Origin of the sequence: Iningainema tapete BLCC-T55 (assembly GCF_014698965.1) — a bacterium.
GTDB lineage: Bacteria > Cyanobacteriota > Cyanobacteriia > Cyanobacteriales > Nostocaceae > Iningainema > Iningainema tapete.
The window spans coordinates 57,672-115,342 of sequence record NZ_JACXAE010000029.1; the positions used below are offsets into that span (position 1 = coordinate 57,672).

At 42.3% G+C, this 57,671-nt stretch carries 54 protein-coding genes and 1 other RNA gene (1 of these 55 only partly in view); 23 read left to right on the plus strand and 32 right to left on the minus strand.

What is annotated here, in order from left to right; genetic code table 11:
• From thiO to ICL16_RS06930, 3 genes are all read left to right on the plus strand, one after another.
• Positions 1-1,931 carry the 3' portion of a glycine oxidase ThiO gene (gene thiO / locus ICL16_RS46660; protein ID WP_190826123.1) on the plus strand. It extends 28 nt beyond the left edge of the window, so only the last 1,931 of its 1,959 coding nucleotides appear in the window; the start codon falls outside the window, past its left edge; its stop codon occupies positions 1,929-1,931.
• A gap of 97 nt (positions 1,932-2,028) precedes the next feature.
• On the plus strand, positions 2,029-2,208 hold the full coding sequence (psb34, locus tag ICL16_RS06925; protein WP_190826124.1) for a photosystem II assembly protein Psb34: 180 nt from the start codon (positions 2,029-2,031) through the stop codon (positions 2,206-2,208).
• 254 nt (positions 2,209-2,462) lie between these two features.
• A complete protein-coding gene (locus ICL16_RS06930) occupies positions 2,463-4,616 on the plus strand; it encodes a tetratricopeptide repeat protein (protein ID WP_190826125.1) in 2,154 nt (717 codons plus the stop codon).
• 124 nt (positions 4,617-4,740) lie between these two features.
• On the opposite strand, the gene ICL16_RS06935 is transcribed toward ICL16_RS06930, so the two are convergent.
• The 3 genes from ICL16_RS06935 to ICL16_RS06945 form a co-directional block, all read right to left on the minus strand.
• A complete protein-coding gene (locus ICL16_RS06935; RefSeq protein ID WP_190826126.1) occupies positions 4,741-5,604 on the minus strand; it encodes an NAD(P)-dependent oxidoreductase in 864 nt (287 codons plus the stop codon).
• A gap of 276 nt (positions 5,605-5,880) precedes the next feature.
• A complete protein-coding gene (locus ICL16_RS06940) occupies positions 5,881-7,065 on the minus strand; it encodes a class I SAM-dependent methyltransferase (protein ID WP_190826127.1) in 1,185 nt (394 codons plus the stop codon).
• A gap of 133 nt (positions 7,066-7,198) precedes the next feature.
• The gene (locus tag ICL16_RS06945; RefSeq protein WP_190826128.1) at positions 7,199-8,383 is read right to left on the minus strand and encodes an NAD(P)H-quinone oxidoreductase subunit H; all 1,185 of its coding nucleotides are present in this window, start codon (positions 8,381-8,383) and stop codon (positions 7,199-7,201) included.
• A gap of 141 nt (positions 8,384-8,524) precedes the next feature.
• On the opposite strand from ICL16_RS06945, the gene rsmH reads away from it, so the two are divergent.
• Positions 8,525-9,394, plus strand: a complete 870-nt coding sequence (gene rsmH / locus ICL16_RS06950) for a 16S rRNA (cytosine(1402)-N(4))-methyltransferase RsmH (protein WP_190826129.1) — start codon at positions 8,525-8,527, stop codon at positions 9,392-9,394.
• Here the strand turns inward: rsmH and ICL16_RS06955 are convergent.
• The 15 genes from ICL16_RS06955 to ICL16_RS07025 all read right to left on the minus strand — a co-directional run bounded on the left by ICL16_RS06955 (position 9,384) and on the right by ICL16_RS07025 (position 23,346).
• Positions 9,384-10,706, minus strand: a complete 1,323-nt coding sequence (locus ICL16_RS06955) for an ATP-binding protein (RefSeq protein ID WP_190826130.1) — start codon at positions 10,704-10,706, stop codon at positions 9,384-9,386. The two genes, rsmH and ICL16_RS06955, sit on opposite strands and share 11 nt — an antisense overlap.
• 142 nt (positions 10,707-10,848) lie before the next feature.
• A complete protein-coding gene (locus ICL16_RS06960; protein WP_190826131.1) occupies positions 10,849-12,705 on the minus strand; it encodes a CheR family methyltransferase in 1,857 nt (618 codons plus the stop codon).
• A 34-nt stretch (positions 12,706-12,739) separates the two neighbouring features.
• Positions 12,740-13,030 (minus strand): chemotaxis protein CheB, encoded by a 291-nt coding sequence (locus tag ICL16_RS06965; RefSeq protein ID WP_337906929.1) that lies wholly within the window; start codon positions 13,028-13,030, stop codon positions 12,740-12,742.
• Positions 13,031-13,062: 32 nt separating this feature from the next.
• Positions 13,063-14,115 (minus strand): chemotaxis protein CheB, encoded by a 1,053-nt coding sequence (locus ICL16_RS06970; RefSeq protein WP_190826133.1) that lies wholly within the window; start codon positions 14,113-14,115, stop codon positions 13,063-13,065.
• Positions 14,116-14,211: 96 nt separating this feature from the next.
• A complete protein-coding gene (locus tag ICL16_RS06975; protein ID WP_190826134.1) occupies positions 14,212-15,237 on the minus strand; it encodes a hypothetical protein in 1,026 nt (341 codons plus the stop codon).
• 53 nt (positions 15,238-15,290) lie between these two features.
• Positions 15,291-15,670, minus strand: a transfer-messenger RNA (tmRNA) gene (gene ssrA / locus ICL16_RS06980).
• A 189-nt stretch (positions 15,671-15,859) separates the two neighbouring features.
• Positions 15,860-16,807: a F0F1 ATP synthase subunit gamma gene (locus tag ICL16_RS06985; RefSeq protein ID WP_190826135.1), complete on the minus strand. Its 948-nt coding sequence runs from the start codon at positions 16,805-16,807 to the stop codon at positions 15,860-15,862.
• 102 nt (positions 16,808-16,909) lie between these two features.
• Complete coding sequence (atpA, locus tag ICL16_RS06990) at positions 16,910-18,430, minus strand: F0F1 ATP synthase subunit alpha (protein ID WP_190826136.1); 1,521 nt, start codon at positions 18,428-18,430, stop codon at positions 16,910-16,912.
• 34 nt (positions 18,431-18,464) lie between these two features.
• Positions 18,465-19,016 (minus strand): ATP synthase F1 subunit delta, encoded by a 552-nt coding sequence (atpH, locus tag ICL16_RS06995; RefSeq protein ID WP_190826137.1) that lies wholly within the window; start codon positions 19,014-19,016, stop codon positions 18,465-18,467.
• Positions 19,013-19,576: a F0F1 ATP synthase subunit B gene (locus tag ICL16_RS07000; RefSeq protein ID WP_190826138.1), complete on the minus strand. Its 564-nt coding sequence runs from the start codon at positions 19,574-19,576 to the stop codon at positions 19,013-19,015. Before ICL16_RS07000 ends, atpH begins: the two co-directional genes overlap by 4 nt.
• Positions 19,577-19,675: 99 nt before the next feature.
• Positions 19,676-20,164, minus strand: a complete 489-nt coding sequence (locus ICL16_RS07005) for a F0F1 ATP synthase subunit B' (protein ID WP_190826139.1) — start codon at positions 20,162-20,164, stop codon at positions 19,676-19,678.
• A gap of 161 nt (positions 20,165-20,325) precedes the next feature.
• Complete coding sequence (atpE, locus tag ICL16_RS07010) at positions 20,326-20,571, minus strand: ATP synthase F0 subunit C (RefSeq protein WP_006278178.1); 246 nt, start codon at positions 20,569-20,571, stop codon at positions 20,326-20,328.
• A gap of 93 nt (positions 20,572-20,664) precedes the next feature.
• A complete protein-coding gene (gene atpB / locus ICL16_RS07015; RefSeq protein ID WP_190826140.1) occupies positions 20,665-21,414 on the minus strand; it encodes a F0F1 ATP synthase subunit A in 750 nt (249 codons plus the stop codon).
• Between the two features lie 194 nt (positions 21,415-21,608).
• Positions 21,609-22,067, minus strand: a complete 459-nt coding sequence (locus ICL16_RS07020; RefSeq protein ID WP_190826141.1) for an ATP synthase subunit I — start codon at positions 22,065-22,067, stop codon at positions 21,609-21,611.
• Positions 22,068-22,161: 94 nt separating this feature from the next.
• Complete coding sequence (locus ICL16_RS07025) at positions 22,162-23,346, minus strand: class I SAM-dependent methyltransferase (protein ID WP_190826234.1); 1,185 nt, start codon at positions 23,344-23,346, stop codon at positions 22,162-22,164.
• Positions 23,347-23,899: 553 nt separating this feature from the next.
• Here ICL16_RS07025 and ICL16_RS07030 point away from each other — a divergent pair.
• The 5 genes from ICL16_RS07030 to ICL16_RS07050 all read left to right on the plus strand — a co-directional run bounded on the left by ICL16_RS07030 (position 23,900) and on the right by ICL16_RS07050 (position 30,539).
• Complete coding sequence (locus ICL16_RS07030; protein WP_190826142.1) at positions 23,900-27,301, plus strand: phycobilisome rod-core linker polypeptide; 3,402 nt, start codon at positions 23,900-23,902, stop codon at positions 27,299-27,301.
• A gap of 299 nt (positions 27,302-27,600) precedes the next feature.
• Positions 27,601-28,086: an allophycocyanin subunit alpha gene (gene apcA / locus ICL16_RS07035; RefSeq protein WP_190826143.1), complete on the plus strand. Its 486-nt coding sequence runs from the start codon at positions 27,601-27,603 to the stop codon at positions 28,084-28,086.
• Positions 28,087-28,146: 60 nt separating this feature from the next.
• Entirely contained in the window at positions 28,147-28,632 is a 486-nt protein-coding gene (gene apcB, locus ICL16_RS07040; protein ID WP_190826144.1) for an allophycocyanin subunit beta, read from the plus strand.
• Positions 28,633-28,853: 221 nt separating this feature from the next.
• Entirely contained in the window at positions 28,854-29,060 is a 207-nt protein-coding gene (locus ICL16_RS07045) for a phycobilisome linker polypeptide (RefSeq protein ID WP_190826145.1), read from the plus strand.
• A gap of 270 nt (positions 29,061-29,330) precedes the next feature.
• The gene (locus ICL16_RS07050) at positions 29,331-30,539 is read left to right on the plus strand and encodes an FtsW/RodA/SpoVE family cell cycle protein (protein WP_190826146.1); all 1,209 of its coding nucleotides are present in this window, start codon (positions 29,331-29,333) and stop codon (positions 30,537-30,539) included.
• A 35-nt stretch (positions 30,540-30,574) separates the two neighbouring features.
• Here ICL16_RS07050 and ICL16_RS07055 read toward each other — a convergent pair whose 3' ends face one another.
• Both ICL16_RS07055 and ICL16_RS07060 read right to left on the minus strand, forming a co-directional pair.
• The gene (locus tag ICL16_RS07055) at positions 30,575-30,931 is read right to left on the minus strand and encodes a type II toxin-antitoxin system PemK/MazF family toxin (protein WP_190826147.1); all 357 of its coding nucleotides are present in this window, start codon (positions 30,929-30,931) and stop codon (positions 30,575-30,577) included.
• Positions 30,925-31,176: a hypothetical protein gene (locus ICL16_RS07060; RefSeq protein WP_190826148.1), complete on the minus strand. Its 252-nt coding sequence runs from the start codon at positions 31,174-31,176 to the stop codon at positions 30,925-30,927. Before ICL16_RS07060 ends, ICL16_RS07055 begins: the two co-directional genes overlap by 7 nt.
• A 146-nt stretch (positions 31,177-31,322) precedes the next feature.
• On the opposite strand from ICL16_RS07060, the gene ICL16_RS07065 reads away from it, so the two are divergent.
• Positions 31,323-32,063 (plus strand): cytochrome c biogenesis protein CcdA, encoded by a 741-nt coding sequence (locus ICL16_RS07065; protein WP_190826149.1) that lies wholly within the window; start codon positions 31,323-31,325, stop codon positions 32,061-32,063.
• A gap of 92 nt (positions 32,064-32,155) precedes the next feature.
• Positions 32,156-33,535, plus strand: a complete 1,380-nt coding sequence (locus ICL16_RS07070) for a cytochrome c biogenesis protein (protein ID WP_190826150.1) — start codon at positions 32,156-32,158, stop codon at positions 33,533-33,535.
• 54 nt (positions 33,536-33,589) lie between these two features.
• On the opposite strand, the gene ICL16_RS07075 is transcribed toward ICL16_RS07070, so the two are convergent.
• Positions 33,590-34,429 carry a prephenate/arogenate dehydrogenase gene (locus ICL16_RS07075; RefSeq protein ID WP_190826151.1) on the minus strand — a complete coding sequence of 280 codons (840 nt, stop codon included), beginning with the start codon at positions 34,427-34,429 and terminating at the stop codon, positions 33,590-33,592.
• An 80-nt stretch (positions 34,430-34,509) separates the two neighbouring features.
• On the opposite strand from ICL16_RS07075, the gene ICL16_RS07080 reads away from it, so the two are divergent.
• Together ICL16_RS07080 and ICL16_RS07085 are read left to right on the plus strand one after the other, a co-directional pair.
• Positions 34,510-36,075: a pentapeptide repeat-containing protein gene (locus ICL16_RS07080; RefSeq protein WP_190826152.1), complete on the plus strand. Its 1,566-nt coding sequence runs from the start codon at positions 34,510-34,512 to the stop codon at positions 36,073-36,075.
• An 84-nt stretch (positions 36,076-36,159) separates the two neighbouring features.
• On the plus strand, positions 36,160-36,753 hold the full coding sequence (locus ICL16_RS07085; RefSeq protein ID WP_190826153.1) for a DUF1517 domain-containing protein: 594 nt from the start codon (positions 36,160-36,162) through the stop codon (positions 36,751-36,753).
• Between the two features lie 98 nt (positions 36,754-36,851).
• Here ICL16_RS07085 and ICL16_RS07090 read toward each other — a convergent pair whose 3' ends face one another.
• From ICL16_RS07090 to ICL16_RS07100, 3 genes are all read right to left on the minus strand, one after another.
• Positions 36,852-37,013, minus strand: a complete 162-nt coding sequence (locus tag ICL16_RS07090; RefSeq protein WP_190826154.1) for a YqaE/Pmp3 family membrane protein — start codon at positions 37,011-37,013, stop codon at positions 36,852-36,854.
• A 104-nt stretch (positions 37,014-37,117) separates the two neighbouring features.
• The gene (locus tag ICL16_RS07095) at positions 37,118-37,462 is read right to left on the minus strand and encodes a translation initiation factor (protein ID WP_190826155.1); all 345 of its coding nucleotides are present in this window, start codon (positions 37,460-37,462) and stop codon (positions 37,118-37,120) included.
• 240 nt (positions 37,463-37,702) lie between these two features.
• The gene (locus tag ICL16_RS07100; protein WP_190826156.1) at positions 37,703-39,856 is read right to left on the minus strand and encodes a cytochrome-c peroxidase; all 2,154 of its coding nucleotides are present in this window, start codon (positions 39,854-39,856) and stop codon (positions 37,703-37,705) included.
• A 343-nt stretch (positions 39,857-40,199) separates the two neighbouring features.
• On the opposite strand from ICL16_RS07100, the gene ICL16_RS07105 reads away from it, so the two are divergent.
• Positions 40,200-40,742, plus strand: coding sequence for a CAP domain-containing protein (locus ICL16_RS07105; protein WP_190826157.1), 543 nt, complete (start codon positions 40,200-40,202; stop codon positions 40,740-40,742).
• A 42-nt stretch (positions 40,743-40,784) separates the two neighbouring features.
• Complete coding sequence (locus tag ICL16_RS07110; protein WP_190826158.1) at positions 40,785-41,408, plus strand: ribonuclease H-like domain-containing protein; 624 nt, start codon at positions 40,785-40,787, stop codon at positions 41,406-41,408.
• A 38-nt stretch (positions 41,409-41,446) separates the two neighbouring features.
• Here the strand turns inward: ICL16_RS07110 and ICL16_RS07115 are convergent, their stop codons facing one another.
• On the minus strand, positions 41,447-41,875 hold the full coding sequence (locus ICL16_RS07115) for a rhodanese-like domain-containing protein (protein ID WP_420485259.1): 429 nt from the start codon (positions 41,873-41,875) through the stop codon (positions 41,447-41,449).
• Positions 41,876-42,300: 425 nt separating this feature from the next.
• Here ICL16_RS07115 and ICL16_RS07120 point away from each other — a divergent pair, with 425 nt between their 5' ends.
• Entirely contained in the window at positions 42,301-42,561 is a 261-nt protein-coding gene (locus ICL16_RS07120) for a hypothetical protein (RefSeq protein WP_190826160.1), read from the plus strand.
• Positions 42,562-42,674: 113 nt separating this feature from the next.
• Here ICL16_RS07120 and hpnK read toward each other — a convergent pair whose 3' ends face one another.
• Positions 42,675-43,571, minus strand: a complete 897-nt coding sequence (hpnK, locus tag ICL16_RS07125) for a hopanoid biosynthesis-associated protein HpnK (protein ID WP_190826161.1) — start codon at positions 43,569-43,571, stop codon at positions 42,675-42,677.
• A gap of 396 nt (positions 43,572-43,967) precedes the next feature.
• On the opposite strand from hpnK, the gene ICL16_RS07130 reads away from it, so the two are divergent.
• From ICL16_RS07130 to ICL16_RS07140, 3 genes are all read left to right on the plus strand, one after another.
• Positions 43,968-45,245 carry a hypothetical protein gene (locus ICL16_RS07130; RefSeq protein WP_238360634.1) on the plus strand — a complete coding sequence of 426 codons (1,278 nt, stop codon included), beginning with the start codon at positions 43,968-43,970 and terminating at the stop codon, positions 45,243-45,245.
• 125 nt (positions 45,246-45,370) lie between these two features.
• Positions 45,371-46,438 (plus strand): glycosyltransferase, encoded by a 1,068-nt coding sequence (locus ICL16_RS07135; RefSeq protein ID WP_238360635.1) that lies wholly within the window; start codon positions 45,371-45,373, stop codon positions 46,436-46,438.
• A gap of 25 nt (positions 46,439-46,463) precedes the next feature.
• Positions 46,464-47,561, plus strand: a complete 1,098-nt coding sequence (locus ICL16_RS07140; RefSeq protein WP_190826162.1) for an amidinotransferase — start codon at positions 46,464-46,466, stop codon at positions 47,559-47,561.
• Between the two features lie 170 nt (positions 47,562-47,731).
• Here ICL16_RS07140 and ICL16_RS07145 read toward each other — a convergent pair whose 3' ends face one another.
• The 5 genes from ICL16_RS07145 to ICL16_RS07165 all read right to left on the minus strand — a co-directional run bounded on the left by ICL16_RS07145 (position 47,732) and on the right by ICL16_RS07165 (position 52,446).
• Positions 47,732-48,436: a choice-of-anchor E domain-containing protein gene (locus tag ICL16_RS07145; RefSeq protein ID WP_190826163.1), complete on the minus strand. Its 705-nt coding sequence runs from the start codon at positions 48,434-48,436 to the stop codon at positions 47,732-47,734.
• Positions 48,437-48,724: 288 nt separating this feature from the next.
• Positions 48,725-49,840 (minus strand): radical SAM protein, encoded by a 1,116-nt coding sequence (locus ICL16_RS07150; protein WP_190826164.1) that lies wholly within the window; start codon positions 49,838-49,840, stop codon positions 48,725-48,727.
• A 109-nt stretch (positions 49,841-49,949) separates the two neighbouring features.
• The gene (locus ICL16_RS07155) at positions 49,950-50,960 is read right to left on the minus strand and encodes an NAD-dependent epimerase (RefSeq protein ID WP_190826165.1); all 1,011 of its coding nucleotides are present in this window, start codon (positions 50,958-50,960) and stop codon (positions 49,950-49,952) included.
• Entirely contained in the window at positions 50,960-51,898 is a 939-nt protein-coding gene (locus tag ICL16_RS07160; protein WP_190826166.1) for an alpha/beta fold hydrolase, read from the minus strand. The genes ICL16_RS07155 and ICL16_RS07160 overlap by 1 nt, the downstream gene beginning before the upstream one ends.
• Before the next feature lie 20 nt (positions 51,899-51,918).
• Positions 51,919-52,446, minus strand: coding sequence for a DUF4112 domain-containing protein (locus tag ICL16_RS07165; RefSeq protein WP_190826167.1), 528 nt, complete (start codon positions 52,444-52,446; stop codon positions 51,919-51,921).
• Between the two features lie 154 nt (positions 52,447-52,600).
• On the opposite strand from ICL16_RS07165, the gene ICL16_RS07170 reads away from it, so the two are divergent.
• Positions 52,601-53,050, plus strand: a complete 450-nt coding sequence (locus ICL16_RS07170) for a hypothetical protein (RefSeq protein WP_190826168.1) — start codon at positions 52,601-52,603, stop codon at positions 53,048-53,050.
• Positions 53,051-53,107: 57 nt separating this feature from the next.
• Here ICL16_RS07170 and thrC read toward each other — a convergent pair whose 3' ends face one another.
• Positions 53,108-54,199 carry a threonine synthase gene (gene thrC, locus ICL16_RS07175; RefSeq protein WP_190826169.1) on the minus strand — a complete coding sequence of 364 codons (1,092 nt, stop codon included), beginning with the start codon at positions 54,197-54,199 and terminating at the stop codon, positions 53,108-53,110.
• Between the two features lie 305 nt (positions 54,200-54,504).
• Here thrC and ICL16_RS07180 point away from each other — a divergent pair, with 305 nt between their 5' ends.
• The 3 genes from ICL16_RS07180 (at position 54,505) to ICL16_RS07190 (ending at position 57,230) form a co-directional block, all read left to right on the plus strand.
• On the plus strand, positions 54,505-54,687 hold the full coding sequence (locus ICL16_RS07180; RefSeq protein WP_190826170.1) for a hypothetical protein: 183 nt from the start codon (positions 54,505-54,507) through the stop codon (positions 54,685-54,687).
• Between the two features lie 119 nt (positions 54,688-54,806).
• Positions 54,807-56,507: an iron uptake porin gene (locus ICL16_RS07185; RefSeq protein WP_238360636.1), complete on the plus strand. Its 1,701-nt coding sequence runs from the start codon at positions 54,807-54,809 to the stop codon at positions 56,505-56,507.
• A 408-nt stretch (positions 56,508-56,915) separates the two neighbouring features.
• Positions 56,916-57,230, plus strand: coding sequence for a hypothetical protein (locus tag ICL16_RS07190; protein ID WP_190826171.1), 315 nt, complete (start codon positions 56,916-56,918; stop codon positions 57,228-57,230).
• The last annotated feature ends 441 nt before the right edge of the window (positions 57,231-57,671 follow it).

A 57,671-nucleotide genomic window follows, 5' to 3' on the forward strand; every position in this document is an offset into this window, starting at 1 on the left:
GCGGTATCATTGGGTTGGCGATCGCCATTGAACTCAAAAAACGCGGCGCAAATGTCACCGCGATTAGCCACGATTTTCATGCAGCATCTGCCCATAAAGCCGCAGGAATGTTAGCACCGAGTGCCGAAAAAATTGCTAACCAGGCGATGAATGAACTGTGTAGGCGCTCTTTACATTTATATCCTGACTGGACACACAAATTAGAAGAATTAAGTGGCTTAGACACAAATTATTGGGGTTGTGGCATTTTAGCACCAGTGTATGAAGTGGGGGACACTACTCCCCCAGCTTACTGGTTAGATCGACAAACGATAGATTATTACCAACAGGGATTAGGGGAAGAAGTAATTGGCGGGTGGTGGTATCCAGAAGACGCTCAAGTAGATAATCGTGCTTTAGCACAAGCATTGTTGACAGCAGCGCAAAATCTTGGTGTTGAACTCAAAGAAGGCATTAAAGTACAAAGCATTGGGCAAAAACAGCAGCAAGTTTTTGGCGTGCAAACTAATGCTGGCACAATTAGCGCCGATCACTATATCTTAGCAGCAGGTGCTTGGACGAACGAATTGTTTCCCCTCCCAGTACGTCCTAGAAAAGGACAAATGCTGAGTGTGCGAGTACCAGAGTTTGTGCCAGAAATACCATTGGCACGGATTTTGTATGGGGAGGAAATTTATATAGTACCCAGGCGAGATAGGCGAATTATCATTGGCGCAACTAATGAAGATGTTGGCTTTACTCCTCATAACACTCCTGCTGGGATTCAAACTTTACTTCAACAAGCAATTAGGCTATATCCCCCCATTCAAAATTATCCTATCGAAGAATTGTGGTGGGGATTTCGTCCGGCGACACCAGATGAGTTACCCATCCTTGGTACAAGCCCTTGTCAGAATCTAACCTTTGCCACTGGTCATTATCGCAATGGTATTCTTTTAGCACCCCTTACAGCGGCATTAATTGCCGATTTAATTTGGGAGCAAAAATCTGACTATCTATTAACTAATTTCCATTATTCGCGCTTTCATCATCAGTCATCTACCTCAATGCTTACTCACCCTACAATCAAAACAACCATAGACGTTGCGACAACAAATCACAATGGTAGAGACGTTCCGGCGGAACGTCTCTACGAAGATAAACCACTGATTATTGGTGGTAAAACTTTTCAATCTCGCTTGATGACGGGTACTGGCAAATACCGCAATGTTGAAGAAATGCTCAGTAGTGTTACTGCCAGTGGTTGTCAAATTGTTACTGTCGCAGTACGGCGGGTACAAACTAATGCTCCTGGGCATGAAGGTTTAGCCGAAGCACTAGATTGGACAAAAATTTGGATGTTACCCAATACTGCTGGATGTCAAACAGCAGAAGATGCTGTAAGGGTAGCACGTTTGGGGCGAGAAATGGCAAAACTTTTGGGACAAGAAGATAACAACTTTGTCAAGTTAGAAGTAATTCCCGATCTTAAATATTTATTACCAGACCCAATTGGCACTTTACAAGCAGCAGAACAACTGGTAAAGGAAGGTTTTGCAGTATTGCCATACATTAATGCCGATCCAATGTTAGCTCTTCGTTTAGAAGAAGTAGGCTGTGCGACTGTGATGCCTTTGGCTTCTCCTATCGGTTCTGGACAAGGGTTAAAAACCACAGCTAACATCCAGATTATTATTGAAAATGCCAAAGTACCAGTGGTAGTGGATGCTGGAATCGGTTCTCCATCGGAGGCGGCACAAGCGATGGAGCTGGGCGCAGATGCTTTATTGATTAATAGTGCGATCGCTTTATCAAAAAACCCTCCAGCGATGGCTCAGGCGATGAAACTCGCCACAGTCGCTGGTCGTTTAGCATATCTTGCTGGGAGGATGCCTGTCAAAGACTACGCCAGCGCCAGCTCACCCTTAACTGGAACCATTACTAACAATTAGCAATTAGCTAGTGTAACGAAATATCTATTCTCAGAGAGAGCGAAGGCACAACTTTTGTAACATAAAATTAATAAAACAATCATAGGAACTCAGTTCAATGCCTTATACAACTGAAGATGGCGGACGTCTGAATAATTTTGCCCGTGAACCAAAGGTTTATACAGCAGAACCTCCCAATGCAGGACAAAAGCGTAATTACATCATCATGGGAGTTGCTGCCACAATTTTAGTTGGTGGCTTGATTTTCGTCGCCTTCTCTGTTTCTGCTGTAAGTTAAAAGTAATTTTTTTAACAAAAAAATTTTCATTTTCGTTCAGGCTCCCAATTATATGGGAGCCTTGTTTTTTATCTGTTAGAATAGCATCAATTAACCAGTATAAATGTATACTTTTGTCTCTTTCATCTGGAAAAGCTCAAATTATCCTGAGCAAAGCAATAACTACTTGAAAAACGTAGTCATAATCCGGATTATAGGCTGCTTGGTTGCGCCCGGTCAGGGTTTGTACAATGCGTTTTGGCTTCCTTGCCACCATGAGCATTAATGATACTGCACACTCAGAAAACTCAACATGGAATCGGCAAGTGTATCAGCGCCTGAAACTTGCCCTAAGTCTTGGTTTACGGCGACAAATCTTTGTAGCCGTATGTGATGATTTAAACCTGAGAAATCAGGTAGCCGCTCGTTTGCATTCCACATTAGCTTATCCAGTTGGACAAGTACTATATCAGCCCTCTGATACGCAAGAAAACAGCACCCCAGCCTATCCGCGATTAGTAACGTTACGACTGAACTTAAGCGATCCCAATCCCATTGCCCAGATTAACCAATGGTTGACTAATTATCCACCACCTATAGTTGGAGCCACCCAAGACAACCCAGGACGTCCTTTACCAATACCATCATTTCAGATTGTAGGTGTTGAGCAACTCACCAAAAATCCAGTAGCAATACAGCGTTTATTTTTGCACTATTTACGCTTAACAGAGCAGCATCTGTCAAGTTTAGAATCTAGTCTACTATTGTGGTTACCTCGTCCTTGGTTATATGCTGTCAAGCAGTCAGCACCACAGTTTTGGCGTAGCCGTACTGGTGTGTTTGTCTTTGCCGGAGAGCCAACACCAACTACCAATAGTAAAACTTCGCCAGAACGTTTTTCTGGTTCTAAAAGTTTGGATTTAGAACATCTTGAACAATCGATTTTGGAAGAATCACATCCCACAGAAGATTTTGATTTCCAAAACTCAACATCAGTGAGTCGCCTCAATCAAGGGCAAGAACCGAGAGAATCAAAATCTGAATCATTCACTAAAACTCCCATAAATGAGGAAACAACGGAACAACCCACAGACAGCAATATTCCATTAACTGAACGTTTGCCTCATGTTAACAAAGAATTAACAGAGCTTGTATTAGCAACAGTAAATACCACAATTTCTGAAGAGGGAGATCAAAACGCCCAAGTACGGCTACTTTTAGAAGATCTCGAAGAATTACATGCCCAAAAAGCATCTGGAACAACACTAGCAGTAGCTTACCAACGTTTGGGCAATTTATATCGTTTCCGTATTGAGCAAGGACAATCAACCCTAGAAAATTTAATGGTCGCCATTCTTGCCTATCAGGAAGCCATTACCTACGATGATACCTCACCTCAAGTACCAGATACATTGAACGACTTGGGAACATTATACTGGATGCTGTACCGCACGCCACCCAATTCAGAAGAGGGCAAATCTTACATAGAACAAGGTATTGAATTTTATCAATTAGCGTTAAAACTAATTTCGCCACAAACACATCCAGACACTTACACAAGAGTACAAAATAATCTGGGGACAGCTTACGGTGATTTAGCTCGTTTTTCTAACGCAGCAGAAAACTGGCAGCAAGCTGTTTTAGCTTATAGCGAAGCACTCCGCTTTCGTACAGATGAAATGGAACCATCAAAGTATGCAGCTTGCCAAAACAATTTAGGCACTGCTTACTGGCATCTAGCACAGTACAACCAACCTGTCGAGTATCTTAAGAAAGGAATTACAGCCTACAACTTAGCATTAGCTTACTACAGACCAGAAGAAGAACCCCTCAAATATGGCATGATTCAAAATAACATCGGCACGGCACACTGGAACATAGCCCAATATGAACAGCCAGAGGAAAATCTGCGGCTAGCTATTAATGCTTATCGTGAAGCTTTGAAATATCGTACTCCCACAACTGTTCCCCCTGCTTGTGCCGCTACGCAAAATAATCTTGGTACTGCTTACTGGCATCTAGCAAATCTACCTCAAACAACTAAGGAAGAACGTTTAGAATTTTTGAAATTATCGATCATCGCTTACGAAGAAGCACTTAACCTTGCTCACTCACTTAGTGGTGTATCTTTGAGTTTTGATGTGTTCGCAACAAGTAATAACCTGGGACTTGCTCATTTCCAATTAGTAACAGATGCTTATTTTGAGGGTGATAAAACAACTCGTTCTCAACACTTAGAAGCAGCATTAGACAATCATTTACAAGCTTTAAATGGGTTAAGCAAACAACCTGAAGCTTACCAAACAACGCTGTCTTATATTGTGAAAACAATTCGTGCTTTCCACAATGAATTAGGCATACAAGGGCAAAATCTCGCTTTATCCAAAATACCCGGTCATTTGTTACCAGAAATTCTGCCAAAATTGTAAAACCAATTTGAAAAAAGAATGTAACACATGGATGAAACCCCTCCCCAACCCTCCCCTTAGTAAGGGGAGGGTGCCCGATAGGGCGGGTGGGGTTATCTGTGTGCATCTGTGGTTAAATATCTATTTAATGTTCTAAATTAATAGCCGAAAATAGAGATGAGTAATCATCGTCAGCAAAGGACATCTTCATTGCCATTTCCAATATTTCCCGTACACCTTCAATACTGCTGACATTTAAACCTACTGATTTGGCTTCATCGATGAACAAATCAGTGTCTTTCATTAAGTGTTTTGTAGGAAAGTTGGGATTAGCGTAATTGCCATCTAACATCCGTTGCAGCTTTTTGTCAAATGTTGGTGCGTAAAGGGCGCTTTGCCGTAAAATTTGCATAAAAGTATCTACATTCACACCCTCACGTTGGGCAAAACCAAGACTGAGAGCAAAGGCGGTAGTAAGAGAGGCAATTAGTTGATTTAGCGCCAGTTTCAGTGCTGCGGCTGTACCTACTGAACCAACTAGTACAGGATTTGACCCAAAATGTTTCAATAATTCTAAGTGGCGTTGATACTGTTGTTGTTGTGCGCCCACCATGACAATCAGTTTGCCTGTTTTGGCTTCTGGTATACTACCTAACACTGGTGCTTCTATATACTCTCCTCCCACAGCAGCTACTGCATCTCGAATTTCTTTACTTTCTCTAGGAGTAATTGTCCCCATCTGGATGACAGTACGCCCTGCCAATGTATGCCAGGATCGATCTGAAAGCAACACGCTATATATGGCTGCACTATTAGTAAGCATGAGAATTACATACTCAGCTTCACTTATTGCTTGGTAAGGTTTCGCTGCTATTTCCGCACCTGCTGCTTGTAATGGGGCTAGTTTTTCTGGGGTACGATTGTATGCTATTAGCTGTACGTTTGCCTCAAGCAATCTTTGCGCCATCGGTAAGCCCATTAATCCAGTCCCCAGAAATGCCACCTTCATTTTTCACCTTCCTCATTAGAGCGTTTGTTGTTCAAATTTTTGATTTTTGTGGAGACGCCCCGGCGGGGCGTCTCTACAGATTAACCACCTGCTGCAAACGAAGCCATAATCAATACTGACAGTAAAATACCAGGTGTAAGTAGCGTAACTAACATGATAAAGTCATGAGTGGACATAATTATTACCTTCTCTAATCACTGTAATCACTGCTATGGTAGACTATATACATAATGTGCAGGATTAACACATTTTTAAGTTTTTATTCTTGATTAATGTTTAGATTTGTTCTGCTAGAGTAAACCCTTTTAAAGAGCGCATTTGTACCAGAGTCAACCCTTTACTTTGCATCAACACACCAAAGCCACCCAATCCCAAAGGATTGATAAGTTGACGTAGTGCATCCCTACGACTCAACAGCTGCGATATGGGTTGTTGCTCCACAAGGGAAGTCATCCGCTCACTCCATCCCAACCCCACCAAAAACAATTCTTGTTGCGTAAAACCAACTTTATCTAATCCGCACCGCTCACCCCATCTTTCTAAAGCAGTAAAGTTAACGTGCGCAGTTATGTCTTGTTCCCCAATATTTATGTAGGGATTGTTGTGGTGCTGATGTTGATAATAACACTGTAAAGTACCTTGCGATCGCCCCCGATTGTAGTAACGATTTGCTGTATAACCATAATCTATTGTTAACACATACCCTTGTTGCAATCTGTCTGCCACAATACTAAGAAACTCAAAAGCCGCTAAATTAACCTCGCTCCGATAATTATCTGCTAAACCTTTAACATCTACTCCTACCAAATCAAAATATTCCGCCAATTGTGGTGTAGAAGCTTCATCAACAATTTCTACAAACAATGGATTACCCGTAGAGACGTTCCGCCGGGGCGTCTCTACAGATGTTGTTACATAAATTTCCCGCAATTGCCCCTGTTGCCAAATAAATTGATGTACTGGCATAGCATCTACTAACTCATTAGAAAAAAAGCAGCCAGTAATAGAGTTACAAGGTATTTCTTCTAAATTAAACCAACGTACAGAAAATTCTCCCAAACGTTGCTGTTGTTCTTGTTTTAAAATTGAAGACTTCTCTATAATAATGTAATCCAGTACAGCAAAAAACTCCGCATATTTCTGTTGGATGTACTTCAAAATGTCCAATGCCAAAATACCTTGTCCCGCACCCATTTCTACTAAAGAAAAAGGTTGAGGTTTCCCAATCATCTCCCACATTTGCACAAATTGCTCAGCTAGTAACTCACCAAAATCTGAGCCAAGATGGACAGATGTGAAGAAATCACCGTGCTTTCCCAGGGTTACTGCCTTAGTAGAATAGTAACCGTGTTCGGGGTGATATAGCACCATATCCATATATTCTGCAAAAGTTATGCGCTGCCCCTTACTTGTGGCTATGCGGTGTGCTATCGCTTCACACAATGCTAAATTATCACCCATAAAATTGTTAATGGTTAATGGCTAATGGCTAATGGTAACAATTAACTCTTCGGGTTCGCCAGTCGCCTACGGCGGGAAACCCGCCTGCAGCGCTGGCTCACAATTAACAATTAACAATTAACAATCCAAAATTTTAACGGTCTACAGATCCCATGATGATATCAATACTACCCAGAATTACCACAACGTCGGCAACTTTCACGCCGCGCAGTAAATGAGGGATAATTTGGACGTTGTTGAAATCAGCAGCCCGAATCTTCCAGCGCCAAGGGAAGACGTTATCATCACCAACTAGATAAATTCCCAGTTCGCCTTTACCGCTTTCTACACGAGAGTAAATTTCACCTTTGGGAATTTTAAAGGTGGGGGCTATTTTCTTACTAACGTACTGGTAATCTGGACCATCCCACTCGGATTTTTTTCCAGCAGCCATGCGCTTAGCTTCTAGATTTTCAAACGGTCCACCGGGAAGTCCCTTGATTGCTTGTCGAATGATTTTAACAGATTCGCGCATTTCCCGCATCCGTACAAGGTAACGGGCTAAGGAATCACCGCCAGTTTCCCAGTGTACATCCCAATCTAGTTCGTCGTAACATTCATAGTGATCTACTTTGCGCAAGTCCCACTTGACTCCAGAAGCGCGTAACATTGGGCCAGATAGTCCCCAGTTAATAGCTTCGTCACGAGAGATGGTGCCTACACCTTCAATTCGACGTCGGAAGATGGGGTTGTTGGTGACTAAGCGCTCGTACTCGTCAACTTTGGGTATGAAGTAGTCGCAGAAGTCTAGGCATTTGTCAACCCAGCCGTAGGGTAAGTCTACTGCTACGCCGCCAATCCGGAAGTAGTTGTGGTTTACCATCCGGTATCCTGTGGCGGCTTCCCACAAGTCATAAATCATCTCCCGTTCCCGGAATTGGTAGAAGAAGGGAGTTTGTGCGCCTACGTCTGCCAGGAATGGTCCGAACCACAGTAGGTGGTTGGCGATGCGGTTTAATTCTAGCATGATCACCCGGATGTAGCTGGCGCGTTTGGGTACGGGTATGTTTGCTAGTTTTTCTGGGGCGTTGACGGTAACTGCTTCGTTGAACATTCCGGCTGCGTAGTCCCACCGACTTACGTAGGGAACGTACATGATGTTGGTGCGGTTCTCCGCTATTTTTTCCATTCCCCGATGTAGGTAGCCGATGACTGGTTCGCAGTCAACTACGTCTTCGCCGTCTAGGGTGACTATTAGTCTCATTACCCCGTGCATTGAGGGATGGTGGGGTCCCATGTTGAGCACCATTGGTTCGGTGCGTGTTTCTAATCTTGCCATAGGTTTTTAGTGTTGTCTGTTTTGTTTGAACCGCAAAGACGCCAAGAACGCCAAGAGAAGATGTTTTTTACGGGGTTTTTGTTGTTGTTTCGATTTGTTGCTCTACTTTATTAATTATATGGATTTGGGGGTAAGGGGAAGATGGTGGAGGAATTTTTTCATTTGCCTGTTTTGAGTCGGGAGGTTTTGGCGGGGTTGGCTGTGCGTCCTGGTGGGTTTTATTTGGATGCTACTGTTGGGGGTGGCGGTCATAGTAGGATGATTTTGGCGGCTGCTCCGGATGTGCGAGTGACGGCGATCGATCAAGATGAGGAGGCAATGAGTGCGGCGCGGAGCAATTTGGTTGAGTATGAGGGGCAGGTGGATTTTATACACACCAATTTTGCTAATTATCAGTTTCCAAAAGATAAGTTTGATGGTATAATTGCTGACTTGGGTGTTAGTTCTCATCATTTGGATTCGCCGGAACGGGGTTTTAGTTTTCGTCACGATGCTGGTTTGGATATGCGGATGGATCGGCGTCAGTCTTTGACTGCGGCTGATGTGGTGAATGAGTGGGATGAGGCTGAGTTGGCTGATGTTTTTTTTAAGTACGGTGAGGAAAGACTTTCTCGGCGGATTGCTCGGCGGATTTTGGAAAGGCGTCCTTTTTCTACGACTGGGGAGTTGGCTTTTGCGATCGCATCTTCTGTTCCTGCTAAGTATCGTCACGGGCGGATTCACCCGGCTACTCGTGTTTTTCAGGCTTTGCGTATTGTGGTTAATGATGAGTTACAGTCTCTGGAAACTTTTATTGCTCAAGCACCACAGGCTCTTGTTCCTGGTGGTAGAATTGCGATTATTAGTTTTCACAGTCTTGAAGATCGACTGGTGAAGCATGGTTTGAGGAATTCGCCTTTATTACGAGTATTGACGAAAAAGCCCATAGAAGCACAAGAAGATGAAATTGTCAATAATCCTCGTTCTCGTTCTGCTAAATTGCGCATAGCCGAGAGGACAATTAACCATTAACATTTCTTGGTAATTCGACGCGAAAGGTTGTACCTTCTCCTAATAAGGTTTCAACAGTTATGGTTCCGTTCATCAGGCGTACTAACTTGTCTACGATCGCTAGTCCTAAACCTGTGCCACCGTAGGGGCGTGTGGTAGTCTGATTTAGTTGCCAGAATTCTTGAAAGATGTTTTTCAATTGCTCTTGAGGAATACCAATACCTGTATCTTTAATCATGATGGCGATGCGGTTTTGGTTAATTTGCTGCACTTCTACAATTACACCGCCAGTTTCTGTAAATTTGATGGCGTTGTCCAGCAGGTTTACTAACACTTGATGAACGCGAGTGCGATCGTTTACTACTTTGGGGTTTTCAATCTCAGCGTGCATCACCAAGGTCAAATTTTTCTGCCGAGCCAGAAATCGTAGTTCTTCTGTAGTTTTTGTTACTAGTTCTACCAAGTTAAATTCTTCAGGTTTTAGCTCCAACTTACCTGCTTCTAAGTGTGAGAATTCCAATATATTCTCAATTACAGCAAGTAATTGTCTGCCACTGTGAATAATCCGTTCTACCATACTTCTCATCTCTGGAGGAAACAGATTGTAGTAGCGACGTAATAGTATTTGGGAAAATCCCAAAATCGTATTCATGGGGGTACGTAATTCGTGAGATACAACCCCCATAAATTGGGTTTTGATCCTTGCTGCTTCTTGTAATTGCAAATTTTCCAACTGAATTAAGCGCAGTTGTTCTTCTGCTTGTTTTCTAGCCGTAATATCCCGCACTAGCCAACGCCAACCGAGAGGGTTGCCTTGGTTATCTCGTATAGTAGTTACACTGATAGAAGAGTTAATATTATTACCTTTTCGCGGTTTCAGGGTAATTTCCCGCTCCAGCATTTCCTCTATTTCGCATAGCTGAAGAAGTAGGAAACGAAAGGCGTGACGCTCTTCTAAAGGAATAAAGTTAATTAGCAGTTTGCCTTGGAGGAGATTTTGCGGAACTTTGAGTAGGTTAGCAGCGGCACAGTTAGCTTCGACAATTTTACTGTTGTTATCAGTTACTAAATAGGCATCAGGCGCGAAATCAAATAATTCTTGGTAGCGTCGGCGTTCTTGTTCCACTAAACCATGAGCAAGTACTAACTGCTCGTTTTGCAAACGCAGTTCTTCCTCAGCCACATGCAATTCTTCCAAAGCGTTGCCCAGTTCTTCAATAGTTTGTGCCAGTAAATTTTGTTCGAGCAAAGGTGATTGCCCAAAGCTTTGTTTTAAAGTTTCTGAACGCTGGCGCACTTTTTCTACCTGCTGAGTAAACTTGTCCACATTCACACAGTCACCCCCAATCACCTGTCCTACTAAGGCTATCTAAAGTGTAAGTAGACAAACTTTATTCATAATCTACCCATAGTTATTAGTCTTTGGTGAAAAGTAAGTTATCCATAACAGATAACTTAACTAAATGGTTAATAACTTATGACTCATCCACTTGCTCTTTCTCCTCCATCAATAGTATTACTCCTTGGAGTTCGGCTGCGGTACGAATCAGCGGTGTGCAAATCACTTCGCATTGAATTGCCTTACCTCGACGGTTTCTGGCAAAAAGCACCACTTCGTAAGAATCCAACTCTTCGGAAATAATTGAGCGCAACGGCTGTAATAGAGGCTGCACGGGTAAACCAATATCCAAGCTCATAAAGTGCTGCATTAAAACTTCATCCGAGCGCAAACCCCACAAGTCCTCAGCTTTGCGGTTCCAAATTAAAATGTGCAATTCAGGGCTGACAACTACCACCCCGGCGCGAAGACTGGTGAGAATTGATTCTAAAAAACTGTTGACTCGATTGAGTTCCTCGCTGCGCTGGCGCATTTCATCATTCATCGTCTGCAATTCCTCGTTAGTGGATTGCAGTTCTTCGTTCATCGTCTCTAGTTCTTCGTTAGTAGATTGGAGTTCTTCGTTAGTGGTTTCGAGTTCCTCGACTGTAGATTGGAGTTCTTCGTTAGTAGTTTCTAACTCTTCGTTAGTAGATTGGAGTTCTTCATAAGCCGTTTCCAATTCCTGGTTAGCGTGTAACAGCTCGTTTTGTAGTTGTTTAAACTGGGTAACGTCGCTAAAAATAATTTTTACAGCTAAGAGTTCGTCGGTGCTTTCCTCTAAGAGTGGTATAATCTGCACGTCCAGATATTTCAGATCTTGATTAGAGATAGACCACTCAATATCTTTTAATGTAATCGTACGTCGGTTTGTACGCACTTGGTCGATGCGCGATCGCAACTCTACTGGACGGTAAGAAAGTTCTAAATCTTGTAAAGGGCTACCCAAATCTCTGAGACTGAGATTAAACAAAGTCCGAGCTTGAGCGTTAGCTAATAATACTGAATTGTTAAGATCTACTATAATTTGGGCTACCGGTTCAATTTCAAAAGCCGCCTGATGAATGCGGATTTTGTCAACCATTTCTGGAATTGTTTGTTGGCTACGGGGGTGAGCCATATTCAAAAGCATTTCTCGCAGATTGCCATTAGAAGCTTTAGTAAATATTCTGCGCCGTAAATCGAGCGGTGTAAAGGAGTGGTTACGAGTAAACAACATTTCTGCTTTGCCCAAAAACAGAAACCCACTTTCATTTAAAGCAAAGTAAAACTTGTCTAATATTTTAGCTTGAGTTTCTGTATTGAAATACATTAAAGTGTTACGGCATACTAGCAAGTCTATCTTGGATATAGGTGCATCTTGAACTAAATCGTGACGACCAAATATCACGCAACGACGTAGTTCTTTTTGCACAGAGTAGCGCCCATTAACGCGCTCAAAGTATTTATCTAGTAAATTTTGCGGAATCCCCTGAACTTCTTTAGGGCTATAACCTGCTAGACGAGAGTAGTTAAGCGCCTCCACATCTACATCTGTCGCGAAAACTTTTACCCGTGCTGAGTACTGTTTCATGCCTAGAGCCTCAGCTAGCAACATAGCTATGGTATAGGTTTCCGCGCCAGAAGCACAACCTGCCGTCCAGACGCGGATCGATTTGCTAATTTGCCTGCTGGCAATAATCTGAGGAATAATCTCATTAGCTATGTATTCCCAAGCTTGGGGTTCTCGAAAGAATGCAGTAACATTAATTAAAATAGTATTAAATAGCTCTACAAATTCGTCTGGGTGAACCTCCAAGTAGTCAAGATAATCATTGTAGTTTTCTCTACCAACACTTTGCATTCTTTTGCAAATGCGACGAGTTAAGCTTGTACGTTTATAGCCGCTGAAATCAAAACCTCGCCTCTGTTTAATGTATTCTAAAAGATTTTCTAATTCTGGGTTTTGCTCCATAGAAGTGTTAATTATTACTGAAGCTCATTAAAGATTAATTTTGGACTAATTTTAATAAAGTTGGGGCATTGGCATTTAAAGGCAGGATAAAATCGACCACGCCAGTGTCAATTGCAGCTTTTGGCATTGCAGGAAATTTGCTAGTTTCCTCATTTTGAGCTATTACCGTACCGCCCATTTGTTTGATGATTTTTACTCCATTTGAACCATCCATATCCATACCAGTAAGAACGACAGCGATCGCCCGTTGCTGATAACTAGCTGCTGCTGATTGAAATAGTACATCACCTGCAGGGCGAACATGTCGGACTAGCTTCCAGACCACCGGCAGATGCGGCAAACACCACTATGTAGTGGTTATTTTTCATCACTTGGTTCTAAATTGTTTGGATCAGAAAATATGTCTGAATCGAAGGTAGCATCTCCCTTGCCATTGAGTAAGACATTGCGGATGATGGTAGCACGATGATCGGTATTTTGTGCTTCCTCCTCCAATCTGTTTGCTGACAAGACGTGATTGCGATCGCGCATTCGTTGAGCCATCCGCCGCGATAAAGATGATTTTTCTTTCAAAGCTCTCAGAGCAATCCACAGTGCATCCTCTAAAGCATCAGACTGCTCTGCTAACAGAGTTTCAGCTGAGTAAGCATGACCCGTGCGACACCGGAACCGTAATAAATCTCCTTCATGCAGTTCCCACAAACTCCCACCGCAATCTGGACAGACAAAGCCTGAAGGTTGACCAGGTCTGTCATCTTTGTTTAGCGCTGTCATTTTCAGTTCTGCAATATCAGATTCTATTTCCATTTCTTCAGAAACTGGTTTTTCTGCTCCTTCCACAGCCTTGTTCGCTAATTCCACCAGCACAGCTGGTATCTCAGACAGTGGCAGGATGTAATCAACGTCTTTAACATTCTCAATTGCACTACGTGGCATCCCAGAATACATAGCGTCCTCTGGTGATTGGACAACCGCCACCCCGAACTGATTTTTCAGCGCCATTAATCCCGCCGTGCCATCATCAAGAACACCTGTTAACACTACACCAACCACTCGCCGTCCGTACACTCGCGCTGCTGTACGAAAAAGTGGATCAATAGCTGGACGATGACTATTTTCACTAGGTCCCCTCGCTAGATGAATATGTCCGGGTTTGATCAGTAGATGGTAGCCTGGTGGAGCAACGTAGATTTGCCCTGCCACAATTGCTTCACCATCCTGAGCGTGATGAGCATTCAAGCCTTTAGCTCGATTCAAAATTTGTGGCAAAACACTTTTGCCGTGTGATGGAACATGAAGAACTATAAACACACTAGCATTCAGATCTGACGGCAAATACTGAACTAAATAGGTTAGTGCTTCTACTCCCCCTGCTGACGCTCCGATAACGATAATGTCGTGTTTAGGCATTAACTTTTCTCAATAGCAGCGCCGCAAAACACGTCACACTGCTATTTCAGTTTAGCAAAAGTAATTAACTTGAGCGTCGTATACAACACTTTGCATCTACCCCACCCTAGCCCTCCCCTTGGTAAGGGGAGGGTTGGGAGGGGTATTTTTTACTCGATAATTAACAACTGCTTGAAAAAATTTTAGCAGTTCTTCTTCTTGAAAATCTCTCTTGGCAAAGTTAGCCATGACGCTCACAAACTGAACATTTCCCAGCACGTACCCAAGAGAAGAATCTATCCGATCTAAACTGGCTCTTTTCGGATGTAATTGATTATTTTCCCAGTGAGCTGTTGTTTCGGGATTATCTAATTTCCAACCAGTATATGAGCATATTCCATTTTGCTGTTCCCACAATGCCTTTAAATATTCTAGAGTGATTGTGCATTCTCTTCCATGACTTTTCACTCGTCTTCTTGCTAGTTTAAGATGTTGGCGAAAAGGTGAATATTCATCTCGACGATTTCCTAAAACTAACTGTTGATAATTACTCTTTATCTCTATCAAATCTTTACGGTTATATACATCCAGATTCCTGTATTTACAAACATCATGACAAAAGTTAATTAAATCTTCTTCTGTAAAAGCCATTTTCGCATAATTAGCAATTACGGCAACAAAATGTATATTGTCTAGTGTATAACCTTGAGATGAATCCTTACGATCTACACTTGCTCTATTAATTGTTAAAGATGTAGTTTCATAACTAGTAGTGCAAGGTAAAAGAACTAAACTCCAGCCAGTGTAAGGGCAAATACCTTTTTGTTTTTCCCACAATAGCTTCAAGTCTACTAACGTGACATAGCATTCTTGATTTCTGCGCTTTGCCGACTTTTTCATCACTCTTAAATGATATCGAAAAGGTGAAAAAGCATCTCTTCTAACTATGTCTCTTAAGTGGGAAGTGTCTCTATTTACCTTTCCTTTAAAATTACTAAGTCCTCTGTATTGTGCATGGCACTTCAAAGAACAAAAATGTGGTCTTTCTAGTTTTTTACTTCTATTAAACTCAGCTAAAAACTTGCCAAATTCCTTACCACAAGCAGGATTTTGACAAATAACAAATACTTGCGAATTTCCCATAAAACAAAATCCACCTACATATAAAAGTGTAAGGTGGTTTCCTTAAATATTATTAGTGGATCCGAGCAGAGTCGAACTGCTGTCCAGACTGGGTATTGACCCCCCGCTCGTTCACAGGTATAGCCTTTCTTACCCTCAAGGCGGGGAACGTTCTTTATCCCGAACGGTAGGATGCTCTGATTAAATCTTAGCTAGCAGTCAACCAGAGAAATCCTGCTAGAGCATCCGTTGGGGTTGGTCTGTAGCCTTTAACGGAGTCGGACTACAGACAAGCGTACCTGTAAGAGGTTTTTACGCAGCTACTGCTACACGCTTAAAAGATACAATGTTGTTTGCATTTATCTTTTTGAGCCTTTGATTTTCGAGAGACGACTCACTCTCGACCTGAATCACAGAGTAGCTTTCGCCAACCTGTCGAAACCGTTACGGACCCATGTAGTTCATATACTCATTATAGTGCGCAATTTTAAAATATGCCACTTTAGAGTAAAAAGTTAAAAGGGTAAAAGGGACTGGGGATTGGGGATTGGGTAATAAAGCGCGAAAAATTATGGTGTTCGGTATTACCCTGACAAATTTTGCAGCATTTCCCCAGTACCCAGTACCCAGTACCCAATCCCTTTTACGTCAGTGCTTCAGCACCACCTACCACCTCAAGAATTTCCTGGGTGATGGCAGCTTGGCGTGCTTTGTTGTAAGTCAGGGTGAGGTTGCTAATTAAATCAGCAGCGTTGTCGCTGGCATTGCTCATTGCTGTCATTCTGGCTGCGAGTTCACTTGCAGCAGATTCTTGTAGCGCCCGCAATAATTGGTTACTTAAATACAGCGGTAATAGAGAATCGAGGATCTGCACTGGATCTTGCTCGAAAATCATGTCGCGAGGTAAAGCACGGACTGGAGTTGTAATTTTCTCCCGTTCGACACTGAATTCACCACCACGAGTTGTGAGGCGGAAGATTTCATCATCCGGTGTTTCTAATCCTTGGGTGTCGAGGGGTAGTAGTGTTTGGACTACTGGACGAGAACTAACCAAGGAAACGAATCTGGTGTAGATTAATTCAATGCGATCTACAGTATCGGAGAGGAACAAAGAAAGCAGTTGATCGGCAATATTGGTGGCTTCTGCGGCGGTGGGAATTTGCTCTAAGCCAGTGTAGGTAGCATCAATTGGTTGGTTGCGGCGTTGGAAGTACTGGATAGATTTGCGTCCTACTAACACAAATTTATAGTCTAGCCCTTCTGCTTTGAGTTCCTTGGCGCGATTTTCTGCACGACGGATGACGTTGGTATTGTAACCACCGCACAAACCCCGATCGCCTGAAATTACCAACAACCCTACTGAGCGCACTTCCCGTTTTTTCAGTAGAGGTAAATCTACATCTTCAAACCGCAAACGAGTTTGTAAACCGTACAATACTTGTGCTAAGCGATCGGCAAAGGGGCGAGTGGATAGCACCTGTTCTTGAGCGCGACGTACTCTTGCCGCCGCCACCAGCCGCATGGCTTCTGTGATTTTTTTAGTATTTTTGACCGACTGAATGCGATCGCGTATTGATTTGAGGTTAGCCATAATTTTTCCAAAGAATTCTGAATTCAGAATTCAGAATTCAGAATTCAGAAGTCAAGAATAAATTAACTCCTGACTCCTGACTCCTGACTCCTGACTCCTTTCCTACGTTGTTGCCAAGAAAGTCTTCTTGTATTCGTTGATTGCTTCTTTCAAAGCTGCTTCTTCATCGTCACCGAGTACTTTCTTCGTTTGTACTCCTTGGGTGTACTGAGGTTTGCTGGTTTTCAAGTAATCGCGCAATCCCTTAGTAAAGGTAGTAACTTTATCTACTGGGATATCGTCTAAGTAACCGTTAATACCAGCGTATAGAAGAGCCACCTGTTCATACACAGATAGTGGCGAATTTTGCGGTTGCTTCAGTAGTTCCCGCAAACGCTGACCCCTTGCCAACTGATCTTGAGTAGCTTTATCCAAGTCAGAAGCAAATTGTGCGAAAGCTTGTAAGTCGTCAAACTGTGCGAGTTCCAACTTCAACTTACCAGCAACTTTTTTCATTGCCTTGGTTTGAGCAGCCGAACCTACCCGTGATACAGAAATACCAGGGTTCACCGCCGGACGGACACCAGAGTTAAACAAGTCAGAAGAGAGGAAAATCTGACCGTCTGTAATCGAAATCACATTGGTGGGGATGTAAGCAGATACGTCACCTGCTTGAGTTTCGATAATCGGCAGAGCAGTCATGCTACCTGCACCTAGTTCATCACTCAGTTTAGCAGCACGTTCCAACAAGCGGGAGTGGATGTAGAACACATCTCCTGGGTAAGCTTCCCGTCCGGGTGGACGACGCAAAAGCAAGGACATTTGTCGATACGCTTGAGCCTGCTTGGAGAGGTCATCATAAATTACCAGAGTAGCTTTGCCTTTGTACATAAAGTACTCAGCAATTGTTGCTCCGGTGTAAGGAGCCAAGTATTGTAGGGTAGCAGGTTCACTGGCGCTGGCTGCGACAACAATTGTGTAGTCCATTGCGCCCTTGTCCTGCAATGTTTGCACGACGCTTGCTACTGTGGAAGCTTTTTGTCCTACGGCGACGTAGACACAAATTACATCTTCTTCTTTTTGGTTGATGATTGTGTCAATCGCGATCGCTGTTTTTCCTGTTTGGCGATCGCCGATAATCAACTCTCGCTGACCTCTACCTACAGGAATCATCGCATCAATAGCGGTAATTCCGGTTTGCATTGGTTCGTGTACAGAGCGACGTGCTACAATACCTGGGGCTGGAGATTCAAGCAAACGGGTTTCCGATGTTTGGATATCGCCTTTACCATCAATTGGACGACCTAGAGCATCTACAACTCGTCCAACCATCGCATCTCCCACTGGGACCTGAGCAATTCTACCAGTGGCGGTTACAGTACTACCTTCTTGAATATCAAGACCTTCGCCCATTAGCACCGCACCCACATTATCTTCTTCCAAGTTCTGGGCGATGCCAATTGTACCGTCTTCAAACTCTAATAGCTCGCTTGCCATGACCTTGTCTAGACCATAGATACGAGCGATACCGTCACCTACTTGTAGGACAGTACCAACGTTAGCAACTTTGACTTGTTCGTCGTATTGCTCGATTTGTTGCTGAATAATGCTGCTGATTTCGTCTGGTCTAATGCTAATTGCCATTTGTCTATCTTCTTTGTTTCAATATGGTCAATGTTTACGCACTGGTTAAGCGCAACGAAAGGCGGCGCAGTTGACCCCGTATACTGGCGTCAATCACCTGAGAGCCAACTTTAATAATCACACCACCAATTACCTCGCGGTCGATTTTGCTGTCTAATTCTACCGAGCGAGCATTGGTCATTGCTGTGACCTTTTGGATTACTGCTTGCTTTTGTTCTTCCGACAGAGGAACGGCAGAAGTGACTTCAGCTAATACAGTTTGATTTAGTTGCCGCAAAAGCGCCAAATACTGCCGACAAATTGGTTCCAGCAGTGAAATGCGCCTTCTATCTACCAGCAGCATCAAGAAATTCCGGAAGTATGTGTTAGCATCACCAAGTATTTGGTTGATGACTGCCTTTTTGTTTTCAGGTTGAACAAAGGGGTTGCCAAGAAAGTTTTGTAGCTGTTCGCTTTCTGACAGTAGCGATAGCAAAGAACGCACATCTTCGCCGAACTGCTCTGTCTGGTTTTTTGATTGTGCTACCGACATTAATGCCTGAGCGTAAGGCTGGGCTATTTCGTCTGTGGCTATATTACTTTTCATCCCCTGCCTCCTAGTAGCGCAATGCTGCGATCAACTAATGTATGTTGAGCATCGTCGCCAATTCCCCGATCTAGTTCTGACTCAACTTTTTGCAATGCCATCGCGACTACCCGTTGACGCAGTTGCGCGATCGCTTTTTCCCGTTCTGAGTTCAAATCAGCTACTGCTGTCTCCCTCATCCGTTCGATATCAGCAGTTGTTTGTGCTAGTATTGCTTCTCTGGCTTTTACCGCATTTTCTTCTGCTGCTTTTTTGATTTTTTCTGCTTCTGCTTGCGCTTGTGCCAATTTGCGCTGCTGATCTGCCAGGTTTTCCTGTGCTTGTTTCAGCCTTTGCTCTGCACTTTTAATAGCTGTTTCAATTTTGACCCGGCGTTCTTGCAATGTTGTGCCGAGAACCTTCCGTCCAAAAATCAGCAGCACACTAATAATAATGGCAAGGTTAATCAGGTTGGTTTCTAAAATATTGGTGTTTACACCAAAACCACCATGCCCTGCTGTTTCCGCCAATTCACCTCCGACGGCGCTGGCTTGGGCCATCAACAGTAAAAAAGTCCCCATGTTTTTTCATCCACTACTGCGCTGCCGAAACTGCTAATTGTTAATTGCTAATTATTAATTGCTATTAGCCATTAGCCATTAGCCATTAGCTATTAACTATTAACTCTTTACCAGATCTGCTCCTAAAAGCTTTTCTAGTATTTGGCGACTTAATGCATCAACTTCTTGCTCCAATGATGCAAAAGCCTGCTGTTTTTGTTGCTCAATTTCTTGAGCTGCTTGTTCTCTTTGTGCTTGAGCTTCTTTTTGCGCTTGAGCGACTTTTTCGGCGGCAATTTTTTGAGCTTGAGCTTGAGCGTCGGCGATCGCGGTTTGTGCTTGTCGTCTTGCTCCTGCTAATTCTTGCTCATATTGTTGCGCCAATTTTTCCGCTTTTGTCAAGCGTTCTTGTGCCTCTAATTGATTGTTGCGGATATATTCATTCCGTTCATCAATTGCTTTGCCTAGAGGCTTGTAAAAAATCGCGTTCAAAATCAGGGCTAAGAGTAGAAACTGGATTGCCATCAAAGGCAGGGTTGCATCTAAATCAAATAGCCCCCCTTCTTTGGCAACCTCTTCCACTGCAAATAAGGTGATCCAGTGTATCATGGCTGCTGATTCCTATCTAATTTTAGTTAGGAGTTATGAATTCAGGATATATTCGTCATCATTCAGTTAAATTTCCTGATTCTTGTACAGACGTTCCGATGGAACGTCTCTACAATTTTTCACTCCTGTACAGACGTTCCGACGGAACGTCTCTACGATGATTATGCGAAGGGGTTAGCAAACAATAGTACTAGAGCAACTACTAGACCATAGATGGTTAGCGCTTCCATGAATGCCAAGCTTAACAGCAAAGTACCGCGAATTTTACCTTCTGCTTCTGGCTGACGAGCAATACCTTCTACAGCTTGCCCTGCTGCATTTCCTTGACCGATGCCAGGACCGATCGCCGCCAAACCTACAGCTAGAGCAGCAGCCAATACTGAAGCAGCAGAAATTAATGGATCCATGATATTCTTTCCTTACTTTACTGAATGGATTTTGTTGATTGTCAATGGCTAATAGCTAATTGTTAATTGCTATTAGCCATTAGCCATTAGCTACTAATGATGTTCTTCACCATGATGTTCTTCCATCGCTTCGCCGATGTAAGCAGCAGCCAAGGTGGCAAAAATTAGTGCTTGGATAGCGCTGGTAAATAGTCCCAAAGCCATTACTGGCAGTGGCACAAATAAAGGCACTAGCAGTACTAGCACGCCTACTACCAGTTCATCTGCCAAAATATTACCGAATAAACGGAAGCTTAGGGAAAGGGGTTTGGTAAAGTCTTCGATAATTTTGAATGGCAACATAAACGCCACTGGTTGGACGTAGTTACCAAAGTAACCTAAACCCTTCTTGCTGAATCCCGCATAAAAATACGCTAGGGATGTCAACAAAGCTAAGGCAACCGTTGTATTGATATCACTGGTTGGAGCTGTTAGTTCACCTTCTGGTAGATGAATCAACCGAAAAGGAACAAGTGCCCCTGACCAATTTGACACAAAAATGAACAAAAACAAAGTGCCAACAAACGGCACCCAAGGGCGATATTCTTTCTCGCCAATCTGATTTTTCGCCAAATCCCGAATGAATTCCAGGGCATACTCCATGAGGTTCTGTATCCCACTGGGAATTCGTTTGAGGTTGCTACTAGCCAATATTGAAGCTAACACCAGCACGGCAATTACAAACCAGGAGGTGAGAAACACCTGCCCATGTAGCTTCAAGTTACCTATTTGCCAGTACAGATGTTTTCCCACTTCCAATTCGGCAAGGGGAACAGAATTGAAAAAGTTCAGAAAATTAAGCATTTTCTTTCTATATCAATCGTTTCTCCAATCTTAACTGGAGAAGAGCAGCGAGGATATCGGTGTGGAAGGTTAACCGCATTTCCGGTGTGGAGCTACCATCCCGGAAAACTCCCCTCCTCACGCAATTGCGTGAACCCGCAGGGTTCACAGTCGCCTACGGAGGGAAACCCTCCTCATGCGCGCTGATTCACCTTTTACGGTTGTCGGAGCCAAGGCTCGCCAGAGAGTAATGTCACCCTTATCACATAGATGATGAGCGTTGCTTTATAGGTAAGAAATCCTAAAAATATGGGCAATATAAGCAGCTGATTCCACCGTGATGCCAGTAGAATTAACGCTACTAATAAAGCTAACCGAGTTTTACTCAGCTGCTGTTTTTGGTTGCCCAATCGCTCAACATCCTTTGCCAACATCCTTAAGTAAATCACACCTGTACACCCCCCTAACAAATAGTTCAGGGCAATGTTGAGTGAATAAAAAAACCACACAGAGAAGAAAATAATCCCCGTCAAGACAAGAGTGATGAGCAACAACTCTTGATAGAGTTGATAAAACTCTTGCATAGAACTCACTGATTCTGTATCAGAAGAACCAGTTGGAGTATCTTGTTGTGTTGTCGGCGTGGGATCTGTTGATTCGTCTGACAAGCTCACAGGACTTGAAACCAGTACAGCTATTTAGGTTGACTGCACATTCAACCAGCTGAATCATAACACGAGCGGGTAACAATACTTTAGAAAAAAACAATTAACTTATCGGACTCAAAATTATCAATTGTTGTTTGACTAGCGATCGCACTTCATTCAATTCCATCTTTACTTTACTCAAAATCTCTCCTACGGTAGATGTACCTTCACACATGCCCAAAAATTCTAACTCGCGTTCTGACAAATTGACAATTTGGTAATCGTAGTTAAATATACATCGACTCGGAAATCCGTCAATACAAGGATTGCGCTCTGGTATTGCTGTTAATAGCTGGCTATCTGCTGACCAATCCGTTTTAGGTAGGGGAGGACGGCTCAGGAAAAACTCGTAGTGAGTTACTTCTGGGTCTAATAATTCTATCAAGCGGTAAGTGGCGATCGCGCCACAGCTTCCTGCCCTTTCGATTAATTCTGGTGCTTTACCCAAAAGTCGCTTTAAGTCCCAAAAACCTGGATTGGAAAAACCAACAAATTCTAATCCACTGGCGTCAATGAGTTGAAATAGCGTTTCTATGTTATAATCCACTTCTTGAGGATGGACGTACATATCAGCAAAGCATTCATCCCGCTGATTTTCCAAAGCCCAACGTTCTTTTTCTCGCTTGACAAGTCGGTTCTTTTCTGGTAGAGAAGCGAATATCTGCCGCCCAACCTGCACGCCATCACGGTAGTCGCCGCGTTTGTCACCTTGAAGGAGTGCGATCGCTTTTTGCATCAGTTGAATTTCCCAGCGCCCCAACTCGCCGTAGACGAAGATGTGCATCAAGCCACCTGGTGCTAACTTCTGCGCCAAGGCTTTTATACCGCGATTTGGATCGGGTAAATGATGCAGCACCCCCACACAGTTAATAAAATCAAATTCTCCTGGTAACTGTTCCACGTCGTATAAACTGAGGTGATGGAATTCAACGCGGTTTGCTCCGGAACGTTGACAACGCTCTTTTGCCACTGCTAAAGCACCAGCACTCAAATCAATTCCCACTACAGTTGCCTTGGGATTGAGGTGTACTAGATACTCAGTTCCCACCCCTGTACCACAGCCAGCATCCAAAATGCGGATGTCTTGCTTTTGAGGTTTTTGTCCAGTACAGAAGTTGTAAGCGGCTAACCAATTCCAGCGCCAGTTGTACCCTGGTGGTGGTTCATCCAAGAGGGGTTCTGGGGGAAAGGGGTAGGTGTCGTAGAGTTTGGCAACAGCAGTGCTAACGGTTTGAGAATCGGACATGGTAGGCGAGGCTTGCAGCATTATTGAGTGTAGCGAATGTTGGATCACACCCTCAAGTCCGCCTGAGATTAAAGACACGCTCAAGTCCGCCTGAGATTGAAATCTCAGGCTCATAGCAGAAGTCCACGCTTTGTGGACTAACGAGGATTCGTGCTTTACCTCGTTCCCAGCCTCTGGCTGGGAATGCCGTCTGAGAGGCTCCGCCTCCATAATGTCGAGGCAGAAATGCATTCCCACGAATAGCGTGGGAACGAGGCTGTGGGGGGTAGCTTTCTGTGACTTTTGTAAATCTTAGAAACAAAACTTAGGTTTCTTCTCAGATAAGCGGAGGTTGTAGCTTCAAGAATTGATACATTTGCACTACATTATTGATACACTTCTTAATAATGCAACAGAAGAAACGCAAAACGTTCTAATCTAAAAGCTGACTGGGTTAATTTTTTTTGGCAGTCTGGAAGGCGGCACTCCCAAGGCATAAATGTACCGATGTGTCAAGCCAGAAAGCGACCCAGACTTAACACAAAAATAATATGATAGGAGTTTTACAAATCCAATGAGTGTTAAGGCAAGTGGTGGAAGCTCAGTTGCGCGTCCGCAACTATATCAAACCCTAGCTGTATCGACAATTTCCCAAGCAGAGCAGCAAGATCGCTTTCTCGGAACCGGCGAACTCAATGAGCTGGCAAGCTATTTTGCATCTGGCGCAAAGCGTCTAGAAATTGCTCAGAAGCTGACGGAGAACTCGGAAATTATCGTCTCTCGCGCTGCCAACCGCATTTTTGTGGGTGGTTCACCAATGGCTTTCTTAGAAAAGCCCAGAGAACCAGAACCAGAATTGGCAATGGCAGGCGTGGGAACTGATGTCAGAGAAGGGATGAAACTAGGAACTGTCACTTACGTGGAATCTCGTGGTGGCTTCTTAGAAAATTTAAGATCCATTTTTAACAGTTCACCCAGCGGTCCTGTACCTCCAGGCTTTAGACCAATTAACGTTGCCCGTTACGGTCCGACCAACATGGGTAAAAGCTTGCGGGACTTATCATGGTTCTTGCGCTATGCTACCTACGCGATTGTTGCTGGTGACCCCAACATTATTTCTGTAAACACTCGTGGTTTACGAGAAATTATTGAAAACGCTTGTTCTGGAGAAGCAACAATTGTAGCTTTACAGGAAATCAAAGCAGCATCGCTTTCTTATTTCCGTAAAGATCCTGAGGGAACAGAAATTGTATCTCAGTACATGGATGTTTTGATTAGCGAATTCAAAGCACCTACCCCTTCTAACAAATTAAGGCAACGTCCTTCGGGCGATCAGCAAGGATTAGAACTGCCCCAAATTTACTTTAATGCGGCAGAACGGCGTCCTAAGTATGCTATGAAGCCAGGGTTGTCAGCAACTGAGAAAAATGATGTAGTCAAGGCAGCATATCGGCAAATCTTTGAGCGTGATATTACCCGCGCTTACAGTCAGTCGATTTCTTACTTGGAATCCCAAGTTAAGAATGGCACAATCTCCATGAAAGAGTTTGTCCGTCGCTTGGCAAAATCTCCGCTGTACCGCCAACAGTTTTACGAACCATTCATCAACAGCCGCGCTCTTGAACTTGCTTTCCGTCACATATTGGGACGGGGACCAAGTAGCCGGGAAGAAGTGCAAAAATACTTCTCCATTGTTTCTAACGGTGGTCTGCCAGCTTTAGTTGATGCTTTAGTAGATTCTCAGGAATACGCTGATTACTTTGGTGAAGAAACAGTACCATACCTCCGGGGACTGGGACAAGAAGCACAAGAATGCCGTAACTGGGGTCCACAGCAAGACCTGTTAAACTACAGTGCGCCCTTCCGCAAAGTACCTCAGTTTATCACAACTTTTGCTGACTACGAGCAGCCACTGCCCGACCAGCATCCCTATGGTTCGGGTAACGATCCATTGGAAATTCAGTTTGGGGCAATCTTCCCGAAAGAAACCAGAAACCCCAGTACTCGTCCAGCACCTTTTGGTAAGGATACCAAACGTATTCTGATTCACCAAGGTCCCGGTATTAATAACCAAAACAGCAATCCTCGCGCTAGAGGTCAGTTTCCCGGAACTCTTGGTCCTAAGGTATTCCGCTTAGACCAACTACCTGGTACTAGAGGTAGAAAATCACCCACAGGAACTAGTGTTAAGTTCTCCGAAAGCTCCACTCAAGCTGTGATTCGGGCGGCTTACCTGCAAGTTTTTGGTCGCGATGTTTACGAAGGTCAGCGGCTAAAAGTTGCAGAAATTAAACTAGAAAACGGTGAAATTTCTGTACGCGAGTTTATCCGCGCTTTGGCGAAGTCGGATTTGTTCCGTAAGCTTTACTGGACTCCGCTTTACGTATGTAAGGCACTTGAGTATATTCACCGTCGCTTGTTGGGACGTCCTACCTACGGTCGTCAAGAAAACAACAAGTACTTTGATATTTGTGCCAAGAAGGGCTTCTACGGTTTAGTAGACGCAATTCTTGACACTGTAGAGTATAGTGAAACGTTTGGTGAAGATACAGTTCCTTACGAACGCTATCTAACTCCTCAAGGTTTAGCATTGCGTCAACTGCGTGTTGGTAGCATCGGCGAAGATATCGGCACTAAAGTTGAGAAGGAAGAAACTCCACGCTTTGTGGAACTGGGTGCTGTTACACAAATGCGGACTGAACCAGATATTCAGTTCCGTGTGAACCAAGGTGTGAGCAAGAAGCGCGAACAAACGAAAGTCTTCAAGTTGGTGGCTGGTACTGGAGACAAAGTAGCGGTGCAAACCATTATCGGTGCTGCATACCGTCAGATTTTTGAGCGTGATGTTGCTCCATACATTGCCCAGAACGAATTCACAACACTACAAAGTAAGCTGGGGAATGGGGAAATTACGGTGAAGGAATTCATCGAAGGTTTGGGTTGTTCTAACTTATACTTGAAGGAGTTCTATACACCATACCCCAACACTAAGGTAATTGAGCTAGGAACTAAGCACTTCTTGGGACGCGCTCCTCTAGACCAAGCGGAGATACGGAAGTATAATCAAATACTTGCATCTCAAGGTATTCGCGCATTTATCCGGACAATGGTAAATAGTGCTGAGTACTTACAAGCGTTTGGTGAAGATACGGTGCCTTACAATCGTTTCCCAACTTTACCAGCGGCGAACTTCCCGAATACTCAAAAGCTGTACAACCAGCTCACCAAGCAAAACGACGACATTGTTGTACCTAGCTTTGAGCCAGTGGAAGCGAAGATGAATGTGGCTCAAATGCCGATTATGGCGAAGGCGATCGCAGATATGGCAGCCAAAGCCCGTGAAATCGACAAGAGCAAGCCGTTGTTTATTGAATTAGGTCGTTCCTACAATGATGGGCGCGGACAATCTGTAGAAGTGGGTGTGGGTACAAGCCGTCGCAAACCAGCTCGGATTTACCGCATGACTTACGGTGCTAACCAAGCGGAAACGCAACAGGTGATTGACGCCATTTACTGTCAAGTGTTGGATGTCTTTAGCGGTCAGGTTCCTGGCTACTTCCGTCGCACTGACTTAGACAGCAGACTGCGTAATGGAGAAATTTCTGTGCGGGAATTTGTCCGCGAACTAGCAAGTTCGGAAATTTACCGTAAGCGCTTCTACACCCCCTATCCCAACACCAAGGTGATTGAATTCCTCTTCCGTCACCTTTTAGGACGCGCACCAGCAACTCAGGCGGAAATTCGTACCTACAACAAACTGTTAGCTGATAGTGGTTTAAAAGCCGCTGTAACCGCTATGGTGGATAGCCCAGAGTATGCTCGCTACTTCGGTGAAGATGTGGTGCCTTACGGGCGCTTCCCATCCTTACCCGCAGGTAACTACCTCGGTAGTGTCCAAGCTGCTGCTGACTTGGTGAAGCAGTCTTGGTCTAGCTTATCTCCTGCTGTGCTGACTGGACGGTATAGCCAACGCTAGGGAATGGGTATTTCCCTCCTCTCGCTGTACAGACGCCCCGGCGGGGCGTCTCTACGACTTAACACTCCTTAACAATTTTTTCATTTTTCTGCTAAGACAGTGAACATGAAAGAAAATATTACAAAGTGTTAAGGACAGTCATAAATGCTCAACATAATGCCCGAAAATAAATCCGGTAGGTAACTGAATTGAGAAGCTTGTGTAGTTGTCTTTACCCAAGTCTCATTTACAGCTCAGTTAACTAACATTCTCACCAGTTCATTAAATTCTGGTTTCATTCGTACTGGAGGAATCCACACATGAGTATCGTCACGAAGTCTATCGTGAATGCTGACGCAGAAGCTCGCTACCTTAGCCCCGGCGAACTAGATCGGATTAAGGGCTTTGTTACCAGTGGCGAACGCCGTCTCCGTATTGCTCAAGTTTTGACAGACAACCGGGAGCGGATTGTTAAGCAAGCAGGCGATCAACTGTTCCAAAAGCGTCCTGATGTTGTATCTCCTGGTGGCAACGCTTACGGTCAAGAAATGACCGCTACTTGCCTGCGTGACTTGGACTACTACCTCCGCTTGATCACCTACGGTATTGTCGCTGGTGACGTTACTCCAATTGAAGAAATTGGTGTTGTAGGCGTTCGTGAAATGTACAAGTCCCTCGGTACTCCTATTGATGCTGTGGCTGCTGGTGTTACCGCAATGAAGAACGTTGCTGCTTCTTTGTTGTCTTCTGAAGACGCTGGTGAAGCTGGCTCCTACTTCGACTACCTAGTCGGTGCTATGCAGTAAGGCGAATCCCAAAAAGGGCAACAAGTATTGCAATCAGGTTGGAAATAAGGAAATAACAACATGCAAGACGCAATTACCGCTGTTATCAACTCTTCAGACGTTCAAGGTAAATATCTTGATACCGCTGCTCTCGAAAAGCTCAAAGGCTATTTCCAGACTGGCGAACTGCGTGTACGTGCTGCTACCACCATCAGCGCTAACGCAGCTGCTATTGTTAAAGAAGCAGTAGCTAAGTCCTTGTTGTACTCTGATATCACCCGTCCCGGTGGTAACATGTACACCACTCGTCGTTATGCTGCTTGCATCCGCGATTTGGACTACTACCTCCGCTATTCTACCTACGCTATGTTGGCTGGCGATCCTTCCATCCTAGATGAGCGTGTACTCAATGGTTTGAAAGAAACCTACAACTCTTTAGGTGTACCCATCGGCGCTACTGTACAATCTATCCAAGCAATGAAGGAAGTAACCGCTAGCTTGGTAGGTCCTGACGCTGGTAAGGAAATGGGTGTTTACTTCGACTACATCAGCTCTGGCTTGAGCTAAAAGCTGTTTTGCGCTTAAGAATTTAGGTGCGGCTTAAGGTCTGGAAATCAGTCGTGAGTGCTAGGGCGTTCTGTCGCTTATGATTGTTAAATTTAAGAATGATGAGTGTTAACGATCTAGTATTGACGCTTGATTTCCAGCCTTAGTAAATAAATAAAGATTCTTTCTTCTTTTTATTCACATAAAAAAGTTTTCACAATCACTACAGGAGTTTTAACAGCATGTCACGGTTATTTAAAGTTACAGCTTGTGTTCCTAGCCAAACCCGAATTCGCACTCAGCGTGAACTGCAAAATACTTTCTTTACTAAGTTAGTTCCTTACGAAAACTGGTTCCGCGAACAGCAACGTATTCAAAAAATGGGCGGTAAAATCGTTAAGGTGGAACTGGCAACAGGTAAGCAAGGTACTAATACTGGCTTACTGTAATTCCTGTAAACAAAATATTTTTAGGGAGTTGAAAAGAGGTTTAATAGACCTCTTTTTTATTAAAATATGCGATCGCCTAATTGAAGAGTCTTATAGATACCCGACTTCTTTAAGAAGTCGGGTATCTATGATTTATTCTCGATAGTATTTAAATTTATTATACTTATCAAAATGTGAATAAATATATGGTATCATCGCGTACTCAGATACAGACGCGGGGTGGAGACGCTTCACCGGAGCGTCTCTACGTTAAATATCGAAAATTTAATTGTGAATTTACGCGGTTTAATTCCATTATTTGACGACTCTGTGTCCACCTGGGCATGGGAAGCGCGGCTGCTGCGCTGGTTAACATTAATTTGGCTGTGTTCTGGGTTAGTAATGCTATTTTCGGCATCTTATGCCGTCGCTGACGCGAAGTATAATGATGGGCTGTACTACTTTAAGCGTCAACTGCTTTGGACTTTAGCTGCATGGGTAGGATTCAATATCATTGTCAATGTACCCTTACGGAAAATTTTGCGCACATCACCTTGGGTTGTGATACTCTTATTAGTTTTGATTTTCGTGACTTTAATTCCCGGAGTGGGAAAAACGGAACTTGGTGCGGCACGCCGACTTGTAGGACCACTTCCAATTCAACCTTCGGAAATTATTAAACCTTTTTTGGTACTACAAAGTGCGCGGCTGTTTGGTCAATGGGAACGTTTGAGTTGGGAAATTCGTTTATCTTGGCTGGCTGTTTTTAGTCTTGTGATTATCGGGATTTTGGCGCAGCCTAACTTAAGTACAACAGCACTTTGCGGTATGACAATCTGGCTGATTGCCCTTGCATCTGGGTTGCCTTACAAATATTTAGGGGGAACTGCCGTTGGTGGATTGCTGTTGGCAGTAGTAAGTATAAGTTTCAAAGAATATCAACGCAAACGGGTAATGTCTTTTCTCAATCCTTGGGCAGATGCAACAGGAGATGGCTATCAGCTAATCCAAAGTTTACTGGCAGTAGGTTCTGGTGGAAGATGGGGAGTGGGGTTTGGGCTTTCCCAGCAAAAGCTGTTTTATCTGCCAATTCAAGATACTGATTTTATTTTTTCGGTATTTGCCGAAGAATTTGGTTTTGTCGGCAGTATGCTGCTGTTAGTACTGTTAGCTTTATATGCAACTCTGGGATTAATTGTGGCACTCAAAGCAAAGCAGCCAGTTCATAGATTGGTGGCGATCGGTGCGACAATTTTAATTGTCGGACAATCATTGCTGCATATTGGTGTAGCCACTGGGATTCTGCCCACTACCGGATTACCCTTGCCAATGTTCAGTTATGGTGGTAATTCAATGATTGCTAGTTTGATCTCAGCTGCGTTACTAATTAGGGTAGCACGCGAAAGTAGTGAGGCTGATGTAGTGCCTATACGAGAGAATGGGAAAGATGAAGAAGGCACAAGGCACAAGGTACAAAGCAGAAGGAAACCCCATACATAAATACAGATGAGCTATTAGCTTGATTTCAGCAGATGCTACTCAATATTGCGAGGTTCTACAACCAGTTTTACTCCATCAAGAATTTGCCTTACTCTTTCTGGTGAAAGTGTACCAATTTTTTCACCAAGCTGTCTTTTATCTACAGTGAAAATCAGAGAAACGTTAACGACACTTTGCTTTGGCAAATCTGCTTCCCCCACATCTAGCATTACATTCCCTGGTGCAGATGCACGTTTAAGATTGGAAGTCAAGGTACAAACTACAACAGTACTAATGCGACTACGATTAAATACATTGTTTTGAATCACTACATGGGGATGACGATAACCAGGTTCGGAACCTAAAGGTTTTTCTAAATCAATCCAAAAAATATCGCCTTGATTAATTACCATTCGCCTTCAACCATCTGTCGATGATGGCGACTCATACTACTAATAACTTTCTGTTCTTCCTCATTAGGATCTGTGTAAGCGGCGTTAATTTGCGCCAATAACTGTCGATTGTGATAGCGCTTGAGGAATTCTTCTAGTGCGATCGCCATCAACTTACTACGCGAAACATTCATTTCATTAGCTACAGTCTCAGCTTCCTCTAATAAAGACTCTGAAAGTGAGATAGCAGTTTTAATGTGTCCCATAAATTCACACTTATAGTTATACTAAAAGTATAACTTTTAATCTTACTAATTTCAATAATTGAATAAGCGTGAGCCGCACTCCAACCTAAAAGCGCTATCTTAAGCTAAAATTCAAGCATAGTAAGCTTTCCCGCTTTACATACTCCATGCTTGAAACCCTACAAACCCGACTTTACGAACTAGAACAATTTGCCAATGGCTTGGTTTCTAACCAGCTAACACACCTGAGTTTACTCAGTACAGGTGTAATTTTTCTCGCTGGTTTACTTACTAGCCTTTCACCTTGTATGCTTTCTATGCTGCCAATTACCATTGGTTACATAGGTGGTTACGAAGCCAAAAGCCGTGTTCAAGCTGCTGCTCAGTCAACGTGGTTTGCTTTAGGATTGGCAACTACATTAGCAGGGCTAGGAATTATAGCAGCTTTTGTCGGAAAAGTTTACGGTCAAATAGGAATTGGGTTACCAATTATTGTTAGTATTATCGCCATCCTGATGGGGCTGAACTTACTAGAAGCATTGCCCCTGCAAATGCCCTCTTTTGGTGGTACAGAGTGGATTTCTCAAGAATTACCCCAACAGTTGCGTGCTTATTTAATTGGTGTGAGTTTTGGTGTCGTCGCCTCGCCTTGCAGTACACCTGTACTAGCTAGTTTGCTAGGTTGGGTTGCTAATACGCAAGACTTGGTTTTAGGTGCTGTTTTACTGCTTTGTTATACAGCGGGTTATGTAGCACCTTTAATATTAGCAGGTACATTTACTGCTTCAATTAAGAAAATACTAGAGTTGCGTCGTTGGTCTAGTTGGATTAATCCAGTCAGTGGAGCGTTGTTGGTAGGATTTGGCGTATTTTCTCTAATTTCACGGATTCCAATTGGCAGTTTGTAAGTAAATATTTCTCTCCTCACTAGTAGATGGTGCGTTACACTACGAATCGCGCACCCTACGCCAAAATTTTTTATATATAGCGATCGCTTAAAATGACTATAGAAAATCCTATTTCCAACCCTCCAAATTCTTGGTTAGCAGCTGTACGGCTTTTGTGGCGGGAATTATTGTCGGTGCTGACGAATTTTAGCTATTCTATTGTATTGCTGCTAGTAATTGCCGTTTTTAGTGCCACCGGTACTGTAATTGAACAAGGTCAATCTGTAGCATTTTACCAAACTAACTACCCAGAACATCCTGCTTTGTTTGGTTTCCTCACTTGGAAAGTCATTTTAACCTTGGGCTTAGATCATGTATATCGTACTTGGTGGTTTTTGTCATTGTTGATATTACTAGGTACAAGTTTAACTGCTTGTAGCCTAACCACTCAATTCCGGATCTTAAAAGCTGCGCGGAAATGGAGATATTACAAAAAATCTCATCGCATTCAAAAATTAGCTCTGAGCGCAGAATTTGATGTAGAGACGTTACATGTAAAGTCTCTAGAAAATGTTACGTCTATACTACAGAATCGTCGCTATCAGGTATTTCTTGAAGGCGATACTCTGTACGCTCGCAAAGGAATCATTGGTCGCATTGGACCTATCATAGTTCATGTAGGCATAGTAACTATCCTACTGGGAGGAATTTGGGGAGCAATGACTGGGTTTGTTGCTCAAGAAATGGTTACTAGCGGCGACACATTTCAAGTGAAGAATATTGTAGAGGCTGGACCTTGGGCAGCACAAGTAAGTAAAGATTGGTCTGTACGAGTCAATCGTTTTTGGATTGACTATACTTCTTCTGGTGGAATCGATCAGTTTTACTCTGATATGTCTGTCTTAGACAATCAACAACATGAAGTCGATCGCAAGACGATTTTCGTTAATCAACCTTTACGTTATCACGGCGTCACTTTCTACCAAACAGATTGGGGAATTGCTGCTATTCGTGTCAGAGTTAATAACAGTCCAATTTTCCAATTACCAATGGCACAACTAAATACCAACGGTAATGGGCGCATTTGGGGAACTTGGATTCCTACCAAACCAGATTTAAGTGCCGGCGTCTCGGTGCTAGCAAAAGACTTACAAGGAATGGTGTTGATTTACGATGCCACTGGTAAACTAGTTGATACCGTTCGTGCGGGAATGTCTACCCAAATCAATAACGTCACGCTCAAAATTCTGGACGTAGTTGGGAGTACTGGTTTGCAAATTAAATCCGATCCCGGAATACCAATGGTTTATACAGGTTTTGCTTTACTCATGCTAGGTGTAGTAATGAGCTACTTCTCTCACTCCCAAATTTGGGCATTGCAAAAAGAAGGGAATTTATACGTGGGCGGTAAAACTAATCGCGCTCACGTCACCTTTGAGCGCGAGTTTTTAGAAATGTTAGATTTGCTTGGTAGTGCGCCAAAAAATGGTTGATATAATTTACCTATAATTTGCGCGCTCGCACACACTAGGAATGTAAATAATTTCTTAATCGGTAAATTGAAGTCTTGCTAGATGATTTGATTGTAGCTGTTGTTCTATAGCTGTCCAATCTTCAAGCTCAATTAAGTGAATTAATTCATCAAGATTGTGGCGATACTGTTGAAGAGAATGCAACAAACAAGAGCGATTGTACCGTGCCATCATCACGCCTAATTCTGCATTACCACCGCCGACACGGCTAGTATCACGAAAACCGGAACTAGCAAATTTTTGCGCTAATTGTAACACATTTGCGTCAGGTTCATTCATACAAGCAGCAATCAAAGCAGCACTAACCATCACAGGTAAATGAGAAATCCAACTGACGGCGCGATCGTGATCTTCTGGGGAACAATAGTAAATAATCGCCCCTAGCTCACGGACAATTTTATCAACTAAGCTAGTTGCCGCCGTTGGTGTGTCGGCTAATGGTGTGAGTACATAAGGCTTGTTTGCAAATAAATGTAGAGTGGCAGCTTCTATACCACTGTCTGTTTTGCCCGCCATTGGATGCCCACCAAGAAAATTATGCCGATAAGAAGACAATTCCTTAACTATCGGTGTTTTAACCGAACCGACATCAGTTACTACTGTATTTTCGGGCAAATGAGCGATTAATTGCGCAAATGTGGGAATAATAAGCCCTAGAGGTGTACAAATAAATACTACCTCTGCCGCAGATAGCAACTTCATGTCAACTGACGCCTCATCTACACATCCTTTGGCATGTGCCAAAGTACAGGTAGATTCACGGCGACTAACACCCAAGACATGATGCCCATGCGATCGCAAATCTAAACCCAAAGATCCACCAATCAGTCCAAGTCCTAAAATACCAATATTCATTCGTGATTTTTACCTTCTTTAAAAAACGTGATTTGCATATACCAACTTATCCAAGTTGGCATCAGGTGAGGTGGCATTAGATGACAGTAGAGGAATTGCTAGAACAATATCTACAAGGAGTAAGAGATTTTAATAGTGTTGATCTCTCGGAAGCTAACCTAAGTGGGGTAAAACTTAGTGGTGTAAACTTAAGTCATGCTAACTTAAATGTGGCAAATCTGAGTGGTGCAAATCTGATGAGCGCTAACTTGAGCTATGCCAAACTAAATGTCGCAAGACTCAGTGGGGTTAATCTTGCTAACGCCAATCTCAATGGTGCTAGCCTCAACGTAGCTAATTTAATTCGCGCCGATTTAAGTCGCGCCCAAATCAGAAAAGCTACACTCATTCGTTCTGAGTTAATTCGGGCGGATTTGAGCAACAGCGATTTATTAGGATCAAACCTTAGTGGTGCGGATTTGCGAGAAGCTACTCTCAGAAACGCCGTACTCCGGGAAGCCAATTTGAGTGAGGCAAATTTAAGAGACGGTTTCTTAACAGCAGCTAACCTAGAGTTAGCTAACTTAAACAACACTGACTTCAGCCGCGCCGATTTAATTGGCGCAAATTTTCAAAATGCCGAACTCAAGCAAGCAAATCTTAACCGTGCCAACTTAAGTGGAGCTAATTTGAGCGCTGCAAATCTTCGCTGGGCAGACTTAAGTGGGGCGAATCTCTCTTGGGCAGATTTAAGTGGAGCAAAATTAAGTGGTGCTAATTTAATTGGAGCAGACTTAAGCAACGCTAACTTAACTAATGCCAGTTTAGTTCACGCCGATTTAACCCAAGCAAGATTAATAAAAGCAGAATGGATAGGAGCAGATTTAACAAAAGCAATTTTAACTGGGGCAAAACTATATGCTACCTCCAGGTTTGGTTTAAAGACTGAAGGCATGATTTGTGAGTGGATTGATCTTAGTTCCGCAGGTGATGACTCTTTGATCCAGCGTTTTAGTTCTCTTGACTCACGCGACTTTTTTAATGAAACTTCACCAACAATCCGGATTATTGTAGACAAAGCCTTAGATCACGAAGCAAATTTTGCTTTGGGGGGTGTTTATCACCAAATTGCCCAGAAATACCAGGAACTGAAACAACCGCCCAGTATGGAAATCGGGCAACGAAGAACAGTTTTTAGCTTCCGAGTCGATAGTGACGAAAGTTTATTTGCTACCGCTTATGTAGCTATTCTCCCCTTCAAAGATGCCATAGCCACACAGGAAAATATTTGTACAGCAGTATCCATGATGATTACTGAAGATATTGCTAAACTAACTCTAAAAACCCCTAATCAAATGAAGTTATTAAACACTATTTTAGACCAAGCAATAGAATATGTTACAACTATAAAAAAAATGAATAAAATATTGAATATAGCAGCAAAACTCAATTTTTTCCAAGCACCTACACAGACAATTATCACAAATTCTAGTTCTCAAAATCTGATTTTACACAATCATCCCAACTTTGGTAAAAAAATGTTCACCCGTACTGAAGGGAATAGTTCAGCCCATAGCAATAACTCAACAGAGGCAGCAAAATTATTAACACCATCATTAAGTATGGTTGTTGATTTTGTCAAAGGGTTTCATTATATATCACAGTAGAGACGCTCCGGCGGAGCGTCTGTACCGAATATCCCGGCGGAGCGTCTGTACTAATCAATTACAAATTTAAGGAGAGAAAAAAAAATGCGTGATACCTTTAACAGAATGATCGGTCGAACTCGTTATGTAGTGTGTCGCATAATGCTACATTTAGGTGGGGGTGAAGTAGCACCAATTTTAGGAGTCTTGAATAGTGCTGGGCGTAGAGCAATTGATGTTGAAGGCGATGTAGAAATTTTGGGAGAAGAATTGGTAGAAATTTCTCAAACTCTTTTACAATACGATGAATATTGGCTTTCTGCCGCCAATGAGGGTGATGTATTTTGGAGCGAAGGTGAGGCAGGAGACTTTGTGAATGAATTATTTACCGATTCTGCCCAGCGGTATCTGAGTGAACCAGCCTATGATTCTTACTCTAGAGCAAATGAACCTTTATCTATACCTGTAACGCGCAACGTAGTTGTGATGATTACAGTAGCTTATGAAGGAGAAGTACCAGATTTGGAAACAGATCTTTCTAATGTTCAAGCACTAAAGAATGGTTTGAAAGCTATGATTAACCTGCACTACCAACACAAATTAAGAGCAGTGCAGGTACATTTCTCCCCAGCCCAGTTAGGCGATGAACTAACTAGCGATCAGTTGCTCCAACATTACCCAGAGTTAATACCGTTGTAAAGATAGCTTTTGTGGGGTGGACATCTTGTCCGCCCATAATTAAAGACGGGCATCCTGCCCGTCCCACAAATATCATGACTTTCTTGCTAAAATATTATTTACTTTTTGGCAATTACCCACACAGCGTGAACAATTCCCAGAATATAAAATCCAAAAATAGTCAAAAGTAAATTAATCCAAAAGTCCTTACCTAAACCCACTTGCAAAAACACTCCAAGTGGCGGTAGAAAAATTGCACACAATATCCGAACTAAATCCATTACTCCCTCCTGCACCTATTAGTACGATGGGATTTATGTACTTTTCAAAGATAACATTTATATCTCAAAACAGCATTGCTAAGTTAGTTCGGTAAACCGCATTCCTAGCCACCACTAATTTTGGCTTTATAACCTAGTTTGATCAAAATGTCGAGGATTTTCTGTTTGTGTTCCCCTTGAATTTCTATTTCATTTTCTTTAACTGTTCCACCTGTACCGCATTGAGTCTTTAACTGCTTTAATAATGCTTGTAGAGTTTCTGATTTAGTTTGAAAACCAGTAATTACTGTCACAGTTTTGCCTTTGCGCCCAGCACGAGTAGCCTGTACTCGCAGGTTTTGTTTTTCTGGAGGTAGTTCTGGTGTTGCTCTTTCCAAGGCTGGGGAGTTGTCGTTACCAAATTCTTGATAGACAAAACGTTTTTCGGAGGGGTTGGGCTTTGATGACATATGGTTGAGTTTATGGAACCGCATAGCCTGGGGTTTAAACCTGGGGGAAGCCAAGAAGAAGGGGAGTAAGTTTTTTACAATTAAGGTCACTATGTCATTTTAGCGTTTCTCCATATACCTCTTGCACAAGTAAATTTATTTGAGATAAAAACCACAGATGGACACAGATAAACACAGATGATTATCAGTGTTCATCTGTGTTTATCTGTGGTTCAAAATTTTAGCAGTAGTGAAATTTGATTAGTTGGCTAGGAAGTTGGGAGTGCCACTACCTCCGTTACGTCCAACTGCTGGAATTTCTAGTAACTGATCTGTGGCTTGTCCTTTACCGTCGTTAGTGACGGAGTTTTGGTTTCCTGGATGTCCGTTTGGAACGAACAATTGTGGGTGATCGAAGGGAGCTTTCTCTAACCGGACTCGCTCGTCTGTTAGCGCTTTGAGGAAAGCTACTAAGTCAGATTTTTCTTGGGCGCTCAACCCAAGTCTTTGAATATCTGGGTCTAAGTTAGCAATGTTCTGTTCGTTAAAGTCTCCGCCTCGGTTGTAGAATTCGACAACTTGCTCTAAGGTTAGTTGTCCGCCGTTATGGAAGTAGGGAGCGGTTAACTCTACATTGCGCAGTCCTGGTGTCTTGAAAGCTCCATCTACAGCTACCCTCTGGTTGCGGTTAACTCTGATATTGGGTTGTATGCCGAGAAACTGCCTAAAAAGCCCCTGCTGCGCTAGCCGTGATTCGGAAAGTGGTTTGCCGCCGATCTCCTCTGGCTCTGTACCACCTACACCAAGGTCTTCTTGGGTAGGTCTGACAGCTATGTTATAGAAGCCGTTGTCATAGACAGCTTCGCCACCATCCCCCATCTCCATCCGTTCAAGTCGTTCGTTCTGCACGTTTTTAACTGAAGCATTGGTGAATTCGGCTCCACCGTGGCAGTTGATGCACTTGCCTTTGTTCTCGAAAATTTCTAGCCCTCGCCTCTGCTGGTTGGTCAATGCCCTGGTGTTGCCTTCCAAGTACTGGTCAATGGGCGCATTGTCCGAAACTAATGTAGCTTCGTAAGCTTGAACTGCCAGACCGAAAAATAGCGAGAAGTTGTACTCGGAAAGTGTGTATTCGGTGGTAGTTAAGGGGCGATTTGGCTTGGGGATGAATGTTCGCTCGCCTGTGTTCGGGTTAATTTGGACAACTATATTGGAATTCCACCACTCCGGTTGAAAGGCTTCTTGGATCATCGCGTCGTAGGTTTTATTCAAACCTTTGTCAGGCGCTCTGTAACGACCAAGAACGCTATCATCTGGATGGACTACCTGTTTGGCAAGCGGTTTGAGGGCAATTAGCTTCTTACCGAGTTTCCTTCCAAATCTTCTAAACCTTACGGACTGATTGGTTGATGCTTCTTGTGTTGACTCGTCAGCGTCGTCGGTTCCTGTTGCCTCAACAGTAGTGCCAATAGTCTCTGGTTCGTTGACTCTGGAAACCGTAACTTGATTATCAGTTTCCGACACATCAACCCTAAATGGTGCGATGATATCATCGTTTTCGGCAAAGGTCTCGAAAGCACTCAGAGGTGGACCTACTGCCTGCGAAGCAAGAGACGAATTTTTGAGTCTAACTCGCACGTCTGCTAGTCGATTTGGTCTGTTTGCTCTTAAGACAAAGGCGTTGCGATCTCTCAAACCCCATTCATTGACACCGTTAAAAATATTCTGAGCACGTCCGTCCCAGAAGTTGCGGAAGTTGAATACCGCGTTGATTGTAGTGGGAGAGTTGCGCCCTGTCACTTGACGGACATTTGTGCCATTGACGTTGAACTCCCGATCAGGTTCGGGAGTCACATTGTCTTTGTCACTGCCAACAACGACATCAACGAATCTTGATTTAAAAACTCCTTGGGAGCCGGTGATGTCATTGCTGTCGGACAGAACATTTGACTTACGGTTATTGGGATCTGCTAACTTGTGGAATGGGTAATCTGCTACAGTTAGCTGGTAGTTTGGCGCACCTCCGATGTTGAAAATATTCCCTAGACCTGGGTTAAGCTGGTTCTTTGACCTGTTGTCTGCACCAGCATGGAAGTGGCAACTAGCACACGACTGAATGCCGTCGCTACCTAGTTGCATATCCCAAAACAAAGATTTTCCTAGTGCGATCGCCGCCACCTTATCTTTAATAAAGTTGTTGAGATTGTCTGGTTCTGGAATTGGCACGCCTTCTAAAGAAGCTAGTGGCTGGGAAGGCGCTTCACCTCTTAACTGCGCTGACACTGTATGTCCGGTTAAGACTAGAATTACAACGAGTGCAGCAACTGTTATGTGCAGCGTGATTTTCCTAGAGAACCTTGACCACTGCCGCAGCAGTCTGGTTACAATTGGTGGTCCTGTAGACACATCGCTCATACACGTTATTTCCTTGGTTGTTTTTACTGAGGACAACTAGCCCTTTAGTTAAACAACAGTGGTGGTTTCATAAATTACTCAATTTTGTAACACTTTTATACAATCGCTGGTGTTAAACTGTTACACAAAAATGTTTCCGTAAATTTATTTTTGATTGTGGAGTTTTTAAATTTTTGATTTAAATTACTTTTACTGCCCAATACTGTAATTTGCAACTCTTGACGAAGGTATCAAAATGTGCAATGATTTGCTATCCTCTTTAATACTGAAAAGTATATAAGTATATCAAGAAACTAATAATCAGAGGATACGTCCAGTAAATCTACACATTACTTAATTCTCAATGTTCCGACAAACTGCTTTAGGCGTTGCTTTAAGTACGCTTGTCCTTGTGAGTGGATTGACAACTAACACTTCTGGAACAGGTCACACTTCTACACAAAATCAACCGTTTTCGATTTCCTCAAGTCGAGCAACACAATCCTCTATTACTGTAAAAAACACTGATTTAGAAAGGTCTATTTTTGACCAAATCAATCGGTATCGGGTTTCTAAAGGTTTACGTAGGCTCTCTCTCAACGCCAAAATTAGTCAGCAAGCCAGAATTCATAGTCGAAATATGGCAATTGGTAAAGTCCCTTTTAGCCATCAAGGATTTAGAAGGCGAGTCACTGCTATTCCGATTCGTTATCGAAGTGCGGCAGAGAATGTTGCTTACAATTTAGGATATAGCGATCCGGCAAGTGAAGCTGTTACTGGCTGGCTCCACAGTCCTGGACATCTTACTAATCTTAAAGGTAATTACAACTTAACTGGAATTGGTGTAGCAACCAATAGCAAAGGCGAAGTTTACTTGACACAAATATTTATCCGTAGTGGTAAATAGGTTGTTGATATTATAAGTAATCAAATGGACTAGATCTAATTCATGGAAGATTTTCAGGTTTGCGATCGCGACATCAGTGACACTACCCTTTGTCATTACCTACAAGCAGAAGCGATTGCTGTAGATACAGAAACAATGGGATTACTACCGAATCGCGATCGCTTATGTCTTGTTCAACTTTGCAACAGCGAAGGCAAAGTTTCCGCACTACGCATTCACAAGGGACAAACTGAAGCCCCTAATCTCAAAAGACTACTCCAAGCAACGAATGTCCTCAAAGTTTTTCACTTTGCACGTTTTGACATAGCTACCTTACGCTACCATTTGGACATTCACGTTGCTCCTATTTTCTGTACTAAGATTGCTAGTAAATTAGCTCGGACTTACACTCAACGTCATGGACTCAAAGATGTAGTCCAAGAATTAGAAAAAATAGAATTAGATAAAAGCGCTCAAAGTTCTGACTGGGGCAACGCTGCTAATCTCTCTGAAGCTCAACTAAGTTACGCTGCTAATGATGTACGTTACTTACTCAATGTGCAGCAAAAATTGGTACAAATGTTGCAACGCGAGGAACGCTTAGAACTTGCTCAACAATGCTTTCAATGTTTACCTACTATAGTTTCTTTAGATTTGTTGCAATTTAAGGATTTGTTTGAACATTGATATGTAGAGACGTTCCGCCGGAACGTCTCTACATTAAATTATTTCTGCTGTGTTTCGGCGTGGTTTTGTAATCTAGCTACTACATTGTAGTCATCAGCTCCTGCTGGAGTTCTAGATTCAATAATTCCTTCGGTAGGACCACCAATTGCTTTCCATGCTGCCAAACCACCTTTTAGTTCAGAAACGTGTACAAACCCAGCACCTCTTAGGGCTTGTGCAGCCTGAGCAGATTGTTGGTCACTGTCACCGTAAACATAGATATCACGGGTTTTTGCCAAAGATGGTACTGCTTTATCTACCAATTCATCAACTGGCATTGCCATAGCGCCCATGATGTGACCTTCGTTGAAAATTTGGCGATCGCGCACATCTAGAATTGTCAAAGCTGGTTCGCCCCACTCCAGGCGAGACTTGAGAGAGTGAACATCTGATTGTGGTTGAATGGGTGGCTCTGGGGGAACGGGAATGACATTGCCTACTACATTAGACGCTTTATTCCCTAGTGACTCCGCTGCACTCTTCACTGATTGAGCAGCATCTTTAGCTGTATCTTTTGCTGATTGAGCAGCATCATTAACTGCATCCTTTGCTGATTCAAGATTATCGTTTGCTGATGCCATATTATTCCTCTCTATTTAAATTAAACCCTGTGCAAAAGCCTTAAGGCGATAATACATCAATACAAGCGCTGTAGATCGCAAGTCTTTTATGCTGCGGTACTAAGCGCGAGAAATTTCTCTTTTGACTGCAATGTACAGGAAAATTCAACTTGAATTGCTCTTTCTTGAGAATGAAGCTTTTAAATTTCCGTCTAATGGTAGACTCGCTTAAGTAGAAGTAAGCTATATCTGATACATAACCGCGTAGCCCAAATCGCCGCTAGTGACTGTTTATGAAACCAAAGGATGAAAACAGGAAAAAAAAATTTGAAGTCATAGCCCTAGCTGTAGCAGCAGTTACTGCCATAATCTTTACTATGATTATTTTATCAGTGTTACGAAAATCTTCATCAACAATACAGCAGTCGCCAACATTGCCAACCATGTATAACGCACCTGCATCGTCACCAGCCACCACACATAATGACGATAACGAAGACAAAGACAAAGATGACGATGACAAAGATGACGATGACAAAGATGACGATGATTAAGTAACAACATCGCCAATACCAAAATACTGTGAGTCATTCTTAAAAATTTTTGCGCAGCTTGTTTTGGAACCGGAATCTTAACGTAGCTAGCAAGTAAGCAAAACTGCACAATTTTATAAAACTAATGAGATGTTTGGGTTATGATAGTTAGTTAACTCAAAACCATTTTGATCTAAAGCTTCGCGAACTCGGTGACTGACGAGCGCATCTAGTTCTAACATACCCGATCCTTGTGGTCCGTTACTTGGTTCTCCAGGAATGGCAATAGCTGGGTGAGAATAAATTTCGACAAAGTTAGCCTTAATCTGAGGAATCAAACCAAGTAAGTAAGATTCGCTCATGTACCCAGTTTGCAGCGTTCCGTAGACGCGATCGCTAAAAGCAATTCCTTTCGATTTGAGTAAACGCTCTCCGTACCAACGTAGCCCACCAAAAACATAGTACCAAACAGTTTTGATCAGGCGGTTCTTACTATCAATGTTCAAAGTCAAGCTCAGTTCTTCGTGGGGAAGCCGAATAACTTTGATGTTAAATTCAAGAGCTAGATTAACCAAAGTATGTAATACTACCGGGTTGAAGTGCATATGGTTATGACCATCAACGTGAGAAAGTGGCAACCCGGTAGAGCGAAACTTTTCTAGTTGAGCGCGAATTTCCAAAGGTAGCTCACGACGAGCCTTACTACTCAAATGATAGCGCACACCTGCTTGATTAAGTTTGTCAGAAAAATTACCGTCTTCGTCAACTAGGTGAGGAATTTGGGAATGCGGTAATACTGACTTAGCGCTACCTAACACTAGATGCAACCCAACTGCCAAGTTTGGATGAGATTTAGCCAGTGCCACTGCTTCATCAAAAGCCTCTCCTGTCACCATGAGGCTAGTACTGGTTAGCACTCCTTGCTCATAAGCAGTGATGATTCCCTGGTTAACACCTTTTGAGAATCCAAAATCGTCTCCATTGATAATTACGAATCGGCGACGTAAGGGCAATGCCCTTTTTTCTTTCATAAAAACTTTCTGTTATCTACTTTTAATTATCAAAACTTTAGACATTTTAAGCGAATTTTCATTGTTTATTCATCTTTATGCACAACAAATGTGTAAAAGTATTAAAGTGGTGCATAAACTATGTGAAAACACTGAATTAATTCTACAGCAAAAACTAAATCAAATTTTCTGCAAGTGTGATTTAGATCAATGCGAAAAGAATAAAATTATACCAATCTATAGTTGTAGGGAAAATTCAACGATCCAGCAAAGAAGCTGTTCAAAGCAATTTATTAAAATTGTCAGCAAACAAGAGTGCATCTCCTTCTAAACGTGAATTATCAGTACAAACGCTCTACCAGAGCGACTGTACAGCTTCCCACTTCAATTCGGATATTTGTTTACAGGAGGTCTATCTTGTTGAAGTCAATTAAAAACGGAATCTCAGCTCAAGAGCCGAAGTTAGTACCAACCGCTATTTGCATTACATTCTCTTCTGTAGCAGCAGTTATGGGTACAAGCCAATCTGCTTCTGCTCAATTAAATCTTGGCAATCATGGAGTTCAACCAGGATTAGAGTCAGAGTATCTACAGTACCAGCTATCAGGCAGCGATCTGAGTAAGATGCGTAGTATTCCTGCATGTGATGTAGGATTTGGTCTAAGCTGCAACAAGACTGGAACAGTACTCCAAGAATTAGTGGAAAAAAATAACGGCTCTAGTTACCGTGACCTCTTATTACGAGCCGCAGGAGGTCAAGAAAATTACGACAAGTTTGCTAATTTTTACGGAAACAATCCCAATCTTCCTCAAGTTCCCTATGCCTCATTCTGGCAAAATGACTCAACCCACATTATGGATGGGTATCAATACTTGCTTGGACAGACTCTCAGTCGTAACCCTGTGGAAGGTTTGGGACTTGTGACGAAGAATTTCAGTTGGGCGCCATTATCAGGGACAAATGACGCTCTGAGTCTTCGTAGTGGTTTAGTGAATTTGAAACTTTCTTATGGTCGTCTTCTACTAGAAGAGGTGGCAAAAATTCCTAACATTGAACAACAGATTCAGTCTCTGGATCTGTCACCTAAAATGAAGGAATTTTATCAACAAACACTCTCTCAAGGGATAGAAGCCTTGAATAAAGGAGATGAGACACAACTACAACAAAGTATTTTTCATGTACTTTCTCATCCATATACTCTAGAAGGCGGAGAGTGGGGACGACCAATTATTGGAATTGGCAAGGAGTTAACTGCACTGGTTGGAGAAGGACTTCCGGGAGAAAGCTTTTTAGCAAGCCCGCTGGCATTGTTAGAGGGAGACGCGATCGCTATCGATCTTCCTGCTGGTATCGGCGGAGATGTCTTCGTCACAGAAGGTGAAGATTTCCCCGGATGGCTGGCAGGCGGTCCTCTAGCTCTACTTTTGCTATTATTTCTTAACGGAGATAATTCATCATTACCAGTTCCTGTGGCAAATATAATCGGCGATATTGCTCCCAACATAGTGGGTGGTGGTGGTGACAGTGGTGTACCTGATACTGTCGGTAGCAAACCTCCTGGTAATGAAGTGCAGAGTGTACCAGAGCCATCAACGGTAAAATCTCTTTTTTTATTAGTGATTACGCTATGTATGCTCAGCTATCAACAAAGGCACAAGTTAGCAAAAGTTCAAGCGATTCAGTTTGGGGATTAACTAGTTATAGTCTATATTCAAAATTTGTAACCGATTAGTTGCAAATTTCCTCCATCATGATTGCTTTACAATTAGTGCTACTTGTTCTGATCGCGGGTGCGGTAGCATATTATACTTGGTGTGCAATGAGCACAGTTCAATTCTTTTTTAATCACAAGCAAGAACTAAATACTTGCTCTGAACCAGTGTCGGTATTAATTCCCGTTGCTGGGGTAGATGAAGATGCGCAAAAAAACTGGGAAAGCTTCTTTGCACAAGATTACGAAAATTACGAAGTACTTTTTGGGGTAATGAACCCCAAAGATCCAGCGATTCCGATCCTGGAGGAGGTGGTTGCTAAGTATAGCGATCGCGCTAGATTAATTTATGGTTTAGAAGTCTTGGGACTCAACTATCAAATTAGTAATCTCATCCATTTGATAGATGCGGCAAAATATGAAATAATAATATTCACCGATAGCGATATGTATGTACAGCCGCACTACCTACAGACGGTAACGGCACCTCTAGCAGATAGGGCAGTAGGTTTGGTAACATGCGGCTATCTAGGTCACGAACCGAAGTATTTAGTAACGGCTTTAGCATCCTTGGGACGATGCATCGATAATCTGCCGAGTATCCTGCTGGCACGAAAATTGAATGGAGGTAAATTAGATTTTGCGATCGGCGCAACAATGGCTACCCGCAAATCTATTTTGGCTCAAGCAGGTGGATTAAAAACAATTGTCAACTGGATTGGTTCCGATTACCTCATTGGTAATATGGTAGCTAAAGCTGGATATAGAGTTGAACTATCACCCTATGTTCTAGAAACTGATGGTGGAAATGAAAGCTTTCAACAACTGTTCCGGCGAGAGTTACGCTGGGCGAGAACAATCAGGTGGAATCAAGGTCCTTTATATTACGGTAATATCTTCACATACGGCACTGTTTACTGTATACTTCTACTCTTAATCTCAGGTTTTCATCCTTGGGCGGTAATTCTATGCTTTTTCACCATAGCTGTGAGAACTGTACAAGCGTTGACAGCAATTTATGGTATGAATTGTCCCAAGCTAGTTCGCTGGCTGTGGACGTTACCACTCCGCGATATATTAAGTTTTGTCACCTTTGTTGGGGGAGCCTTTGGTAACAGTATCTATTGGCGTGGGCGACGACTATCGATAGGGGTAGGTGGCGTACTCACAGAATGAAGCTTGGAAAAAAGAGAAGAAATTTATGACACAAACAGTAAACAGCATTGAGAATAAAACTTGCCCAGTCAATTCATATAATGAATGGGACCCACTAGAAGAAGTTATTGTGGGTAGGTTAGAAGGAGCTAGACTACCTTCTAGTCATGTTACTGTTACCTATACCATCCCGCCAACAGCAGCAAAATTCTACCCATTTTTTGCCGGACGCCGTTATCCTGGTTTCGTCGTTAAGCGTGCGCAAAAAGAACTAGATGAATTTATTCATATTCTCGAATCAGAAGGCGTTGTTGTCAGACGACCAGATATAATTGATTTTTCTCGTGAGTATAAAACTCCCCAGTGGAAATCAAAAGGATTTACTACCTCTTGTCCTAGAGATGGAATCCTAATTATAGGTGATGAAATTATCGAAACGCCTATGCCTTGGCGTTCAAGATACTTTGAAATAAACGCTTATCGCTCATTATTCAAAGAATACTTTGCTAAGGGTGCAAAATGGACTGCTGCTCCCAAGCCAGAATTACTCGACGAACTCTATGACTATAAGTTCAAACCTCCTACAAAAGATGAGCCGCTGCGTTATGTAATTAATGAATTTGAACCTGTTTTTGATGCGGCAGATTTTGTTCGTTGTGGTAAAGATATATTTGTCACCAAAAGTAATGTCACAAATGATTTTGGGATTGAATGGTTAAGAAGGCATTTGGGAGAAGAATATACAATTCATGAAATTGAAAGTAGATCTCGCAACCCGATGCATATTGATTCCACCTTTATGCCTCTTGCCCCAGGTAAAGTGTTAGTAAATCCTGAATATATAGATGTAGATAGACTACCAAAAATTCTCAAATCTTGGGATGTATTAGTCGCTCCCGAACCCGATCCAGTCTCTGGGTTTATCGTCTCCATGTGCAGCAAATGGATCAGCATAAACGTGTTGATGCTTGATGAAAAACGAGTCATCGTGGAAAAAAATCAAGAAACTATGATTAAAGCTTTTAAAGACTGGGGCTTTGAACCAATTCCCTGTTCTTTTCGTTATTATGGCACCTTTGGTGGCTCATTCCACTGTGCAACTCTTGATATCAGAAGAAGAGGAGAATTAAAATCGTATTTTTAACAATAGACATCTGCGAAAAACATGTAGAGACGTTCCCCCGGAACGTCTCTACATGGATTCTGAATAATGCACAATTAAATTCGGTCGATGTCTAATCACGCTCAGAGACGTTACATGTAACGTCTCTACATTTAGGTATCAATTAAAGAGGGTTGTAAAAATAGGTGGTATTAAACCTTAGCTAAACTTTTCTTTTTTTGAGAGAGGAAACCATAGCCAGCAACTAGCCCAATACCTAACAAGGTAGTAGGTTCTGGTACTTTTTTCTTCTTGGTGTAGTTATATGTGACTTTGACGCTTGACGCAGCTTCAGTGTTAACATAAGAAGAAATGTTACCACTACCTGTTACTTTTGAGTCAGCTAAAGCTGAGAACAAGAAGTTCACATCGCCCATACCAGTAAAATAATCTAAAAACTCGCTGGTGGCGAAAGTCTTACTCGCAGATTGTGTTGCCATCAAGCCTTCTACTGTATTTCCAGAAGTTCCTGCAAAATCTAGTTTTTTGTCGTAGGCTGTGACATTGTAGCTATAAGATTGTTTCGGGTTAATATTATTGAAGAGGTATGGACCGTCTGCTAGTTTTAATTCCAGTAAACCAGAAAAATCTAGTGTGATGGTAGCTGGTTTTGCGTCTCTACTTTCAAAACCGGCATCACCTTGGATCTTGCCAGTGAAATCTATCTTCACACTGTTGAGTATGCCTAACTCTGCGTCAAATTTTTTGATACTTAGAGGAGAGTTAATGATATTCGTGGTTTCAAAATCTGTATTGGCAGTGTAAGATAGTGTAGCTGCATTGGCTACTCCAGTTGTTGCAACAATACCTGTAAGTGCAGTTGTAGCAGTGAGAAGACCCAAAAGTTTCGTATTCATCTTAGGATAGCCTGCTTAAACCCTGAGTGGTGAGTTTCTATATCATTTCTAACTCTTAAGTTTTGTGATCGGGTTTGAGAATTCTACGTAACTTTTTGTAAACTTTTTTATCCGTTCGTTTCCACTAAATAGCTATTATGCCAACAGTTTGAGTAAAATTTTGATGAGTTTCCACTCAGTCACTGTAAGTGTCATGGCACTTTTGGCTACTACTACTCGCGCCTTGCATAAAGCGTGCAAGGCGCGAGTAGCTGAAGTCGGATAAAACCGACTAATAGCTGAGTGAGTTTACAAATGTCCTACCCAAGATGATATTTCTAAAACTGATTTGATGGAAACTAGATTTCTACTGTCAAACCAATATTTCCAGGCTTGCTTGAGGTTTCCCTTAGCGGCTGCCTGTAAGCCATCACTAACGCCCATGCCAATTTGCATCATCACGCTGCCGTCGCGGTAGCAGTCAATCATACATGAGGTACATCCGTCACGCACTCGCTGTGAACCGTCAAATTCTGTGATGTGGCACATTGGTTTATCCCAGTTGTGACAGCGGTAGAGGTTAAGATGCCAGTCTAGATAAAAAAACTTCCAACCTGCTAAACAACCAAATTGTTCGGGTTCTCCACGTAAATGGCGTTGCATATCCTCAATTGAGGCGATGGGGTTGAGGACGGGAAAATCTTTTTTGAGTGCCTTCATTTGCTCGAAGCAGTCATACAACTCTTCATCAGTGTAGTCAACTAGCTCTGACTCGGCGTGACTTAGATAGCTTGATGGTAAAGTGGTAAGCGGATAGGAAAAGGTAACACTGTCAAATCCTAGCGACTTTAAGAATGGTGGCAACTTTTGGTAATCATCCACCAGTCGGCTCATGGTGACAGAGGCTGTGGGCGTGAGATTGCGACGGCGGAATTGGGCATTGGCGGCGCGGATGCGATCGCACACTCCCCTTAATCCCCGGTTCTGTTCATGCTTTTCTACATCAGTTGCATCAATGGAAATAAAAACGCTTACCAACCCTGCATCAACCAGCGCATCAACTCGCTCTGGTGTGAGGAGCGAACCGTTAGTCACAAGCATCGGTGCTATACCGATACTAGATGCATGGGCAATCATCTCATTCAAATGCGGATGGAGCATTGGCTCGCCGCCAACGTAAAATATGAAGTACACCCCATTGCGGAGGAGGATTTCTGCCGCCTGCTTAGCATCATCCAGCGTCACAGATTGCCTTAATTCTTTAGGCAGACGATCTACTGAAAAGCTACAGAATCCGCAGTGAGCATTGCACGCACTGTTAATTGCGAAATGACAACTACCAGGACCACCATCTAACACTCCTTGTAGTCCCATTTGCCATAAAGAGCGTCGTTTTGAACCTATAGCCGAGCTATCTTGGGACATAATATCTTTCAATATAAATTTAATACAGATTTTACTTGATTAGGACTATTGTATAAAAATAAAAACACAGATAGTTTATCTGTGTTCATCTGTGGTTCCTAAATATTTATTAAACCCCGTAGTAAGAACGATACCAATCTACAAACTTGGGAATTCCAACTTCTACAGGTGTACTTGGTTTAAAACCAAACTCCTGCTCCAAATCTTGAACATCCGCATCTGCTTCAGGAATGTCACCCGGTTGGAGAGGAAGTAAGTTCTTTTTTGCCTTTTTGCCGAGATAATTTTCTAAAACTTCAATGAAGTAATTTAATTTTACCGATTTGGCACTACCAACATTATATATTCTGTAAGGAGCAAAACTTGTACTTGGATCTAAGGTGAAGTTAGTTTTATCTATAGTTGGTTGAGGAATTTTGTCTACAACGCGAGTCACTGCTTCAATAATATCATCAACATAAGTAAAGTTTCGTTGCATCTTACCTTCATTAAAAACATTGATCGGTTGATCTTGTAAAATTGCTTGAGTAAATAAGAATAATGCCATATCTGGGCGTCCCCAAGGACCATAGGCAGTGAAGAAGCGTAAACCTGTTGTTGGTAAATTATATAAATGGCTGTAAGAGTGAGCCATTAGTTCATTTGCCTTTTTTGTTGCTGCATATAAGCTAATGGGATGGTCTACATTATCATGAACAGTAAAAGGTCTTTTTGTATTTGCTCCATACACTGAACTTGAGGAAGCAAATACTAAATGTTTTACTTGTGAGTGACGACAACCTTCAAGAATGTTGATGAAACCGACTAAATTAGTATCTACATAAGTATGCGGATTGGTAATTGAGTAACGCACACCTGCTTGAGCCGCTAAATGGATTACTTTGGTAGGCGAGTGATGTGTGAATAACTCAGAAATGCTAGGGCGATCGCTTACATCTAATTTATAAAATTGAAAGTTATGGTAATTTTTTAGTTGAGTTAAGCGGGAATGTTTTAAGCCGACATCGTAGTAGTCGTTAATATTATCAATTCCAATCACTTCTGCTCCCATCTGCAAAAGTTTATTACTGAGATGGAAGCCAATAAAACCAGCAACACCTGTAACTAAAAATTTTTCCATTATGATAAGAAATCAGTATCACGGAGAAACTCAATAATTGCTTTATTTACTGCTTCATTAGCACCAGATGAAGCGTCATGACAGCAGTTAGGCAGAATTTTTAACTTTGCCTTAGGGATGAGTTGGTGCAATTTTACACCATCGCTTGCCGGAAACCAAGAATCGTGTTCACCCCACAAAATTAAAGTTGGACACTTAATCGCATGGAGATTATTTTGAATTTTTCCCAGCAAAGTTGGTTTATTTGACTGCAATTGCTCAATTTGTTTAATAGCTATTTGTAACTCTTCGCTAATTTTAGCGAGAGTACCGGGAAACTCAATTAATGGGTAAGTCATCCAGTAAACATCTTCTTCGGTGAGTGTTGAAGGATCGAACAATACTCCTCGCCTTTCTATTGCCATCATCTCTCTAACTACTGGTGCAAACATTTGTGTTACGCGCAAAGCGTCTACTGTTTGCACTATTTCTAGCGGTATTTGAGAAAGTAACCACATTGCCCAATGAGGTAGACGTTGAGCAAATATAGGTACGTTTACCACGACTAACCGCGCTATTAACTCTGGGTATTCTTGAGCAAGGGCAAGGGCAACTAATCCCCCTAAAGATTCTGCCACAATTACGACTGGTTCATCACATAATGTGCGAATAATCCTTTCTGACTCAATCACTAAATGACCATTTTGCTCTCGACGAGACAAAGGTTTCTCTGAAAAACCGTAACCTTTGGCATCAAAACAAATAACGCGAAAATACTTAGATAAAGGCGGAATGCTGTAACGCCAATTGTAGCTCCAACTACCTGCGCCATGAAAGAAGAATAAAGGTTTACCAGTACCTTTTTCACCATAAGCAATGCGTACAGGATAACCATTAGCATCAGTGATGATTAAACTTTGTCGCCCTTGAGGGAATTGAGATTGCCACCAGTCTTTCATTAATTTTGTCAATGACTAATTTAACTACCAGTTAATAGTCCCCACACTATTCCAGCAGCATACCAAAAAAATCTCACTAAGATCACGCTCAAGGCTACCAAGGCAATGGTGACAATAAACAATCCCACCAAAACCGCAAGTACAAACCATTTGTCTGTACTTTTCTTCTGGCTGGGAAACTTTAAGTGATCTTCTAGTAACCTGATATTATACTCGTTGGCTGTCCAAGCAAAATCAAACAAGTCTCCTACTGCTGGGATAGCACCTACTATAGCGTCTATGATAATATTCAAGAGCATTTTGGCTAGAGTTGCTGCAGGCACACCCAGTCGTGCAGACTCTAAGACAATGTAGGCAGAAAATATTAGTCCCAAAAAATCACCAGCACCAAATAGTAATCCTACAATAGGATCTAACCCGAACCCAATCCGGGTTCCTGGAATGATAATGGCTTTATCGAGTATTCGGCTAAGCTGACGCAAACGCCTCAAGGTTGGTGCTTTGGCATCAGGATCAATGGTAGAAAAATTAACAGGAGGTTGAGACATTATTAGGCGACGCTTTGCTGTATGTTGCGCTAAATATTTTACCGGAAGACTTGAATATTGCAAGGGGAGAATGAGTGCGATATAAAAATGTTTACGAAAGTAGAGACGCTCCGGCGGAGCGTCTCTACAGTTTATATGATTAGTACTAGATATTATGACTCAAGAATTAACACAACAATGGTTGACGGAGATTCAGACACTCAAACAGCAGCTAGCAGAAATTCAAGGGGAACGAGATGCTGGTTGGGAAAGTGCGGAAAAATGGCGTAAACTGTATGCGATCGAAGCAGAGCAACGTCGTACAGATGCATACTTGTTTCAAGAAACAATTGCATCTTTGAAAGCGCAAATTCAAAAACTTCAGGGCATTGAGGAAGCCCAGCTAGGCGACGCTGATGCAAGCAAAGCCATTGAGCTAGAAATCGAAGCACTCAAATCAATCGAGCAATTGAAAGCTAAGCTCATTGCTGTCATTAAAGAACGTGCTATCCTGCTCCAAGCTTTAAAAACTGAGCAAGACAACCATGCTGAAACTCGCAAAAACCTCACCACCGCTTTAGGTGACGCTATTGATAGCTTAACGCGAGAACGGGAAGAGAAGTAAAAAGAACCAAGTAAAAAGTCAAAAGATTAAATACTCTTTCTTTTGACTTTTTACTTGTTAAAACCCCATCGCCTCTGCTACGGCGAGAATTTTTGGTTCAATGCCTTGTTTAATTTGACTGTTACTATGTTTAATGGCTGTATCTGGATCTTTCAAACCATTGCCAGTGAGGATGCAAACTACTGTCGCCCCAGTGGGAATTTGATCTTTGACTAGTAACATTCCAGCTACAGAAGCGGCACTAGCAGGTTCACAAAAAACACCTTCTTCTGATGCTAAAAGTCTATATGCATCAAGAATTTGCTCGTCAGTGACGGCGTGGAAACTTCCCATACTTGCTGATTGCGCTGCTAGAGCTTTTTCCCAACTGGCTGGATTGCCTATGCGTATTGCTGTCGCTATGGTTTCTGGATGTGTCACTGGTTTACCATTCACTAACGGCGCTGCACCTGCGGCTTGGAATCCCATCATTCGGGGTAAGCGATCGCACTTTCGCTGTTGATGATATTGACAAAACCCCATCCAATATGCTGTGATATTTCCTGCATTACCTACTGGGATACATAACCAATCTGGAGCATCTCCCAAAACATCGACAATTTCAAACGCCCCTGTTTTTTGTCCTTCTAAACGGTAGGGATTAACTGAATTTACTAATGTTACTGGATAGCATTCTGCCATGGAGCGGACAATTTCTAGTGCTGTATCAAAATTTCCTTTTACTGCTAGTACCTCTGCCCCATACAGCAGTGCTTGCGCTAATTTGCCCAGCGCTACATAGCCATCAGGAATTAACACAAAAGCTCGCATTCCTCCACGTCGAGCATAAGCTGCGGCTGCCGCTGAGGTGTTACCTGTACTGGCACAAATTACTGCTTTTGCTCCCGCTTCCTTTGCTTTGGAGATTGCCATTGTCATCCCTCGGTCTTTAAAGCTACCAGTAGGATTAAGTCCTTCGTATTTAACAAATACACGCACTTGTTTGCCGATTAGCTTTGCAATCGAAGGAACTGGGATGAGGGGAGTATTGCCCTCAAGCAGTGTGACAACTGGTGTTGTGTCGTTTACTGGCAAGTAGTCGCGATATTGCTCTATTAGTCCGAGCCAAGGTTGGCGATGAGTAGCAGCAGACAGGAGGCTTGAAGTCACGGTAGTTAAACGCTGATTAAATATGGAGAGTGAGTACAGGTTGATTACCTGCTCATTTTATTTTAATTTCAGTGCCAATTGATCTTTTTCGTCCTAAACTAAAGAATTGCTACAAGTATTTTGCCTAACTTCTACCCTTGGGTACATTTATGGAACAGAGTTATTGTGATTTAAGTCTCCAATATACAAATAAAAAATTCACGACTATGGAGCTACAGAAAATATATAATAATTTAAGAAATCTTAATATGCCCTTACTATAATATCCCTAGTGGTGTGACAAGAGTTTTTGGAGTAATTTAAGCATGACTACATCGACAATTTCCGTTAAAAATACCCAAAGTGTGGCAAGTCAGCTCAATAAGTCTTTTTATCAAGCCGATCAACAAGCTAAGCTGAGAACGCTACAAGCAGAAGTAGACTCCCTACTACAACAGTTGATGAATTTGGAGCGGCAAAGATTAGCAACTACAGATCAAGAAGAATAAAAAATGATCATAGCGATCGCCCTGATTCATCGGATATCCATCAGTATATTTCCCAATGTCATATCAGTATGGTTGTGAATACACTTTCTGTTTAGGTAGGTGAGAGAGAGTGTAAAAAGTTGAAATACATACTGGTACTTAGTAGCTTTTGTAAAGTTTGGGCGCTGGCTTGGTTACTAGTTTTAGTCAAAGGAATATCCGTAGGCGTCTATGCACAACCGAGCGAGAGACAAAGAGTAAAGGATACGGGAAGCCAGGGAGTTGATTCTCTCCTTATCTCCCCCACTCCCTCACTCCCCTACTCGGATGATCCGATGGCGCAAGTTACATCCGTTTCTCAACTTAAGGATGTACAGCCAACAGATTGGGCGTTTCAAGCTTTACAAAACTTAGTGGAACGTTATGGCTGTATTGCTGGTTATCCAGATGGAACGTATCGTGGTAGTCGGGCTTTAAGTAGATGGGAATTCGCAGCAGGTTTGAATTCCTGTATGGAAAGCATATCACAAGTGATTGGAACAGCACAAAGCGAACTAGTAAAACGTGAAGATTTAGTAGCTTTGCAGAAATTACAGACAGAATTTGCTGCTGAATTGGTGACTTTACGAGGTAGAGTTGATAACTTAGAGGCTCAAACTACGTCCATTCAAGCAAACAGATTTTCGACTACTACTAAACTTACTGGCTTGGCGATCGTTGGCGTTCAAGGAAGGAGCCACAATCGTGGTGATGTTAACCCCAGAGATGGAATTCCTGACACAGATGATCCTGGTAAAAACGTCAATGTCATCTCCTTAGCACAACTCTACTTAACCAGCCAATTTGATCCACGTAGTTATCTACTCACAGGTCTTGTAGTCGGTGATGGTTCTACTGCACCTAGATCGAGTAATGACGTTATTCTCGGCTATGAATTCCCTACTAATAAAAAGTTTATCATAAGTGACCTCAGGTATCACTGGCTTGCTACAGACAACTTAGCCATAATGATAGGAACAGCAGGTGTAAACATGACCACTGCTTTCCGAGGACCAAACCGAGTAGAAAGTGCAGCCACAGGACCACTTTCTTATTTTGCCCAAAGAAACCCAATTTTAGATATAGGATACGGTCAAGGTGGTATAGCTGTGGATTGGCAATTTACCAAACGCGCCAGTTTACAGGCTTTATATTCTAGCAAAAATTCCGGAAACCCAGGAAAACGCAGTGGTTTGTTTGATGGCAACACCACTACAGCAGTGCAATTACTATTAACACCAACTGATTCTCTAGATGTCAGTTTATATTATGCTAATAATTATTCTGTCAATGGTTGTTTACTGACTTTCATTGGTGATGAGTGCTTAACTACAGTTGATCCGCAGTTAGGAAAATCAGCACCACTACAAACTAATGCTGTGGGTGCTACTGTAAATTGGCAAATATCACAAAATGTCACCTTAGGTGCCTGGGGTGGTTATACTAATTCTCATATTCCCGGGCGATCAGGAAGTGTAGAGACAACAAATTATATGGTGTATCTCAATTTCCCTGATTTATTTAAAAAGGGAAATTTAGGCGGAATTTATATCGGACAACCACCAAAAATTATTAGTAGTGATTTACCTGTAGGAAACAATGTCCCTGACTTTGTAAGTACTGGTTTAGGACGTGCAGGCGGGCAACCAGGTACAACTACTCACATCGAAGCATTTTATCGCTTACAGTTAACAGATAATATTAGCATTACCCCAGGACTAATTTATCTTTTAGAACCAGGTCATACCCCAGACAGCGATCCAGTTACTATTGGTATATTACGTAGTACCTTTTTCTTTTAGCTGAAACCATAGCAGCATGTCTTGTCGGGTGGTTTAGAAGCTCACCCTATGTTCAACATACTTTTACAGAAAACGCTACCTAATATAACCCACATACACTTTTATAAAAAGTTTATATAATCACAGGTAAGAATTGATAAAGATGTCAATAAAGCACTAAATTTAGTAGTGCTTAAAACGAATTCAAGATTTCAGTGATATTCCTCTTTCATTCATAACTCTTGTACAACTACTATTTGACTAGTTGCGCTAACTGCATAACACATCTGCATCTACAAGCAGATTCTTCTTCCCAGGTGCATTAATTGCAGTATCTCTATCGGCTGAAGACAAGACTACCTATTTTTACTTGTTAGTTGCCAGCGCAACTAATCTTTTTTACCTTAAAATCATTTTTTAGTAATCACAATGCATCCATATACTTGTAACTTGGTTACGCTTGTAATAGCGCTATGTTCTGCGTCGATAATTTCGCCTTCTTTTGCTCAGAATTTAGAAGAATCAAATAAAGAAAACACTATTAGTATATCCTCATCTTCATCAAATTTTAACGAGGATACAATCCCATCTAACCTCAGTAAGTCAGATTTTACTGATGATAAATCTGTGATTATTTCTGATGCAGATAATCAAGTTTCTACTACTAATGTAGCCGCAACTAAACCGAATCCACGAATTCCAATCCCTAGCAGAATATTTGCCGCACCTTCAATGCAACAGTAGTAGTAAGCCTCATCTTTTCCTTCCTCTGTGCTCTCTGCGCCTGTGCAGTTCAAAAGTTATTTATTTAACCACACCAGACGCAGAGTACGCAGAGATAAAGTGATCGCATTCCTTACCTGAGCTTGCGTCACTTTATTTGGATAACTTTAAACATTAAAAATAAATTTGTAGATATTCTATACTAACTAAATTTTGACAACTTTTATAAAAAATTATAGATAATTTTCGCTACCTTTTATATAAAGTTTTAATGAATTTTATTTAAAAAGACTATTTTAGTAGCTCAAATAAGTGTTAGTATCCTAACGAACCAATTTAAAGCAACAAGGGGAAAAATCATGGTTGATATTAGCCTGAGGAAATGTTGCTCCGAAAGAATTACTGTATAAGCATTATAGCTATAGTTCTCTAAAAAGTAATCTCGCGTAGATTGCTGATGAC

What these genes read in the sequence shown, in the direction of transcription:
- ICL16_RS07030 (WP_190826142.1), top strand. Translation starts at nt 23,900, where the DNA reads ATGAGTGTTAAGGCAAGTGGTGGAAGCTCAGTTGCGCGTCCGCAACTA.
- ICL16_RS07070 (WP_190826150.1), top strand. Translation starts at nt 32,156, where the DNA reads ATGACTATAGAAAATCCTATTTCCAACCCTCCAAATTCTTGGTTAGCA.
- ICL16_RS07155 (WP_190826165.1), bottom strand. Translation starts at nt 50,960, where the DNA reads ATGGAAAAATTTTTAGTTACAGGTGTTGCTGGTTTTATTGGCTTCCAT.
- ICL16_RS06975 (WP_190826134.1), bottom strand. Translation starts at nt 15,237, where the DNA reads ATGGGAAATTCGCAAGTATTTGTTATTTGTCAAAATCCTGCTTGTGGT.
- psb34 (WP_190826124.1), top strand. Translation starts at nt 2,029, where the DNA reads ATGCCTTATACAACTGAAGATGGCGGACGTCTGAATAATTTTGCCCGT.
- ICL16_RS07105 (WP_190826157.1), top strand. Translation starts at nt 40,200, where the DNA reads ATGTTCCGACAAACTGCTTTAGGCGTTGCTTTAAGTACGCTTGTCCTT.
- ICL16_RS07075 (WP_190826151.1), bottom strand. Translation starts at nt 34,429, where the DNA reads ATGAATATTGGTATTTTAGGACTTGGACTGATTGGTGGATCTTTGGGT.
- ICL16_RS07120 (WP_190826160.1), top strand. Translation starts at nt 42,301, where the DNA reads ATGAAACCAAAGGATGAAAACAGGAAAAAAAAATTTGAAGTCATAGCC.
- ICL16_RS07000 (WP_190826138.1), bottom strand. Translation starts at nt 19,576, where the DNA reads ATGGGGACTTTTTTACTGTTGATGGCCCAAGCCAGCGCCGTCGGAGGT.
- ICL16_RS07180 (WP_190826170.1), top strand. Translation starts at nt 54,505, where the DNA reads ATGACTACATCGACAATTTCCGTTAAAAATACCCAAAGTGTGGCAAGT.
- hpnK (WP_190826161.1), bottom strand. Translation starts at nt 43,571, where the DNA reads ATGAAAGAAAAAAGGGCATTGCCCTTACGTCGCCGATTCGTAATTATC.
- ICL16_RS07110 (WP_190826158.1), top strand. Translation starts at nt 40,785, where the DNA reads ATGGAAGATTTTCAGGTTTGCGATCGCGACATCAGTGACACTACCCTT.
- ICL16_RS06930 (WP_190826125.1), top strand. Translation starts at nt 2,463, where the DNA reads ATGAGCATTAATGATACTGCACACTCAGAAAACTCAACATGGAATCGG.
- ICL16_RS07190 (WP_190826171.1), top strand. Translation starts at nt 56,916, where the DNA reads ATGCATCCATATACTTGTAACTTGGTTACGCTTGTAATAGCGCTATGT.
- ICL16_RS06985 (WP_190826135.1), bottom strand. Translation starts at nt 16,807, where the DNA reads ATGGCTAACCTCAAATCAATACGCGATCGCATTCAGTCGGTCAAAAAT.
- ICL16_RS07160 (WP_190826166.1), bottom strand. Translation starts at nt 51,898, where the DNA reads ATGAAAGACTGGTGGCAATCTCAATTCCCTCAAGGGCGACAAAGTTTA.
- ICL16_RS07005 (WP_190826139.1), bottom strand. Translation starts at nt 20,164, where the DNA reads ATGATACACTGGATCACCTTATTTGCAGTGGAAGAGGTTGCCAAAGAA.
- ICL16_RS07140 (WP_190826162.1), top strand. Translation starts at nt 46,464, where the DNA reads ATGACACAAACAGTAAACAGCATTGAGAATAAAACTTGCCCAGTCAAT.
- ICL16_RS07095 (WP_190826155.1), bottom strand. Translation starts at nt 37,462, where the DNA reads ATGTCATCAAAGCCCAACCCCTCCGAAAAACGTTTTGTCTATCAAGAA.
- ICL16_RS07090 (WP_190826154.1), bottom strand. Translation starts at nt 37,013, where the DNA reads ATGGATTTAGTTCGGATATTGTGTGCAATTTTTCTACCGCCACTTGGA.
- ICL16_RS06935 (WP_190826126.1), bottom strand. Translation starts at nt 5,604, where the DNA reads ATGAAGGTGGCATTTCTGGGGACTGGATTAATGGGCTTACCGATGGCG.
- ICL16_RS07025 (WP_190826234.1), bottom strand. Translation starts at nt 23,346, where the DNA reads ATGTCCGATTCTCAAACCGTTAGCACTGCTGTTGCCAAACTCTACGAC.
- ICL16_RS07170 (WP_190826168.1), top strand. Translation starts at nt 52,601, where the DNA reads ATGACTCAAGAATTAACACAACAATGGTTGACGGAGATTCAGACACTC.
- atpH (WP_190826137.1), bottom strand. Translation starts at nt 19,016, where the DNA reads ATGAAAAGTAATATAGCCACAGACGAAATAGCCCAGCCTTACGCTCAG.
- apcB (WP_190826144.1), top strand. Translation starts at nt 28,147, where the DNA reads ATGCAAGACGCAATTACCGCTGTTATCAACTCTTCAGACGTTCAAGGT.
- ICL16_RS06945 (WP_190826128.1), bottom strand. Translation starts at nt 8,383, where the DNA reads ATGGCAAGATTAGAAACACGCACCGAACCAATGGTGCTCAACATGGGA.
- ICL16_RS07165 (WP_190826167.1), bottom strand. Translation starts at nt 52,446, where the DNA reads ATGTCTCAACCTCCTGTTAATTTTTCTACCATTGATCCTGATGCCAAA.
- apcA (WP_190826143.1), top strand. Translation starts at nt 27,601, where the DNA reads ATGAGTATCGTCACGAAGTCTATCGTGAATGCTGACGCAGAAGCTCGC.
- ICL16_RS07100 (WP_190826156.1), bottom strand. Translation starts at nt 39,856, where the DNA reads ATGAGCGATGTGTCTACAGGACCACCAATTGTAACCAGACTGCTGCGG.
- ICL16_RS07085 (WP_190826153.1), top strand. Translation starts at nt 36,160, where the DNA reads ATGCGTGATACCTTTAACAGAATGATCGGTCGAACTCGTTATGTAGTG.
- rsmH (WP_190826129.1), top strand. Translation starts at nt 8,525, where the DNA reads ATGGTGGAGGAATTTTTTCATTTGCCTGTTTTGAGTCGGGAGGTTTTG.
- atpB (WP_190826140.1), bottom strand. Translation starts at nt 21,414, where the DNA reads ATGCTTAATTTTCTGAACTTTTTCAATTCTGTTCCCCTTGCCGAATTG.
- atpE (WP_006278178.1), bottom strand. Translation starts at nt 20,571, where the DNA reads ATGGATCCATTAATTTCTGCTGCTTCAGTATTGGCTGCTGCTCTAGCT.
- ICL16_RS07065 (WP_190826149.1), top strand. Translation starts at nt 31,323, where the DNA reads ATGCTTGAAACCCTACAAACCCGACTTTACGAACTAGAACAATTTGCC.
- ICL16_RS07150 (WP_190826164.1), bottom strand. Translation starts at nt 49,840, where the DNA reads ATGTCCCAAGATAGCTCGGCTATAGGTTCAAAACGACGCTCTTTATGG.
- ICL16_RS07145 (WP_190826163.1), bottom strand. Translation starts at nt 48,436, where the DNA reads ATGAATACGAAACTTTTGGGTCTTCTCACTGCTACAACTGCACTTACA.
- ICL16_RS06960 (WP_190826131.1), bottom strand. Translation starts at nt 12,705, where the DNA reads ATGGAGCAAAACCCAGAATTAGAAAATCTTTTAGAATACATTAAACAG.
- ICL16_RS07045 (WP_190826145.1), top strand. Translation starts at nt 28,854, where the DNA reads ATGTCACGGTTATTTAAAGTTACAGCTTGTGTTCCTAGCCAAACCCGA.
- ICL16_RS06970 (WP_190826133.1), bottom strand. Translation starts at nt 14,115, where the DNA reads ATGCCTAAACACGACATTATCGTTATCGGAGCGTCAGCAGGGGGAGTA.
- ICL16_RS07055 (WP_190826147.1), bottom strand. Translation starts at nt 30,931, where the DNA reads ATGGTAATTAATCAAGGCGATATTTTTTGGATTGATTTAGAAAAACCT.
- atpA (WP_190826136.1), bottom strand. Translation starts at nt 18,430, where the DNA reads ATGGCAATTAGCATTAGACCAGACGAAATCAGCAGCATTATTCAGCAA.
- ICL16_RS07060 (WP_190826148.1), bottom strand. Translation starts at nt 31,176, where the DNA reads ATGGGACACATTAAAACTGCTATCTCACTTTCAGAGTCTTTATTAGAG.
- ICL16_RS06940 (WP_190826127.1), bottom strand. Translation starts at nt 7,065, where the DNA reads ATGGGTGATAATTTAGCATTGTGTGAAGCGATAGCACACCGCATAGCC.
- ICL16_RS07135 (WP_238360635.1), top strand. Translation starts at nt 45,371, where the DNA reads ATGAGCACAGTTCAATTCTTTTTTAATCACAAGCAAGAACTAAATACT.
- ICL16_RS07080 (WP_190826152.1), top strand. Translation starts at nt 34,510, where the DNA reads ATGACAGTAGAGGAATTGCTAGAACAATATCTACAAGGAGTAAGAGAT.